Below are 57,671 nucleotides of genomic sequence, written 5' to 3' on the forward strand. Positions count from 1 at the left end.
AATCAATACTTGGTCCGCCTCTCTGATTTCTTTTCCGTTCACTCCTTCGATCAAGAGCTTTCTGTCAGAAAGAAAGGAAGCCTTTCCCTTCACAACCTGTATTTGATTTTTCTTCATTAAGTATTGAACACCTTGGACAAGCTGTCTGACAACCTGTTGTTTTCGGTTCTGCATTTTGCTCCAATCAACCGATATCGCACCTGCTGGAAGTTCGATTCCAAAGTGGTCGGCATCCTTGATTTTATCGAGAACGTTCGCGCTTTCTAACAATGACTTCGTCGGGATGCAGCCTTCATTCAGGCAGGTTCCCCCAAGCGGGCCTTTGTCAATCAGCAGCACGTTTCTGCCCTGCTGTGCCGCGGAGACTGCAGCCGCATAGCCTGCTGGTCCGCCGCCGATTATGGCTAGTGTCATGTCGTTTCACCTGCTTTTCCTATAAAATTAATGCTGCCGGCTCTTCCAAATATGTTTTAATCGCTTTTAGAAATGCAGCGGCAGGGGCGCCGTCACAGGCTCTGTGATCAAATGTCAGGCTGAGCGGAAGAATCGTGCTTCTGACTATTTCCTCTCCTTGATACACCGGCGTGTCATAGCTTGCCCCGATGCCGAGAATGCCTGTTTCCGGCGGATTTAATATCGGCGTAAAATGCTCCACTCCAAAAGCGCCAAGGTTTGTAATGGAGAAGGTTGAGCCTTGCAGTTCTTCGCTTTCAGCCCGTCCCTCGCGTGCTTTTTTTGCATGTTCTGAGATGGATTGAGCCAGTTCAATCAGCGATTTCTTTTCAGCATGGCGGATCACAGGCACAACTAATCCAATTTCCAAGGCCACAGCCATTCCGAGGTGCACATGAGGATGTGTGATGATGCGTTCATTTTGATAAAAGCTGTTCAGCGCAGGATGAGCTTGCAGAGCGAGAACGGCGGCTCTTGAGACCAAATGGGTCATCGTCAGCTTTGTGCCGTACCTCTCTTCGGCTGTTAGAGAAAGCTGTTTTTGAAGGGCTGCCAGCTTGGTGATATCAGCCTTCATCGTAATCGTCAGCTGCGCGCTGTTTGCCAGGCTTTCCTGCATTCGGGCCGCGATGACTTTTCTTATGCCTGTCACCGGGGTTTCCTGCGCCTTCTGCTCAGAAATCGTTTCAGCCTGATTTTTTTTCTGTTCAGCAAGCGCCTTTGTCACATCATCCTTCACGATTCTCCCGCCTGGCCCAGTGCCTTTCAGCTGTTTTAGGTCTAATCCCGCTTTTTCTGCTATTTTCCTGGCGACTGGAGTTATTTTGATTCGTTCTTTTTTAAAGGCTGCGGGTTTGTTTTCTTGTTTGACAGGCTGAACGGCTAGCGGCTCGCTCTCTTCTGCAGCCTGTTCATTCGCCTCTTCCTGCACTGATTCATTGGCGTCCCCGATGTAACAGATCGCTGTGCCGGGCGGGACCTCTTCCCCCTCTTTCACTTTGATATCGATCAGTGTTCCTTTTTCAGGCGCCTCGATGTCCATTTCAATTTTCTCCGATTGAATGCTGGCAATGCTTTCTCCCTTTTCAACCGGGTCGCCTACTTTTTTATTCCATATCGATACTTCCCCTTGTTTCATGGCCATTCCCAATTTTGGCATCACTACTTTTACCGCCATTTGTGTCCCCCCTTTAATTCATTGCCGGCTCGCCAAGCAATTCAAGCGTAACGCTGACAATTTGATCTGGTGTTGGCAAATATTGATCTTCAAGCACTGGTGAAAACGGCACTGGTGTATGCGGCGCTGTAATCCGTTTAATCGGCGCATCAAGCAAATCAAAGCCCTTGTCGGCGACAATCGCAGCAATATCCGTGGCAATGCTGCATCGCGGATTGGCTTCATCAATGATGATCAGCCGGTTTGTTTTTTCTAACGATGTGAAAATCGCTTCCTCATCCAGAGGAGACAGACTGCGGGGATCCAGCACCTCGGCTTCGATGCCTCTCTCTGAAAGCTTCGCCGCCGCTTCAAGCGCGGTATTCACCTGCTTGCCGACCGCAAACAGCGTGATATCATCGCCTTCGCGTTTGATGTCCGCCTTTCCAAGCGGGATTGTATAATAATCTTCCGGCACCTCGCCCTTCATGTTATAGGACGTTTTGTCTTCAAAAAAGAACACCGGATCATTGTCTTCGATTGCTGCAAGCAGCAGGCCTTTGGCATCATACGGATTAGAAGGAACAACCGTCTTCAGCCCCGGGATGCTGGTGAAAAGGCCGTACAGCGCCTGTGAGTGCTGGGCAGCGGCCCGGAATCCCGCTCCGTATGTGGTGCGAACGGTAATCGGCACTTGCGCTTTTCCGCCGAACATATAGCGGAATTTCGCCCCTTGGTTGATCACCTGGTCAAAGCACGTGCCGATAAAATCGTTAAACATCAGCTCGGCAATCGGTCTCAAACCGGTTGATGCCGCGGCCATAGCTGCACCCATATAGCCCGCCTCAGAAATCGGGGTGTCCAGTACTCGGCTGCGCCCGAATTCCTGTACGAGCCCTTTTGTAACCCCTAATACACCACCCCATGCTTCATCATCCTGCAAATGATCGATTGCCGCTCCCCCGGCGACATCCTCACCGATCAAAAGCACATTTTCGTCTCTTCTCATCGCAAGCTTCATTGCCTCATTGATCGCGTCTGACATGCTTATGACTCTCGCCATCTCACATTCCCCCTTTTTCATATGACACGTAGACGTCTGTCAGCAGGTCTGACTCTTTCGGATATGGGCTGTCTTCGCTGAACGAGACGGCTTTTTCAATCGATTTACTGACACGCTGTTCAATGTCTGACAGTCTATTGGCATCTGTTTCTTTTAAAAGATAGTTTTTAAAGCCTTGAATGGCATCCTTTTCTTCAAGGTGCTCAGCTCTTTCATCTTTCGTTTTATACGTTTGGGCATCCCCTTCGAAATGGCCGTAGTTTCTGTAGGTCATACATTCAATCAAAGATGGGCCTCCACCGTTTCTTGCTCTTTCTATCGCTTCCTCGGCTGCCTGGTAAACTGCTAAAATATCTTTTCCGTCCACCGTAACCCCAGGCATATTATAGGCAGCCGCCCGATCGGCGATTGAATCACAGGCCGACGCGTACTCAAATGGAGTGGCTTCACCGTAGCCGTTGTTTTCGGCTACAAATACCACAGGAAGGTTCCATACTGCCGCTAAGTTCAGTCCCTCATGGAAGGTGCCTTGGTTATTTGCTCCGTCTCCAAAAAAGCAAACGCTTACATTTTTAGTCTGTTTATATTTAGCGGTGAGCGCTGATCCGCATGCGAGCGTAAATCCGCCCCCCACAATTCCATTTGCCCCTAGCATGCCTTTATCGAGATCGGCAATGTGCATAGATCCGCCCTTGCCTTTGCACAAACCGGTCGCTTTCCCGAAAATTTCCGCCATCATGCCGTCCAGATCACAGCCTTTGGCGATACAATGGCCATGTCCCCTGTGCGTACTTGTAATGCTGTCGCCATCATGTAAATGAGCGCACACCCCTACAGCTACCGCTTCCTCACCGGCATATAAATGGACGAAGCCGGGAAGCACTCCCTGTGCGAACAGCTCATGCACTTTGTCTTCAAATCCCCTTATTTCCAGCATCTTTTGGTACATCCACAGCGCTTTCTCCTCAGTTAATGACAAGCCTTCTCGTTTTAACAATTCCATTTTGTGCGCCTCCTTCTATTTAGGGTTCACATTTATCAATGCAAGAAGTGTGCCAGTCTTTGGAGCCCGTAAAATCAGTCGTTTCATTTTCACACTGGAGACAGTTTGAGACAGGTGTCTCATTTTGTCTCGATCTGAACCATTTGTCTCGTTTTATGGCATGCAAAATAGACCGGGCATCACCCGGTCTTTGACAATGATCGACGTATTTATTTCCTTGGAAATCTTTTAACTGCCTAATTCCTCTGCATCGTTTGGCTGAATAGCTGTTTCCGGAAGAACACCAATTGAATATTTGACATATCCGATACCGCCGTCCCCGTCCTTCTGCATACAGTCTATCGTGCCGTTTGAGTATGTATATCCCTTTTCATTAAGCGTTTTTCTGACCGTTTCCGCCATCTTTGCGGCATCTGTTTTTGATAATCCGCTGGCGTCTAACTGAATCGTCATGCTCATAGGCGCTTTTTTAGCCAGCTGTTTGTTCCATTTTGTATCTAACGTGAACTGTCCGTTTTCGATACTGAAAGCAGCATCAGCTTTTATGACTCGCGGAACCGCTTTTTTCAGATCTGCTTCGATTTCCTTCGATGCTTCTTCATTTAAGTATTTTGCTACTGATTTGGTATACGCTTCTTCAATTCCATCGCACGTGACTTTCGGATGGAGAAAGCCCTTCGTACACATTGGATAACGATAAGATTGGGTGTTTGCTTGGAACACATATTCAGAGGTTTTAGCGTTATATACCCCATTCGTGATCTTGATTTCTTTTTTGGGATAGGTTTGTTTCACATAAGAGACTAACTTTTGCTGTGCGGCATTTTTCGTAAATGGATCACCGAACCATACATGATAGGTATATAAGCCGCATCCAAATACAGCAATGGCAAAGAAACCGAATACCATTCTTTTCATTTTCACACTCTTTTCCGGATATATACGTTTTACAGTTCTTGTTTTTCTTTAACAGCCCGATTCAGCGCTTGAAGCATGTAGCCAATGCCTTTGTACGGTGACAGCGGCCAGCTGATTCGTTGATGCTCGCCGGTGACGGTGTTTAGGACGCTTCGATATTTTTTTCCGCCAAGCATGACGAGCTCTTCGATATCAGAAAATCCCCTTTCGCAAAATTGGCGGCGCAGCTCCTCTGTTGTCATGATTTCCGGATGCCCGGTGCCAAACGTCACATCGTAATTTTCCGATACGATATCATCTGGGCGAAGGAATCCGTGCTTCGCCGACAAAATCACCCACTCGTCGAAAAATGTTTTCGCATATCGCTCGCACGCCTGATGAAACGGGCTGAGATAAGCGTCCTCTGCTCTTACCGGCCCGGTATCAGGCTGGACGTCCCAGATTTTTTTCTTGCCGCAGGGGATGATGCATAGTCTTTTCATTTTTCTCTCCCTATTTCTGTTTCATATAATAGCCAAAATAACAAGTGCCCTGTTTAATTTCTCCTTAGCACTTCGCAGGTCAAAAACCACTAAGAATGGAACCTGTTTTCCAGATCGCGGTTAGTTTCTCACAATAGAGAAATTAGTTAAAGTTCATATTTATCTTTTCACAAACCAGATGTAAAATCTTCTTTGATCATTGAATACATATATAAATCTTCAAATTTACCACAAGTAAATTCATAATGTCTCAGCAAGCCCTCTCTGTTAAAACCTTGTTTTTCTACTAGTTTTATCGATGGGATATTAGAAGGTTCTATAAGAGCTTCAATTCTTTCCAGCTGCAAGTGGTTGTATCCATATTTGACGACAGCCTCTAATGCTTCACTCACTATTCCTTTCCTCCAGTGATCCTTACTTAATTCATACCCAACTTCAGCTCGATAATGTTTTGCAAGTCTATTAAGAAACCCACAACTTCCTATTACTATGCCAGAATCTTTAAGTGTAATTCCCCATCTGATTCCTGTACCTTTTTCATATATGGATTTATACCACCTAATCTCTTTATAAACATCATTAGTCGTTTCAAAGGGTTCTAACCCCATAGGCTTAACAACATCTTGATCTGAAAGATATGTTAGCATATCTTTGGCATCTTCAAAGTCTACTTCTCTTAAACATAATCTTTTTGTTTCAATTATAGGAAATTCTTTCATCAAATTCCCCCTTCATTGTATCCGTACCATCTCCTATTATTACCATGTATTTTATCTTATCCTTTTAGATAAAAAAAGATAGCAAGGAAAATTGTCCCTGCTATCTTGATTCTTACTATTTATAATCCCTCTGCTTCAACAGCTTCTCGGCAGAATGTCTCTTTGACTATCGATATTTCTTGTGATGAAAATTTGCAGGAAGAATCCGGTTCAATACCGCCTTCACACCAGTTTAATGTTCCACTTCGCTTTTACCTTGAATTGTAACACTTCTACCGTGGCTCCACCCCATCAAGATACTTTCTCTCAAAGTCATCGAGCAATGCACGCACTTCATCTGTTGACTTTGTGTTCATGCATTGATTTCTTAATTCACTTGCCCCGCGGAATCTACGGAGATAAATCTTGAAAAAGCGAGGAAGGGGCTTGTACGGACGGGCTTCTAATTTTGAATATTTATCATGAAGATCCAGATGCAGCCTTAAGAGATCAAGCAATTCCTTACTGCTATGCTCTTTCGGCTCCTTTTCAAAGGCAAATGGATTTGTAAAAATGCCACGCCCAATCATAATCCCATCAACACCGTATTGTTCAGCAAGTTTCAAGCCAGTTTGACGGTCAGGGATATCTCCATTGATTGTCAACAGTGTATCTGGCGCCACCTCGTCACGAAGCTTCTTAATCTCCGGGATCAGTTCCCAATGCGCATCCACTTTACTCATTTCAGCCCTTGTACGCAGATGAATGGAAAGATTAGCAATGTCCTGTTTCAATACGTGTGTCAGCCAGTTGCGCCATTCGTCTACATCCGTGTAACCAAGCCTTGTCTTCACGCTTACAGGCAGTCCCCCTGCTTTTGCAGCTTGTATTAATTCTGCGGCAACTTCAGGACGACAAATAAGGCCGCTACCTTTCCCATTGCCCGCTACATTAGGCACAGGACAGCCCATATTAATATCTAGACCCTTAAACCCTAGTTCAGCCATACCAATACTCATTTGGCGGAAGTTTTCAGGCTTATCTCCCCATATATGTGCAACCATTGGCTGTTCATCCTCCGTGAAAGTCAAACGGCCGCGTACACTATCCTTTCCATCTGGATGACAGTAACTTTCTGAGTTTGTAAACTCCGTAAAGAACACATCAGGTCTTCCGGCTTCACTCACAACATGGCGAAACACAACATCCGTCACATCTTCCATTGGTGCCAGTACAAAAAATGGTCGTGGTAAATCACGCCAGAAATTATCTATCATAACAAATTCAAATCCTTTCATAATGGGATACGGCCAAACTTTTATCCCAACATTAAAAAGCTGATCATGCTTCTTTTACACTTATAGCATGCTTTAGCACTTCTTATCAAACTATAGTAAATTTTGAACATTTAAACCTTTATTCATAACATATAAAAAGCGACTAAAGCAATTTGAGCCATAGGGTTAGGTACATTATCCAGGTTTCTGCTTTATGTTCCTGAAAATTTTCTTACATAGCTAGGGAGCTCATCACATACTTGTTTCTGTGTCCCTACCTCAATAAATGGGCTGCACGTGAAAAGACCCAGAAATCGGAATTGTTTATCGTACCGAAATCCAGGTCTGATTAGGAATTGTTTATTTTAGTTAGACGGTTTCAATACAAGCTTCGCCACTGCTTCAACATGAGCCGTCTGCGGAAACATATCCACAGGCTGAATATAGTCCACGCGATAATCTTTCGACAGCGCCTGTAAATCCTTCGCAAGCGTGGATGGATTGCAGGAAACGTAGACAAAGCGTTTCGGTTTGACTTTTATGATCGTATCCAGAAACGTGCTGTCACAGCCGGTTCTTGGCGGATCAACGATGACGACGTCCGGGCGGAAGCCTTCTTTCGTCCATTTCGGGAGCCAGTGCTCGGCTGTTCCTGTCACGTACGTGGCGTTTGTCATGCCGTGTTTTTTGGCGTTTTTCTTGGCATCATCAATTGATTCCTTGATGACGTCCATGCCGCGGACTTCCTTCGCTCCGTCCGCTACCCACATGCCGATGGTGCCGACGCCGCAATACGCGTCAACGACTCTTTCTTTTCCGGTCAGCTGCGCCGCTTTTTTCACTTCGTCATACAGCTTGACGGTTTGCTCCGGATTGAGCTGGAAGAAAGCGCGGGCGCTTAATTCAAATGATACGTCGCCAAGCACCTCTTGGATCACTGTTTTTCCGGCGAGCGGTTTTGTTTTCTCACCGAAAATCACTGAGGTTTTCGCTCCGTTTACATTTTGGATAATGGATTTGACCTCTGGCAGGCGTTTTTGGATCGCTTTGACGATTTCTTCCTTGTGCGGAAGCGTTTCTTTTGCTGTCACAAGCACGACCTGCACCTCTCCTGTTTCAAAGCCGACTCGCGTCACAATGGTGCGAACGTCGCCTTTTCGCTTCCGTTCATTATAAACAGACACATTAAAATCCTCTAAAATGCGGCGGACGATTCCTGTTGTTTTATTTGTTGCCGGATGCTGGACGACGCAGTCTTTAATCGGCACAATATCATGAGAATCAAGGCCGTATAAGCCGGCGATGATGCTGCCGCTTTGCGAGCGCCCGATTTGGAATTGGCTTTTGTTGCGGTAATTCCACGGGTTGTCCATGCCGATCGTTTCTTTGATTTCCATGTTCTCTATTTTAAACTTCGTGTGGCGCTCAAGCGACTGAATGACGATGTCACGTTTTTCCCGAAGCTGCTGGCTGTATGCAAGGTGCTGAAGCTGACAGCCGCCGCACTGTTCGTATACAGGACAAGGCGGTGTCACGCGGTGCTCTGACGCCTTGCGGATCTTCTTAATGCGGCCCTCCGAAAACTTAGGCTGAACCTTTGTCGCCTGCACGACAACCTCTTCGCCGGGAAGCGCGCCGGGCACAAAGACGACTTTTTTCTTAAAATAGCCGACACCTTCTCCGTTAATGCCGAGACGCTTAATTGTCAGGGGAAAGGTTTGTCCGACTTTCAGTTCGACGGGCGCCTGTTTTTTTTGTTGGTTCACGTTGTTCTCTCCGTTTCTATATGAAGCTTTCTGCAGATGGCAGAAAGTGAAATGTTTTTTTCACATCTTTCTAGTATAACACGCTTGCCTAGATTCCTTCATATTTTTCAAAAACATTTCCATTTTTACTCAACCATTTACGCAAGACAGCCGATACAGTTTATGACTATTACATAAAAGAGGGATAAAATGAAGAAATTTCTAACCGCTGCCTGCGCATTAGGATTATTATTCAGTGCGGCAGGATGCGGAAACAGCAGCAGCGCGAGCTCTGCGAAAACAGAAAAAACAGCAGAAGACGAAAGCAAAAATTTGGATTTGCTAAAAAAAGACTTTAACAGTATCACCAAAGAAGACTGGAAAAAAATCCATATTTCGAAAAAGGATTTAAACGGCGCGTTTGAAAAAATGACAGAAGCCAATTCCGATGGAGAAAAAGTAATTAAAAATGTGGAAGTGAAAAACAATACGGTTGTTGTCACCTTTAACAACTCAGACGGAAAATCGATGGAAAACGGTCTCTTGTCAATTGTCTTCGATCAGTTTCTTCGCGCATTGTATAAGCATTCGTCATACTATGACGGCAGCGAACCGACCATTCGATTTGCCGATCTTGACAATCAGCTGATTCAGGAAAGCGATAAGCCGCTGGATACCGACAATGAAACAGATGATTCAAGCCAAGACAGCGGGAAAAAAATTCTCTCTAAGCCCGGTGAAACATCCACCGAGGACAATGGAGAAATTGTTACATTAGACAAAATCGCTGATGTCCAGAAACAGACAGCAATGAAGCCCTTAACGATTACTGTCGATCAAGTCAAATTGCTGTCGCGTACAAATATCAGCCCCCTCCAGCTGAAGCTCTTTAAAAAAATGACAGATCAAAAAGTGTCTGAACCTCTTCGTTACATTCAAATCACTTATAAAGCCGAGAATACAGGAGACACACAAGTTGATTGGCAGGGTATCGAATCTGTAGAAACAGATGACGGACAAAAGCTGACCGTTGCTGATAATAATATCCTTAAAGACAATGATCACGTTTTCGCGCCGCACACAGAAAACGAAGGTGTGATAGGAGCTGTATACATTGGAAAAGCGGAAGATCTTCACCAATTAAAAATCACGTTTTCACCTGTTAAAAGTGGCGCTTCAGGCCAAAGCATGACAGTGAAGATTGATTAATCTCAGCGGCTGCCGAAAAGGCAGCTGCTTTTTCATTCTATACTCCTCCACAAATACAAAGACGCATAGCTTAAATAAGGCTCCCACTCCTTGCTCATCGCCAGCATGACGTCCTTTGCAGGTTTATCGTCCAGCTGAAAATGGCGTTTAATTGCATTCTGGAGTCCGATATCTGCAAGCGGGAATAAATTAGGGCGTCCAAGTCCGAACATGAGGACGTTTTGTACGGTCCACGGGCCGATGCCTCTGATTTTGATTAGTTTCTTCATAATGTCTTCATCCGTCATATTCGGAAGCTCTGACAAATTGAGTGTGCCTTCTGCGATCATCCTTGACGTATCAATGGCGTATTCCGCTTTTCTCATGCTGAATTGCAGATCGCGCAGATCCTGATAATCGAGTTCCGCAATCGTTTCCGGCTTTGGATAGCACCACACGCCGTCCTTCTGTTCGCCAAACGCATGGACAAACCGTTCTGTTAGCGTGTAAGCGAAGGAAAGATTGAGCTGCTGGTGGATGATGCATTTCATGATGCAGTTGTACACGCTGTAATCCAGTACAAGCGGCGTGCCTGCATGCGTTTCAAAAATAGCGGACAGACTCGTTTTCGAAAAATGATCGAGAACGTGCTGCAGATCATTTTCCCATTGAAAAATCCGCTTGATTTCCTTCATCATCTCATCCTGATCCGTTTCTCCGCTGACGAGAAACTCAGGCTCATCCGCATGGCCTAACGCCTGTACCTTCACAATGCACACATCTCCCGCTTGGTTTCTGACCGGCACGCGGATTTCCCGCGCTTCTTTATCAGCTGCATTAAGAGGGTCTAAAGACAGTCTGTCCAGCACGCGGTCAAAATGGTACGGAGGCGTGACAAATACTTTTTCTTTCCACATGAAATCCACCCTATTTCCGTTTTTTGTCCAGTATAACACGCCGCTGAAAATAGGCAGAACACCGTATACTTTTCTCATAAAGACCGCATGATATAATGGCAGGTGGAGGGTTGTTTATGATCAACATTACGGCAATTACAACAGAGCATCAGCTGCTGAAAAATATACCGATCGAACGAGTGGAACAGCCTGATATTGCGTGGTACTGGGTTGATTTATACGGCCCGGAGGATACGGAAACGGCATTATTGAGAGATTTTTTTCATTTTCATCCGCTTGCCATTGAGGATTGCTTCCAGCATATGCAGCGGCCGAAGCTTGACCATTATGACGGTTATCGCTTTTACGTGATTCATGCGCTGAATAAGGAAACACTTGAGACGGAAGAAGTTGATATTTTTCAAGGCGAACGTTTTGTCGTCACCTTTCATTTACACGAAACACCCGGAATCGCCAAAGTCCGAGAGCGTTTGTATGCTTCACCGGACATATTAAAAAAAGGGCCTGGGCATATCTCTTACATGATCATGGATCAGCTTGTTGATGAATATTTTCCTCTCGTGTACAAAATTGAAGACCGGCTGAACGAAATTGAAGAAAGCCGGACCCACAAAACGTACGGAACACTGATGAACGAGGTGTTTGATCTCAGGACAGACCTTTTGCATCTAAGACGGACCATTATTCCGATGCGTGATTTACTCTATCGGATTTTAAGCCTTGACAATGTGAAAGAGCAGCGGGAAACGAAAGCCTACTTCAGCGACATATACGATCATTTGTTAAAATTGTCTGAGATTGTCGAATCCAATCGTGACATGACGTCCGACTTGCGCGACAGCTACGTGACATTGAATTCAAACCGGATGAACGCGATTATGATGACACTGACGATCGTATCGACCATTTTTATCCCGCTCACCTTTATTGCCGGCGTATACGGCATGAACTTCGACAACATGCCGGAGCTGCATTGGAAATACGGATATTTTGCTGTACTCGGCCTGATGGCCGCGCTTGTGATCGGGATGCTGATATGGTTTTTACATAAAGGATGGTTCAAAATTTTTAAATAAGGACAGCGTGAAGCTGTTCTTTTTTATATTGGGAAGCAGATTTCCATGCATATGATGTTCATTTTGTTTATAATGGAAAAAATGTCAGGGAGTGATCAGATTGAAAGTTGCTGTTATCGGACTCGGCAATATGGGACAGCCCATTGCCCGAAACGTGCTTCAGGCAGGCTATGAATTGACTGTTTATAATCGAACGAAACAAAAGACCGAAGCATTTGTAACAGAAGGCGCACAGGCAGCTGACACGCCGCGACAGGCGGGAGAGTCAGCTGATATTATCATAACGATGCTTTCAGATGACGATTCTGTCAGCGCCGTGACATTCGGAGAAGACGGGCTGATTGAAGGATTAGCCAAGAACGGCATTCACATTTCGATGAGTACAATCAGTGTTGAGTTCTCAGAAAAGCTCGCAGCGGCTCATGCGGAGAAAGAACAATCCTTCCTCGCCGCTCCTGTACTCGGAAGACCGGATGCCGCCGCCAAAGCCGCGCTCCGCATCATAACAGCCGGACCGGCGGAAGCGAAGCAAACCGCCAAGCCACTGCTCGACAGCCTAAGCCAGCAGGTATTTGACGTCGGCGAAGAAAGCAAGACGGCAAATGCGGCCAAAATCAGCATCAATTTCTTGCTCGTGTCCATGCTGGAAGCGTTATCTGAATCATTCTTAATGATGGAGAAGTATGGCTTAGAACAAAAACAATTTTTAGAAATCGCCAGCGCGCTCTTTGGCTCTCCTGTCTACCAAAATTACGGAACCATCATGGCCGAGCAGAAATTTGAGCCGGCCGGTTTCAAAATGTCTTTAGGGCTGAAGGATACCAATCTGGCACTCGCCGCCGCAGAACAGGCCTCTGCAAACCTACCTCTTGCCGAGCTGGCCAAGGGCCATTTTGAAAGCGGAATTGAAAAAGGCTTCGGAGACTTGGATTGGGCCGCACTTATAAAATGTATAAAATAATTAGAGAGCCTCTCCGTTTAAGGAGAGGCTCTTCTCGTTACAAAGACGGCAGCTTCATTTCTTTCTCAAACATTAAATCATCAAGGCTTTTAAATGTGTAGCCTTGTTTTTTCAGATCTGTGATTGCATCATCCAATGCTTCGGCATTGTCCCTTGATACGGTGTGAAGCAGGTAAATGGCTCCTGGATGCGCCTGTTTGATCATATGATCATAGGCATATTTCTTCCCTTTTTGGTTGTTGATTTTCCAATCAACAAAAGCGACCGACCAGAAAACGGTTTGATAGCCTAAGCGTTTCGTTTCTTTCAGCACGTATTCACTGAACACGCCGCGGGGCGGGCGCAAATACAGGTTGTCCTGCTTTCCTGTAATTTTATATACCTCTTCGTTGACTGAATCAAGTTCGTCCTGAATTTGATCAGCCGTTTTTGTGGTTAAGTCCGGATGGTGAAAGGAATGGTTGCCGATAATATGGCCTTCATCTGACATACGTTTAATCAGCTCGGGTTGATCCTTTACGAAATGCCCTGTGACAAAAAATGTTCCTGTTACGCGATGTTTTTTTAAGACATCAAGCACTTTTGGCGTATAGCCATTTTCATAACCGTTATCAAACGTCAAGTAAATCGTTTTTTCCTTTGTATTGCCTAAATAAAACGCGTCATATTTTTCAATTAAACTGTTCAGCTGCTTCCCGGCATCAGGCGGCTGATGGTTGACACTTCGTTTAAAGCCCCAATTGATCGGCTCATTCGGCACCGCTTCCGCCTGTGCTGCGCCCCCGGCAAGCAAGACGGCAGCACAGCATATTGAACACATCCATTTCATGGCCAGCGCTCCTTCTGCATTTTTTCTTATTTTACAGAAAGGCGCTTCGTTTTATACTGACGCTTTATGCCAAACAAAAAACCGCGGCGTGCGCGCGGTTTTTATTCCCAGTCTTTTTTAAAGCGTTCGTATTTGGCTTCCAGGTCATCAAGCATGCTGATGAGCCTGTCTATATCTTCAACGTCGGTTGCTTCAGGGTCTAATGAATCGATGACGTTCATAAACATGTCAAGTCTGTTCTTTAAATAATCAATCTGCTGATCCTTATTGTTTACGGCGTTCCCCATTCTGTTCCTCCATTCATTTTTTACTATGGTAGCTCATTTTTTGCCGTTTTTCAATCACTGCGCTACTTGCGATCTTGACAAATCAGGTCTAAAATTAACTGTTGGCAGCGTTAGTATGCCCCATTTATAAAGGAGTTAGATAGTCATGACACAAAACACGAAGCTGCGTCCGATTACACCTGAGTTTGATCCTTGGGAAGCCTATATGGATGTTGACCAGTATGGAGACATGCAGCTGACAAACGTTGAATTCACAACGACGACACTGTGCAATATGAGATGCGAGCATTGTGCTGTAGGCTATACATTACAGCCTAAAGACCCCAATGCTCTGCCAATAGATCTTCTGTTAAAACGGTTGGAGGAAATCCCGCGCCTGAGATCCATCAGTATTACAGGCGGAGAGCCGATGCTTTCGTTAAAATCAGTAAAAGAATATGTTGTTCCGTTATTGAAATACGCCCACGAACGGGGTGTGCGGACGCAGATCAATTCCAACCTGACCCTTGATATTGATCGATACGAATGGATTATTCCGTATCTTGATGTGCTGCATATTTCTCATAACTGGGGTACAGTTGAGGATTTTGCTGAGATCGGTTTTGCCATGATGGACAGAAAACCGACCTTCGAACAGCGCGCGCGCTATTTTGAAAAAATGATCGAAAACAGCCGCACGTTAGTCGATGCCGGGGTGATGGTATCTGCGGAAACGATGCTAAATAAACGCACACTTCCGCATATCGAGCATATTCACCGCCAAATCACAGAAGATATGAAATGTCAGCGTCATGAAGTCCATCCGATGTATCCGAGCGATTTCGCAAGCGCTCTTGAATCTCTCAGCCTGAAAGAAATGAGACAGGCCATTCACCGCTTGCTGGATATTCGTGATGAAAATACGTGGATGCTGTTCGGGACACTGCCGTTTTATGCCTGCAGTCAGGACGAAGACGATCAAAAGCTGCTTCGCCGGCTTCACGGAGCGAAAAACGTCACGGTGAGAAATGATCCTGACGGCCGTTCCCGCCTGAATGTGAACATTTTTGACGGAAACATTATCGTGACCGATTTTGGCGATACACCGCCGCTAGGCAATATTCAGACGGACAGCCTCCCTTCCGCTTATGAAAAATGGAGAAAGACCAAGCTTGCGAAAGAACTGAATTGCCACTGTCCGAATGTCCGATGCCTCGGACCGAATGTTCTCGTCAAAAACAGTTATTATCAAGATACAGATTTCTCAAAACGTCAAGCCAGGAGTTAGATGCGGATGAAAGAAACACTCACGGAGATTTTTCATAATAAAATTGTCGATATTCTCCTCGTTGCTGTTATCCTTTGGATCGGCGTCTTTATCATCAACCGGCTGGTCCAGCTATTCTTTAAACGGACGGATTTTATTGAAGAAAGAAAAGAAAAAACAATTGAAAGCCTTATCCGTTCTGTCACCCAGTACACAGCGACGATTGGTTTTATCTTTTACGTTATATCTTTATTTGTGCATGATTTTGGCAAAATATTAGCCGGGGCTGGCGTAGCCGGTATCGTCATCGGTTTTGGCGCCCAATCGCTGATCAAGGACGTGCTGGCGGGTGTGTTCTTAATTTATGAACGACAGCTGCACAAAGGCGATTATGTCACCGTCAACAATTTGTTTAACGGGACTGTGGAGGAAATCGGCCTTCGCTCGCTGCAAATCCGGGAATGGAGCGGGAAGCTGCTCACCATCAGCAACGGCGAGGTCAGACAGATAGAGAACTATAATATCGATTTTATGAGGATTACCGAATCCTTTCTCATCAGCTTTAAAGAAGATCCGGACCGCGTGTACAACGTATTGGAAGAAGCATGTGACATGCTGAATGAAGAGCTTCAGGATTCATTGAAGCGGGATGAATTCGGCAATCCAACAGAACCGTTTCAAATCCACGGGATCACCGCTTTGAATAAAATCAATCGCGGCGTCGAATTTACGGTAAAAGGCATGGTAAAAGATGATGATTATTTCAGCGCCAGCCTTGCAGTAAGACGGGTTCTCGTTCGCCAGCTGTACCAAAACAATGTGCAAATGCTTGAGGAAGCGGTCAGAATTGAGAGAACGCAATAAATAAAAAAACTGATTCCAAGTTGGAATCAGTTTTTTGTTTATCTTGGCTGCGAGGAAAGCTGAAAGCTAAACGTGACGTGGTCTTGAACCGGAATCCAAGCGCCGATTCCCTGTGAGGTGACATTTTTCACGACAAGTTTTCGTTTATTCCCTTTCAACACTAAGTACACTTCTCCGTAAGTCACTTTTCCTTTTTCATTCACAGCCGGTGCATATGCATTTAGATAACCGAGTTTTTTAGGAGCAACTTTATAAATTTGATCCCGCTTTGTACCTGCTCCGACAACCGTATCAAATGCAAGCGGAAGGTTCGTTTTCTTCATCGCTTTCAGCATCATCATGCTTTTGACATCTTCAGCATTTGGAACCTTAGCTGTCAGGCCGCCTTTCACTTGGTATTGCTGTTCCTGGGCATAATGCATTTCAGCCGTTTCTTTTCCGCCGCGGTTATCTGCACGGTTTGTGTTGATTTTTTTATATTCCCAGTTCGCAACTGTTTCATTTGATTCATAGCCGAGCGCCCATTTCCCTAGAAATATTGTCGCCCGGTAGCCGACAGCAAGCGGTGTACCGGATATGTTGGACTCATTGAGCATTTTGATAAGGTGCGGGTTTTCAATCTTCACATCAGAATGATCGAGCAATTCCTTTGCCAGCTTGCTCGGCTGAAGCATCGGCTGATCCTGTGAAGCATTCGGATATGTGTTTTCCTTTGAAATGCTTGCGACAGAATTAGGAACCTTAAACTGCTTTTTCGCGTGGATGGGCTGACCGCCGAAAAAACTAAAGAATAACAACACAATAAGTGTGGAATGAAATAGCTTTTTCATCATATCACTCTTTCTATGGCATTTTCCCTTAGTCTTTTCATCCCGGTTTGTTGTTATCCATCATTTTTTTAGATTATAGAAGGAAAAAGCCGATCGCCATAATGACATATGCGGCAAGCAGTGTCGCCCCTTCAAACCAGTTGGAATCCCCGTCATTCGAAATGGCGATCATCAAGAGAACCGAGGATACCATCGCAACGAGCTCCGGCAGTGTAAAGACTAGCGGCATGCTTACCGGGAAAAAGATAGAACAGATCACAAGAACGGGTGCGACAAACATAGCAATCTGCAGCGTCGAGCCGACTGCGATTTCAACTGCAATATCCATTTTATTTTTATAGGCCATAATGATGGCTGACGCGTGCTCCGCGGCATTACCGACAATCGCAACGATGATAACCCCGATAAACAGCTCGCTCCAGCCGAACTGTTCAGCCACCGAATGGAATGTGTGCACCAGGTTTTCGGATATGTATGCCACGGCAATCGTTGCCGCAAACAGGACAATCGTAGCAACCTTGCCTGACCATTCCGGCTCCTCTTCTTCCACATGCTGGGTGGCATTGTTCGGCTGATAAACACCGCGGTGTGTGACGAGTTTAAAGTACAGAGCAGCCACATACAACAGAATCAAAATAATGCTGATGCCGATGCTTAAATTAAGCTTGCTCACGTCACCCATACCAACGGAGAATACCTCCGGAATCACGAAAGCGACAATGATGGCAAAAATCAAAAGCCCGGAATTATGGCGCGCATCATGGATATTAAACTCCTGCCGTTTATATTTTAAACCGCCGACAAAAAACGATAAGCCCGCCACCAGCAGCAGATTCCCCAGCACTGAACCGGTTAAAGAAGCAAGCACGATTCCGGTTAATCCTTCCTTTAATGCAAAGATAGAAATGATCAGCTCAACCGCATTCCCGAAGGTGGCATTCAACAAACCGCCGATCCGTGGTCCTGCAATAATGGACAGCGATTCTGTCGCCCTTCCCATATAGCTTGCTAGTGCGATAATCGTTACACAATATACTGCAAAGAGAATGGCAGAAGGCCAATGCATGAAACTGCCGATCACAGAAAGCGGAATTCCCGCCGCTACTAAAATAAAAAAGATACGATTCATGGTGAAATGGCTCCTTTTATATGACTTGTTTTATTTTTATTCTTCACAAAAATCATCATGATTACACGAGTTCAATGTTTACTTGTGATATAGGCTTTTTTCATGTTGCCTGCTTTTGGAAATCATTGTACGATCAACATAGATTCTACATAAGGAGAAAAACACGATGTCACGATTTCATTTCTTTATCCTTGTTTTGCTCGTTTCCATTTCTGGGTTTTCACAAGGCATGCTGCTGCCTGTCATCTCGATTATTTTTGAAACAAATGGGGAATCGGCCGCCATCAATGGCCTGCACGCGACCGGATTGTATATCGGCGTGCTTTTGGCTTCGCCGTTTATGGAAGCGCCGCTCAGAAAGCTCGGGTTCAAGCCGCTGATCGTCATTGGCGGAAGCATTGTCATTTTAAGCTTGTTTGGATTTATTTGGCTTCATTCGGTTTGGATCTGGTTCCTGCTTCGCTTGTTTATCGGAATCGGCGACCACATGCTTCACTTTTCTACACAAACGTGGGTGACTTCCATGTCATCGAAACAAAATCGCGGAAGAAACCTGTCTATTTACGGGCTTTCCTTCGGCCTTGGCTTTGCCGCGGGCCCGTTCATGGTTCCGCTTGTCAAGCTGAGCCCGGCGCTGCCTTTTATCGTGTCCGGCTGCTTCAGTCTGTTTGCGTGGCTTTTTGTTTTCTTTCTACAAAATGCATACCCGGAAACCAGTCCTCACGAAACCAAATCAGACAATAGTTTCAGGCGGTTTTATCAAGCCATGCTATTTGGATGGGTTGCCTTTATGCCTACATTTGGCTACGGCTTTCTGGAGACGGCGCTGAACGGAAGCTTTCCGGTGTATGCGCTCCGTTTAGGGATATCTGTAGACGCAGTGGCACTGATCCTTCCCGCATTTGCGATTGGAAGCATAATCTTTCAGTTTCCGCTCGGCATCCTCAGCGATAAATACGGGCGGCGGAATGTGCTGCTTGTGATTTTGCTGACAGGGGCGCTCTGCTTTCTCATCGCCGGCGTGTTCCCGTTGCCTTACGTAATCGGCTGCTGTTTTTTTATTGCGGGAATGGCAGTCGGATCCACCTTTACCCTTGGCATCAGCTATATGACAGATCTGCTTCCGCCCCACCTGCTGCCTGCGGGTAACCTGCTTTGCGGCATTACATTCAGTCTCGGCAGTATCCTCGGTCCGATTGCCGGCGGCTGGTATATGCAGACATTTGAAAGCGCAAACTTGTTTTATTTCATTACCCTCACGCTAAGTGGTGTGTGGCTGGCACTTATGCTGGGCAAACCGAAAAGCTGGTCACCAGCCGAAACCTATTCTTCATCTACTTAATCAAAAAGCCTCCTGACATAACGTCAGGAGGCTTTTGTGCTAATGATAGCCGTTTTGTCCGTTGGCGCTTCCGCTTGTTTTATGGCTCGATTTGCTTTTTGAATTTTGTTTGTTATGGCTTCCGCCTTTTTTTGTATGCTTGGTCATCACGATAGCCCCCCGACTTCTTTTTGAACCGAAGTTCCTTTATAGGGTGCGCTAATGATAGGGATTTTCATCAGGAAGCTTTTTACGTTTATGTAAAAGAGCGTTGATTTCTCCACCTAGGATAATTAAAATGCCGCTCAAGTAAAACCAAATCATCAGGACGATGATTCCCCCTATGCTTCCATATGTGGCGCTATAGTTGGCAAACGTGCTGACGTAAAACGAAAACAGAGTGCTGACAACGATCCAGCCGATGGTCGCAAACACCGCACCCGGCATGACAAACCGAAGGGACAGTTTTTTGTTCGGCGCAATCACATACAGTGCGGAAAAAACGATCAGCAGCACAAGCGGGCTGACCCCCCAGCGAATTGCGGCCCATATAGATAAAAACAGATCCGATGCGCCGACAAAATCTGAAGCGAGCCTTCCAATCTCCCGGCCGAATACCGGCAGTAGCAAGGCCACTAAAATCGTAAATACCATGGCGATCGTCAGAAAAATTGAGGTTAGACGAACAATGATAAAAGAGCGGTTTTCCTCCACTTCATACGCGTGGTTTAATGATCGGACGATAGCGTTCATTCCATTAGACGCAGACCATAAAGCCGCGATAATCCCGAATGACAGCAAACCGCCATTTCGATTATTTAAGGTTTGCTGTGTAATGGATTCAACGAGGGACATCGCACTGGCGGGAGCATATTGTTTTACAACTCCCAGAACATCATTAGTAGAAATAGGCAGATACGCGGTGAGGGTCAGCATAAAAATCAAAAACGGAAACAACGACAATAGAAAAAAATACGCCAGCTCCGCTGATTTGCTTTGCCCTTCATGAAGGGTGTATCTGCTGAAAAGCTCTTTCAAAAAATTCATGTCGTCTCACCTCGCATGTTTGATCATTTTTTTGAAAAATGCTCTTTCGTTTCTTGTACAAGCTCCATCACTTGCGGAGTTGTTTTCTTCAGCTCTTTCACCTGCTGATTCACAAAACCGACTTCATCTGACAGCGTTTGGGCCAGCTTCTTGGCCTCATCCACTTTTGTGATGACGGTGTTTTTCAACAGCTCCGGATTGCTTTTGTACAGTGAAAGTTTATGCTTGCATGTCAGCCATCTCATGCCGCATGCCTGTCTTGTCGGCTTATGGAGCAGTGATAACGCCGCGCCTGCCGCAGCTCCGAGAAATATCCCTTTCAACATCAAACGTTCGTTGTTCATGCAAATTCTCCTTTCACTCACAATTGTTTTTCTTTTTGAATGGATGCAAGCAGATGCTCACAGCCCGATTTGATTAATTGGCAGACCTCTTCAAAATTCCCTGTGTAGTAAGGATCGGGAACGTCAGCCAAATCTGAATCTTCAACATAGTCCAACAGCCTTTTGATATGCGACGTGTTCTTAAAGCCCGCCATGCTTCTGAGGCTCCCGATATTTTCTGCATCCATCGCAATGATGTAATCAAAATCGGCCAGATCCTGTTCGCTGACTTGACGGGCCAGCATGCCCTCAAAGCTGATGCCTTCTCTGCGCAATATCTCCTGTGTTCCTTCATGCGGCGGATTGCCGATATGCCAGCCGCCGATACCGGCTGAGTCCGTCTTGATTTTCCCCTCTAATCCTTTTTTGGCTGCCAAGTCCCGAAAAATCGCTTCCGCCATCGGAGACCGGCAAATGTTTCCTAAACAAACAAATAACACGCTTATCATATTGTGTAACCTCCCTATTCTTTGCCCATATTTCTCTAAAAAGAAACCTTCATGAATATCTTAGTAGGATGTTCATTTCCTTTTCAACTGATGTCTCCACTTTTTTAAAATCAACAGCGAGCTCTTAGAATAGGGTTTTTTTCTGATCGAATTCTGTTAGAATAAAACATACCGAATATCGTGCAAAGAAAGGATGGAACCATTTGTCCAGCCCAAATACAGAAACGTTAACTCAAATGATTGAAGAGATTTCCCAAAAACTGAACATGCTGAATGTCGGCGTGATTAAGGCGGAGGATTTCAGTGATGAAAAGATCGAAGACCTCACATACCTTCACAGCATGGTGATGAAAAAACAATCATTCAGCCCAAGTGAAATGCAGGCGATTGCTCAAGAACTAGCCTCACTTCGTAAATAAATGAGACTGGCCGGAAACTCGGCGAGTCTTTTTTATCATTGCCCCAAAACCAGTTTTCCTTAAAACAGGCGTCATGAACCTTTATTTTTTGCAACCGGAAGAAACAGGCTGCCAAACATGATACTGTGGCAGGATGCCCTTGCTTTCCGCTATTTGACCGGTAAAGAAATGCCTGTTGATGACAATGTTTGAATAAGATTTGAAGGAGTACTAGCATGAAAACGACACCTATCAAAACAGCATCCGGAATGTATATCAACTACTTCTTTCTGGGGATGGTCAACATCATTCTGGCATCCAATATGTCCTCTTTAACGAAACAGTGGAATACCGATCCAACCGGCATCAGTTATGTCATTGCCGCTATCGGCTTCGGCAAGCTGCTGACATACGGAATTTCCGGTGTTTTATCAGATAAAATTGGCAGAAAACCGCTTGTTGTCGCTTCTGCGGGAATTATGGCCGTCTTCTTAGTCGGTATTCCTTTGTCACCGAGCTATGAACTGGCGTTTGTGTTCGCCTTATTAGCCGGAGTCGCAAATTCAGCGATGGACGCTGGAACATATCCGGCCCTAACCGAGCTCTTTCCGGCTGCTTCCGGATCGGCGAATGTCCTGGTCAAAGCCTTTATGTCTGTTGGGGCCGCTCTATTGCCGCTTTTGATCACATTTTTGTCAGACCACAGCCTGTTTTACGGATTTGCTTTTTATCTTCCCGCAGCAGTCTATGCGCTGAATATCGTTTATCTATCAACGCTTTCGTTTCCTAAGAAACAGAAACCAACTAACAGCGGCCGACAGGAATCTCCCGCTTTCTTGTCCGAGCCCGTTTTTCAGAAAGAAGGCACCGCACTGATCATTATCGGTTTTACATCCACGGCTTTATTTACGGTTTCTCAAATCTGGCTTCCGAGCTATGCGCAAAAGGCTGCCGGTTTAGCTGAATCAGCATCCGTGCAATTGCTGAGTTATTACAGCATAGGATCTCTGACATCTGTATTATTATTAGCCGTTTTGCTGAACAGATGGGTAAAGCCCGTCATGATTACGCTCTTATATCCTGTTATTACTTTATGTACGCTCGCAGTCATGCTGACGGTTCATGTCCCGGTTGTGCTGGACATCACCGCCTTTTTCTTAGGCTTTTCTACCGCGGGTGTATTTCAAATTACCATTACATTAATGACAGAGCTTTTCTGGAAGCGAAAAGGAACCGTTACCGGAATTGTAGCAACTGCTTCAAGCATCGCGTCGATTGTGCTGCCGATCGCCACCGGGCTTATCGCAAAAGCGGGAGGCATCGCCCATATCTTTATGTTCGACTTTTGCATTGCGGTTATCGGAACAGCTGCAGCCGCCTTCTTGTATTACAGGTACAAGAAACTGACGGGTGCTCCGGCAGATGCCAAGCTGTAATCAACAAAAAACGGACGCTCCTGGGCGTCCGTTTTTCTTATTTCTCAAGCAATGCCAACGATTCACGATTAAACGCCGGAATATCATCCGGTGTGCGGCTTGTGACCAATTGATCTTGGCAAACAACCACTTCCTTGTCCACAACGTCGGCACCCGCGTTTTCCATGTCAACACGAATAGACGTATAGCCTGTCGCTTTTCGGCCGTCGAGCGCTTTCGCATTGATTAAAAGCTGCGGGCCGTGGCAAATGGCGAATACCGGTTTTTTGTCAGTCATAAACGCTTTTGTAAATTGGACGAAACGGTCGTCAGCGCGAAGCTGGTCTGGTGAAAATCCTCCGGGAATCAAAAGCGCATCAAAGTCTGAAGGGTTTACGTCGTCAATGGACGCGTCAACCGTCACTTCCGCGTTCCCCTGCTTGCCTTTTACTGTTTTTCCTTTTTCATTTTCGATAACAGTCAGTTCATGTCCCGCTTCTTTAAAGGCTTTCGCAGGTTCAGTGTACTCGCTGTCCTCAAAATAATCTGTCAATACAACTGCAATTTTTTTCCCCATGATTCATTACCTCCCGCTTTAATATGTCTACATAAAACAATCTACCCCAGCCACACTAAAATAAACATTCCGCGAATCTGACAAACGATAAGCACAAATACCCAGCATTTGTCGTTTGATGCTGCTACATAATACTCATTTTTCTCCCTTTTACAATAATCATAAAGAAACACCTACAAATAGTTACAAAATATTCTTACAATAGGAGCTGTAACACAAATTTCGTTGAAAGGTGGAGAACTGGTGAGAATACAGAAAAGACGAACACGCGTCGGTAACATTCTCCGTATTCTTTTGCCCCCAATTATGATACTTAGCCTAATCCTCCCAACACCACCCATTCATGCAGAAGAAAGCGCGGCACCTCGGGTACAACTGAGTATTTTGGCCACGACTGATATTCATGCCAACATGATGGATTACGATTACTACAGCGATAAAGAAACGACGGATTTCGGGCTGGCAAGAACGGCACAGCTGATCAAAAAACACCGCGAGCAAAACCCAAATACCCTGCTCGTCGATAACGGCGACTTGATTCAAGGGAATCCGCTGGGCGAATACGCGGTGAAATATGAAAAAGACGACATTATCTCCGGCGTGAAAACCCACCCGATCATCAGTGTCATGAATGCGCTGAAATACGATGCCGGCACATTGGGGAATCATGAATTCAATTACGGGCTCGACTTTCTCGACGGCACGATCAAAGGAGCCGATTTCCCGATTGTAAATGCCAACGTCAAAACAACAAGCGGCGACAACCGTTATACGCCGTATGTCATTAAAGAAAAAACCGTCACTGACGAAAACGGCAATGAGCAGAAAGTGAAGGTTGGCTACATAGGCTTTGTCCCGCCGCAAATCATGACGTGGGACAAAAAGAATCTTGAGGGTCAGGTGCAGGTGCAGGATATCGTAGAATCCGCCAATGAAACGATCCCGAAAATGAAGGCGGAAGGCGCAGATATCATAATTGCCCTTGCCCACACCGGTATTGAAAAGCAAGCGCAATCGTCAGGCGCAGAAAACGTCGTGTTTGATCTTGCCACCAAAACGAAAGGCATTGACGCGATTATCTCGGGCCATCAGCACGGACTCTTCCCTTCCGCCGAGTATGCGGGTGTTTCTCAATTCGATGTTGGAAAAGGAACGATTAACGGCATTCCTGTCGTCATGCCAAGCAGCTGGGGCAAATACTTAGGCGTGATTGACCTCAAACTCGAAAAGACGGACGGCTTATGGAAGGTGGCAGATTCCAAAAGCAGTATTGAATCCATTGCCGGCAGTGTCACATCCAGAAATGAAACCGTCACAAACACCATTCAGCAAACACACCAAAATACTTTGGAATATGTCCGAAAACCGGTCGGCAAAACAGAAGCAGATATTAACAGCTTCTTTGCTCAGGTCAAAGATGACCCTTCCATTCAGATCGTGACTGACGCACAAAAATGGTACGCCGAAAAGGAAATGAAGGATACCGAGTACAAGGACCTCCCCATTTTATCCGCTGGAGCGCCGTTTAAAGCAGGCGGCAGAAATGGAGCCAATTACTATACGAACATTCCGGCCGGAGATCTTGCCATTAAAAACGTCGGTGACTTATATCTTTACGATAATACTGTTCAGATCGTCAAGCTGACAGGCAGTGAGGTCAAGGACTGGCTGGACATGTCAGCAGGCCAATTCAATCAAATTGACCCGTCAAAAGGCGGCGATCAAGCCTTGCTGAATGAGAATTTCCGCTCCTATAATTTTGACGTGATTGACGGTGTCACATATCAGGTCGATGTCACAAAACCGGCGAAGTACGATGAGAACGGAAAAGTGATCAACGCGGACTCATCCCGGATCATCAACCTTTCCTATGAAGGCAAGCCAATCAGCCTGAACCAGGAATTTCTCGTCGTCACCAATAATTATCGTGCATCCGGAGGCGGCGGTTTCCCTCACCTGACGAGCGATAAGATTGTCCACGGCTCCGCGGTTGAAAACAGACAGGTGCTGATGGATTACATTATTGAACAAAAAACAGTTAATCCAAAAGCGGACAACAACTGGTCAATCGCGCCTGTTTCCGGTACGAATTTGACGTTTGAATCCTCGCTTTTGGCCAAGCCCTTTGCCGATAAAGCAGACGATGTCGCTTTTGTAGGCGAGTCTACGAATGAAGGCTATGGATTGTACAAGCTGCAATTCGACGATGATTCAAATCCTGAGCCTCCTAAAGACGGACTGTGGGATCTGACTGTCATGCATACCAATGATACGCATGCTCACCTCGATGACGCAGCGAGACGAATGACGAAAATCAACGAAGTACGAAGCGAAACAGACCACAACATTCTCCTAGATGCGGGAGATGTGTTTTCCGGTGACCTGTATTTCACAAAATGGAACGGTTTAGCTGATTTGAAATTGATGAACATGATGGGCTATGACGCCATGACCTTCGGAAACCATGAATTTGATAAAGGCCCGACAGTACTTTCTGATTTTCTTAGCGGAAACAGCACAACTGTTGATCCGGCGAACCACTATCACTTTGAAGCACCTGAATTTCCGATCGTCAGCGCAAACGTAGATGTGTCAAATGAGCCTAAGCTGACATCATTTGTCAAAAAGCCGCAAACCTTTACTGCGGGAGAAAAGAAAGAGCCAGGCATCCACCCTTACATTCTGTTAGATGTTGACGGTGAGAAAGTCGCCGTATTCGGGCTGACAACGGAAGATACAGCGACCACATCAAGCCCGGGCAAAAGCATCGTATTTCATGACGCGTTTGAAACAGCGCAAAACACTGTCAAAACGATTCAGGAAGAAGAAAAAGTAAACAAAATTATCGCTTTAACCCATCTCGGGCATAACCGTGATCTTGAGCTGGCGAAAAAAGTAAAAGGCATTGACTTGATCATCGGCGGACACACCCACACCCTCGTTGACAAAATGGAGGTTGTGAACAACGAAGAGCCGACGATCGTGGCGCAGGCAAAAGAATACGGCCAATTCTTAGGGCGTGTCGATGTCGTGTTTGATGAAAACGGCGTTGTACAAACAGACAAATCAAATTTGAATGTGCTGCCAATTGATGAACATACAGAAGAAAACGCAGAAGCCAAAAAAGAGCTTGATCAGTTCAAAAATGAATTAGAGGACGTGAAAAATGAAAAAGTCGGCTACACGGATGTGGCGCTTGACGGCCAGCGTGAGCATGTGCGAACGAAGGAAACGAACCTCGGAAACTTCATCGCGGACGGCATGCTTGCAAAAGCGAAAGAAGCTGCTGGCGCCAGAATAGCGATAACAAATGGCGGCGGTATCAGAGCCGGCATAGACAAAGGCGATATCACACTCGGCGAAGTGCTGAATGTGATGCCGTTCGGCAACACGCTTTACGTGGCCGATTTGACCGGAAAACAAATCAAAGAAGCCCTTGAACAAGGCTTAAGCAATGTGGAAAACGGAGGCGGCGCCTTCCCTCAGGTGGCTGGAATCGAATATACCTTTACATTAAACAACGAACCTGGACACCGTGTTTTAGACGTGAAATTCGAATCGCCTAACGGAGACAAAGTTGATCTGAATACAGATGATACCTACCGCGTCGCAACAAATAATTTTGTCGGTGCCGGAGGAGACGGATACTCTGTCTTTACGGAGGCATCCCATGGTGAAGACCTTGGTTACGTAGATTATGAGATTTTCACTGAACAGCTGAAAAAACTAGGAAACAAGGTCTCTCCTAAAATCGAAGGACGTATTAAAGAAGTATTCTTGCCGACAAAGCAGAAGGACGGCAGCTGGACACTCGACGAAGACAAATTTGCGATTTATGCTAAAAATGCCAACACGCCGTATGTCTATTATGAAACAACTGAAGGATCTCAAGAGAAGCCTATCAATCTTAAAGTACAAGAAGATCAGGTCAAACTGTTAAAAGATAGAAAGTCAGATCCTTCATTGACGGTATTCAACTACTGGTACAGCATAAACCTGCCAATGGCGAACTTCAAAACCGCAGACACTGTCATTGGAATCAAATCTACCGGTGAATTGGACGTGTCTATCGGAGATGTATATGATTTTACAGTGAAGCAAAAAGGAAAAGAAGTGAAATCATTCAAGGAGCCCGTTCAGCTTTCGCTTCGCATGTTTGATATTGAAGAAGCTCATAACCCTGCCATTTACCACGTCGATCGGAAAAAGAAAGCTTTCACAAAGACAGAAAACGGATCAGTTGACGATGATATCGTGACAGGATATACAAACCACTTCAGCGAGTACACGATCTTAAATTCCGGTGAGAACAACAAACCGCCGGCATTCCCGTCCGATCAGCCGACCGGCGGTGATGACGGCAGCAATGGCGGAGGCTCCGATAAACCAGGCGGAAAACAGCCGACTGACGGGAACGGAGGAAATGATACACCTCCCGGCACTGAACCGACAAACGGCTCCGGAGGAAACGGATCAGGAACGGACAGTCCCGCTGGCGGCCTGCTTCCGGACACAGCCACGTCCATGTATTCGATCCTCTTGGCCGGATTTCTGATCAGCGCTCTCGGAACGGCATTGTACTTGCATCAGAGAAGAAAACAGAATAAAGCGAATCAGGCATAAAAAAAGAGCTGCTCGATAATCGAGCAGCTTTCTTACTTTAGACCCACTTCACAACATCTTCAACAGCAGATCTTGTTTTCGGACGAGGATCTCGTACACGGTAGCCGAATGCCACCATCACAGAAATGTCGAAGCTTCCGTTTTCCAGAAGGCCTTCTTCTTCAAGAATGCGGTGAATGTGATCATACTGGAAGCCTTCCACAGGGCAGGAATCAACGCCGATTTGCGCAGCGGCAGTCATCATATTGCCAAGCGCAATATACGTTTGTTTTGATGCCCAGTCAAACAATGTTCTGTCACTTTCAAGCAAATGCAAATCGTTTTTCTGGAACTCTTCCGTTTTGCTGAGATAGCCTTCGTACACGTCCTGCGGCATTTGTTTTACTTCTTTTAAATGACGTTTGATGTAGTCCGCATCGTATTTAATATCCTTTGCTGTACGTGCAAGAATCAGCACGAAGTGGCTTGCTGTTGGAAGCTGCTTTTGCGCGCCCCATGTGTATTCGCGAAGTTTCTCGCGGAATTCCGGATTTTGGACGACGACAAATTTCCAAGGCTCAAGGCCGAGGGAGCTCGGAGACAGTCTTCCTGTCTCTAAAATAAATTCAAAATCGCTGTCTGATACTTTTTTATTCGGGTCAAATTCCTTTGTCGCATGTCTGAAATTGTATGCATCGAGAATTTGTTTCTTTACATCTGCCATGTTAAACACCTCTCCTTATGGTACTCTCATCTCTATTGTAGCCATTATCATAAAAAGTAAAAGTACGCACATTTTTGTTGGATAGTATCAATTTTGATACCAATAAAAAAAGCGCACTGCCGCAGGCAGGCGCCTTTCTCATTTTCCCCGCCGCGCAAAATCAACAAACCGAAATTTGTCAAGACGGTGTCTGCTTTCCGTATATTGAAACAGACTCGTATCCTCCAAAAAGACGTAGTTTCTCACCACAACCATATGGTCATAGCCGTGTAAATCGAGCAACTCCCTGTCCCCATCCGTACATGGCTCGGCAACAATTTCTTTTTGGGCATAACTGATCGAAAGACCCAACTCTCCTTCAATATATTCATATATGGAGTTTTCACAAATTTCTTTTGTCAGGTGAGGCACATGCTTTCTGAAAAAGTAATCCTTGTCCAAAATCACATGCTCCCCGTCAATCTTTCTAGACCTGATGACTTCCCAAATGTCGTCATCCGGATTGGCCCGGAGCTGTTTTTGGATCAGCTCTGACGGAGGCCCCAGCCCAAATTTGTGTACAGTTGTTTTCGTTTTTTTGCCAATTGTTTGCGCGAGCTCCTTGAAGCTGACAAGACCTGAGACGGGAAACTGCATTTTTTCACGGTTGAGAACGACGGAGCCCTTCCCTCTGATTTTCTGAATATAGCCGTTTTGCGCAAGCATGTGAAGCGCCTTTCGGACCGTTTCTCTTGATGTATCATACTGTGCGGTCAGCTCATGTTCAGATGGAAGAATCTCTTCCGCTTTCCATCGGCCGCCTTCAATTTGCTGTGCGATGTCTTTATAGATTGTGATGAATTTATTCACCTTCATTATGGACCACCCAGCTTAGTTTAACACGGTTTCGTTAAACGATAAACAATGGACTCATACGGACGGAGCGTCATGTTCTGCAGCCCTTTCCTCACATCATCGTTCGTCAACAGCACCTCTGCCTTCCACTCGTCAGGCGCTAAAGAATCCGGCAGTGTAAAGGCTGCCTCTGTCCCATAAAAATTATTGATCACGAGCAGCTTTTCATTGCTGCCGTGTCTGAGATACGCAAAAACGTTCGGATCATCCTTTGCGATTAACTCATATGTCCCCTCTGTCACAATGTCATACGTTTTTCGAATCTGAACCAGTTTTTGATAATGATAAAACACCGAGTTCTGATCCTTCAACGCCGCTTCAGCATTGATTTCCCGATAGTTGCCGGCGACCGGTATCCATGGCGTGCCCGTTGTAAAACCGCCATTCTCCGTATCATCCCACTGGACAGGCGTTCTGGAGTTGTCGCGGGATTTCGCCTGTAAAATTGCTGTGATCTCTTGGTCGGGCATTCCTTTTTCCTTAAAAGCGTGATACATGTTCAATGATTCGACATCCCGATAGGAGCTGATGTCCGCAAACTTCGGATTCGTCATTCCCAGCTCCTCGCCCTGATAAATATAAGGCGTCCCCTGCATCATATGAATGGCGGTAGCGAGCATTTTCGCCGATTTCACCCTGTACGCGCCGTCATCTCCATATCTAGATACAATGCGCGGCTGGTCATGATTGCACCAGAACAGAGCGTTCCAACCCCCTCCAGCGTGCATCCCCGTCTGCCACTCGGATAAGATCTCCTTCAGCTTCAAAAAGTCAAAAGGCGCCAAAGCCCATTTTTCACCGTTTGGATAGTCAACCTTGAGATGATGGAAGCTGAACGTCATATCAAGTTCTTTATTTTTGGGATTTGTATATCGAATGCAATGATCTACAGTTGTTGAAGACATCTCACCGACCGTCATACTGTTATAATGTGAAAACACCTTTTCGTTCATTTCATGCAGAAATTCATGCACCCGCGGCCCGTCAGTGTAAAAGCTACGGCCATCATCGCCGTCTTCCACATTCGGAAAGCGCTGATCTTTAGAAATCAGGTTAATGACATCAAGCCTGAAGCCGTCTATTCCCTTTTCAAACCAAAAATGCATCATATCATAGACATGCTTTCTGACCTCTTCATTTTCCCAATTCAAATCAGCCTGCGTCACATCAAACAGATGCAAATAGTATTGGCCCGATGCTTCGTCAAACTCCCATGCCGAGCCGCCGAATTTCGATTCCCAGTTTGTCGGAACAGAGCCGTTTTCCTGCGGGTTTTTCCATATATAAAAATCACGGTATGGGCTGTCTTTAGACGAAATCGCCTCTTGAAACCATTTGTGCTCTGTTGATGTATGATTGACGACAAGATCCATGACGACTTTCAGGCCTCTTTTATGAGCTTCGGACAGTAACCGCTCAAAATCCTCCATCGTCCCGTATTCAGGATAAATCGAGTAATAATCACGAATGTCATACCCATTATCATGCTGCGGAGAATCATAAATCGGTGTCAGCCAAAGCACATCTACCTGAAGTGTTTTTAAGTAATCAAGCTTTTCAATAATGCCGTTCAGATCGCCGACACCGTTTCCCGTCGTATCGTTAAAGCTTTTCGGGTAAATTTGATAGACCACAGCTTTTTTCCACCATGGCGTTTGTTCTGTTTTCATCTGTCTCCACCACCGTTTTTTAGAATAAAACAGGAAAAGGGAACGTTAAAACACGTCCCGCTCTCCATTGGTTATTTATGTTTGAATCTTGCATACGCGTATGTTCCGGCAAACGGCATGATCAATACAATAGCCATCCCGATTGCAAACGCCCCCCAGTACTGGCTCATAATTGAGAAAATCCCCGGCACGCCGCCGACACCGACGGAGCTTGCCAGCACACCTTGAGAAGAAATATACATTCCGGCCAGCCCGGAGCTGACCATCGCAATGATAAACGGGAATCTGTATCGCAGATTCACTCCGAAGATGGCAGGTTCTGTAATGCCGAGATAAGCAGAAATCCCTGATGTGAGGGAAAGGCCTTTTTGTTTCTCATCTTTCACGATAAACATCATGGCCAGCGCAGCCGAACCTTGTGCGATATTAGAAAGCGCCAGCATCGGCCATAAAAATGTGCCGCCAAGCTTCGAGCCGATGAGCTGCAGGTCGACTGCAAGAAACGTGTGATGCATGCCGGTAATGACGAGCGCTGAGTAGAAACCGCCATATAACAAACCGCCCAGTGCGGCAAAAGAGCCGAACACTGAGATAAGGCCTGAAGTCAGCACGTTTCCGATCGCAAATGTAACCGGGCCGATAATGATAAAAGAGGCAAAGCCTGTTACGAGAAGCGTTATCGGTGCGACGACGAGCAGCTGTATGCCTTCAGGTGTACGCTTTGTTAAAAACAACTCAATCTTCGCCAGCACATAGGATGCCAGCAAAATCGGGAGTACCTGTCCCTGATAGCCGACTTTCTGCACCTCAAGGCCGAACAAATTCCATACCGGGATCTTTCCACTTTGTTCCGCTGCGCCATATCCCCACGCATTCAGCAAATCAGGATGCACGAGCATAACGCCGAGCACAATACCGAGCAGCGGATTGCCGCCGAACCGTTTGACCGCAGACCAGCCGATTAACGCAGGCAAAAACGTAAAGGCCGTGCCTGCAATCAGGTTAATCATATTAGCGAGATCCGCCCACTGCGGATAGACCTCCACAATCGACTTTGTACTGAAGAAAATGCCTTGCTCCGTTAAAATGTTATTGATCCCCATCAAGAGACCCGCCGTGACAATCGCAGGCAATATCGGAATAAAAATGTCTGCAAGCGTTTTCACAGCACGCTGCAAAGGATTCATATTTTTTTCTGAAGCCTTCTTCACTTCATCCTTTGATGACTCGCCAATCCCCGTTTCCTTGACCAGTTCAGCGTACACCTTGTTGACCGTTCCCTGGCCGATCACGACCTGAAACTGCCCGTTTGTCGAAAACGACCCCTTTACAACGTCAATTTGATCAAGCACCTCTTGGTCAACCTTGCTTTCATCTATTAATGCAAAACGCAAACGTGTAACACAATGAGTTGCCGCTGCAATATTTTCAGCACCGCCGACTGCTTCGACAATCTGCCGTGCCGATTTGTTCAGTTCCCCCATGCCAACCCCTCCGTATCCGTTTTTATAACTTGTATATACAACTTATGATTATATTGTATTCCTGTATATACATGTAGTCAACATTTTTTTATAGCGCTTTCATCCTAGATCAAGAATATCTAAAACAGACAAGGTTACCCTAAAAGTCACAAGCACTTATTGAATAAGACATAAAAAAAAGCAGGGTGAGCCTCTATGAACAAACGCGATGAAGCGCTTCAGCTCATCAAAGAGCTTGAAGACAATCAGGACAGACCGATCTCTCCCGATTTAAAGGAAAACCTCGATACTCTGACCTTATTAACAGAAGGCTGCTCAGACATCGTATTTAGACATTTTGACTTTGGAAACGGGCTGTGCGGATTTATTGTTTATATCGAAGGAATTGTAAAATCTGAACATATTCAGGATCACGCCCTCCTTCCTTTCTTGAGGCATCTGACGGATCAGATAGAGGAATATGAAGAGGCGCTGCAAAACACATTATCGATTTCAAGCGTTGCGTCAGAAACAAGTGTAAGCAAAGTGGCTGCATCCATCATTGAAGGGAACGCAGTTTTATTTGCCGACAGGCATTCAAAATGCCTGATCTTAAAAATAAAAGGCGGTCAAAGAAGAAGCATTGAAGAACCGATAACAGAATCGACCATCAGAGGATCGAGAGAGGGCTTCACTGAAAGCCTCAGGGTCAATACCGCTCTTGTGCGCTTTCGCATCAAAACGCTACAACTTAAAATGATCTCTTTTAAAATCGGCACGAAAACAAAAACAGACATAGTCTTGGCCTATATTGACGGGATTGCCGATCCAAAGGTTATTGACAAAGTGAAAAAAAGAATCAAAAAGATCAAGATTGATGCCGTCTTAGAAAGCGGGTATATTGAAGAGTTTATCGAAGATGACACGTACTCGCCCTTCCCCCAGCTGCAATACACAGAAAGGCCCGATACCGTCGCCGCCCAACTTCTCGAAGGCCGATTTGCCATTTTCACAGATAATACGCCTTTTGTCTTAACAGGCCCGATTACGTTTTGGCAGCTGATGCAGGCAAGTGAAGATTACTATGAGCGCTATTTGATGTCTAACTTAATCCGCTGGCTGCGCTATATGTTTTTATTCTTTGCTCTTTATTTGCCGGCAATATATGTTGCTGTTATTACATACCATCAGGATTTAATGCCGACAAACTTAATGTTCAGCGTGGCATCTGCCCGTGAACCGATTCCTTTCCCAGCCATCGTGGAAGCATTAATTATGGAAATTTCCTTTGAGGCCCTTCGTGAAGCAGGCGTTCGGCTGCCTAAAACGATCGGCCAGACCGTCAGTATTCTCGGCGCCCTTGTCATCGGGACGGCCGCCGTTGAAGCGGGAATTGTGTCAGCCCCCATGGTGATCATCGTATCGTTAACAGGGATCGCGTCATTTACAATTCCGCGGTTTAATTTAGCCATTTCCATCAGGATGCTTCGTTTCCCGCTTATGATTTTGGCAAGCATTTTCGGGATATTCGGTATTATGCTCGGGACGATTATCTTAGTGCTTCATTTGTGCAAGCTGCAATCTTTCGGCGTTCCTTATTTATCAGGGATTTCTCCGTTTAAACGTGATGAAGTAAAAGACATTTTTGTCAGAGCGCCTTGGTGGACGATGACCAGAAGGCCGGGCACGTATTCACGTAGCAACGGACAGAAGGGCGCGAAAAGAGAGGACCCTCAAGATGAAGAAAACAATATATAAATGTGCTGCGCCGCTTCTCGTTTGTATACTTCTAGCGGGATGCTGGGACCGGACAGAAATCAATGACATCGCATTTGTCGTCAGCTCTGCAATTGATAAGAAAAAAGATCAGTATCGAGTGGCCATGCAGATTCCCTTGGTTGGCCAATTAGGCGGACAAACAGGAGGAGGTGGCGGAACTGCCAGTTCAAAAACATGGTATGTCGATTCAGCTTCCGGCACTACGATAAAAGAAGCGAACAACAAACTGCAAACCTCCTTATCCCGGACGATCAATACATCCCACAGGCGTACGGTCGTGATTGGAGAGGATATGGCGAGAGACGGCGTCGCCCCAGTCTTTGATATTTTAACCCGAAATCCGCAGAACAGATTAACGGCGCTCATTTTAATCAGCCGGGGAGAAGCGCGGGACATTTTAAACACCGACGTTCAGCTTGAACAGTTTCCTGCGGAAATGATTCGGGAGCTGGCTATTTTGGCGACGAACCGCCCCGTTTTTTTAAGCAGGTTCATGTCAGACCTATTAGAAAAAGGCAGCGATGCGTATGCGCCAGTCATCACCGCATCTAAAACAAAGCCCGGCGGGAAAGGGAAAGCAAATTTAAAAATTGACGGGCTGGCGATCTTTAAAAAGGACAGATTGGTGGATATTTTAAAAAAGGAACACATGACAGCTGCCCTGATTTTATTGAATCAAGCCCGTCAGCCAGAATTCATATTAGACCTGCCGAATCAAATGGGGAAAGCGACCATTCAGCTTCAAAAGTCCAATGCATCCTTCCATGCGGCTGAAAAAAACGGAAAGCTGTCGATGACAATCGAGATCAGAGCCAAAGGAATTATAATGGAGAATCAATCCACTTATGAAACGAGAGAAAATGACCAATTTTACATCATACAAAAAGCATTAAACAGGGCTGTAAGGGAAGAAGTAATCAGCACCGTTCATCGCCTTCAAAAGCGAAAGGCGGACCCGGCAGGTTTCCAAAACCGAACGATCAGAAGCATGGACATCACAAACAATCTGCTTAGAAAGGATTGGGATGAGGTCTACAAGGACATGGAGATTCACGTCAACCCAATTGTGACGATTGAGCAAGGCGGAGTCTTGTATAAAACGATCAGCCATTAATGGAGGTGCACCGGCATGATCAGCTATATTGTACAGGCATTGATTGTGTGCATTGCCATTTACGCATATGAATGGAAGAATTTTCGTTCCGCTAACACCGCAACAAAATGGGCTTTCAGCCTGCTGATTGCAGGAAGTATTTTTCTGTGGATTTATATGAGAGTGAATCCCCTGCTTCCGCGGCTGGGACACCTATTTAAATATATTCCGTTTTGAACATGACAGAAAGGATGTGCTTTATGGATAAGACTTCTGCATATCAAGGATTATTTTTCGGAGCGCTGTATACGTTAGCGGTCGGACTGAAGCATGCCCCGATCCTCATGATCGAATCGGCAAAACAAAACGCCTGGCACAGCTACATCCTCGGCGTTATCCTCGTGATTCCAGCACTCTGGCTGATGCACAGGCTGATGAAAAAGCATCAGGATCAAAATATCTATGAGCTGCTGAGCGATTCCTCTCCAATCGCCGGCAGGTTTATTATTTTGCTGTTCACTTTATATTTCCTATTAATTAACGCTCATGACATACGTTTCTTTATCAATTTAATTAACATTTTATTTCTCCCGAGAACACCGATGGCCGTTCTTGGCGGCGTTATTATCTTTGTAGCGATCTGTATTGCCAGAGAGGGCAAAGAAACGTTGACCAGAATGGCGCAAATTTTTTTATTTCCATTCGGCACCCTGGTCTTGTTCCTTCCATTTACGCTGGCCACACAAATTGAGCTGCAAAATATAACACCGGTCTTTGAAGGGCCGATCCAATACCTTCAATCAGGCTTTTATGCGTTCGGAACAATGGGGGAATTGATCATCTTGCCGCTTCTCTTCTCAAGCCGGAGCGTTCCGCTGAAACATACCATTATCGCGATCCTGCTGGGAGCTTTATTGCTAGCCGTGATGTTATTTTCTTCAATTTCTGTCTTTGGTCCTAACCTGACATCTACTTTCTTTGATCCGGCCTATATGGTGATCAGACAGATCCGCATTACGGATTTCCTGGATCGTTCAGACCTGATCATCGCGGCCTTATGGATTCCGGTCATTATGGTGAAGATAGCCGGTTCGCTTTATATTGTGGTATACGGGCTTTCCTTTTTACACTCAAAAATCGATCTGAAAGCCATGTATACACCAACCGGCATGTTTTCGCTTGTATGCAGCTTTTGGTTCTTCCTAAATACAAATCAGCTGATCGACTTTAACAGAATTAAGCCGGTCATTAATGTGGTGATTTCTCTTTTACTGCCTTTATTCATCTATTTGATCATCAAAAGCAAAGCGATGTTTGGCGCTAAAACAAAACACTAAGAATTTTTGGCTTCTTTTGTCTGGTAAACAGGGTTCTGTTTCGTTTTCCCTCTATCTTTCAGGTAATACTGTTCAGATGTAAAAAATTCGGTATATAGCGCTTTTACCTTTCTGCTCAATAACAGCAGCGCAATTACATTCGGGACAACAATAAAAACTAATGCTAAGTCCAATATGCCCCAGATGGCTTTTGCTCCGCCTGCGGCACCTATGATAATAGCCGCTAAATAAACGAACTTGATCACATGTCCTGCCAGCCGCCCGAACAGAAATTCAGCTTGCTTTACGCCGTAAAAAATGACAACCATGATGGTCGATACAACAAAGAAAACGAGAGAAACCGAGACGAAATACCCTCCGCCAGAACCAAAATAGTGCTGAAATGCAGCAGTCGTCAGTGCGGCCGGATCATTTGATGCATTCTTTCCTGTCCAGACACCGGATGAAAGGACGATAAAAGCGGTGGTGGTGCAGATGATCAAAGTGTCAATGACAATGCCGATCACAGACCAGAATCCTTGCCTTACAGGGTGATCCGTTTTTGCCGCCGCATGTGCAATCGGGGCGGTTCCCATTCCGGCTTCATTAGAATACAGCCCGCGGGCAAATCCCCAGCGAACGGTTTCAGCCAGGGCAGCGCCAGCGAATCCTCCAACAGCTGAAGAAGAGGTAAACGCATTCGAAAAGATAAGAGAGAAAAACGCCGGCACTGATGAAAGGTTCATCAGAACAATGAGGAGACCGGCTCCCACGTATGCCCCTGCCATAAGAGGCACGACAAACTCTGTTACTTTTCCAATCCGCTTTACCCCTCCTATTACCACTAACCCGATCAAAAACGCAATGCCGATTCCCGCGTATATTTTATTGAAGGAAAACGTTTCGGCAAGAGAGACTGAAACCGAATTCCCCTGAACCATAATGCTCGGTATCAGCTCCACGATCAGTGCAACAGAGAAAAATACGCCGAGCCATTTCATGCGCAGCCCTTTTGTTATGTAATACATCGGTCCCCCAACAAATTCCCCCTGCTCATTTTTTTCTCTGTAATGAACAGCAAGCACACTTTCAGAAAACTTAATCGCCATGGCAAATAAGGCAATAAGCCACATCCAAAAAACCGCTCCGGGTCCGCCAAACATAATAGCGGCAGGCACCCCGACAATGTTCGCGGCACCGATTGTTGAGCTGAGCGCTGACGTCAATGCCTGAAGCGGAGTGACTGTGCCCTCTCCCTTCGGCTTTTTTCCTACACTGCCGATCGTCTGTTTCAAAATGTATAAAGGATAGCGAAATTGAAAACATTTCAGCAAAATGGTGAAGTACAATCCCGTCCCCGTCAGCAAGATGATTAGCGGCGGACCCCACAGCCAGTCAGAAATACGCTCTATCCATTCCAATAGTTGTTCCATCCCATCACCCTTTTTTCGTTTATGAGTCATTTCCCCACAGACGGTTAAACATAAACCTTTTAGACAGAGACCACTGGAACATAAAGAGGATGGCTTCTATCAATCGCCATCCTTCAGACAAGGCAAATCAGCTGGAAGAAGGTCTGTTTCGTCCAAGCCGGTCATATACTTTATTCTTATAAAAGGCGGACGCTGGCTTTGAAAACATGCCTTTTTTGTCGACAAGCTTATCAAGCAGCACCTGCTTTTCGGTTTTTTTTCTGATTAATAGCTCACGTTCTTTTTCGTCATAGCATTTTGCGATTAAATGGTCGATGGTCATGAGCTCTTTTTTGAGCGCGCCCTCGTCCTCTGCCATTCCCGCATTTTTTAACATACGGTAGCTCATGCGGAGCGATTCCGGCAAATGTGCCGCGTCATCCTTTGGCAGCGGTTTTCCCATTCCCGGAAGGTTTTCAAATTCTCCGTCTTTGATGGCACGCTTAATTTTATCTTCAGACACAATATGGGAAAAATCCATCATTCCACCTCTTTTCATTTATACCTATATTTTATCATACATCTCCCATAGTACCATTTTATTCCTTTATTTCTAGAAAGAAACCTTATTTTACATTTGGCAATATGTCAAGCGAAACGTTGATTCGACGGCGTTTTTCGCCACTTTCTCCACCCGACGATTTTCACTTTTCTAATCTGCTGATTCGTGTTATATTGGATACGTTCGTTTTTTCTATCGTTTCGCTCGAACTGTGATCGGAAAAAAGGAGTGTAACAATGAAAACATTTATAAAAGAAAGAGGACTGGCCTTCTTCTTAATTGCGGTCGTCCTGTTATGGATCAAAACGTATGTCGGTTATGTCCTGAATTTCAACTTAGGAATAGACAACACGATACAAAAAATATTGCTTTTTGTGAATCCTTTAAGCTCAAGCTTGTTCTTTCTTGGCTTTGGACTCTTGTTCAAGAAAAAATTACAGCAGACAGCCATTATAGTGATTCATTTTTTAATGTCTTTTTTACTGTACGCAAACATTGTGTACTACAGATTTTTCAATGATTTTATTACAATTCCGGTCATTATGCAGGCTAAAACAAACGGCGGCCAACTCGGTGACAGCGCATTTTCGCTGATGAGACCGACTGACGCCTTTTACTTTATCGACACGATCATTCTGATCATCTTGGCGATCAAAGTGAACAAGCCCGCCGAAACGTCCAGCAAAAAATCGTTCCGAATCGTTCTTGCGTCTTCGATTCTTGTGTTCTTAATCAACTTGGCAGTTGCGGAATCAGACCGACCTGAATTGCTGACAAGATCATTCGACCGAAACTATCTTGTGAAATACTTGGGAACGTACAATTTTACGATTTATGACGCGGTGCAGAATATCAAATCCAACAGCCAGCGTGCGCTTGCCGATTCCAGCGACGTGACGGAAGTGGAAAACTACATGAAAGCCAACTACGACGTGCCGAATAACGTGTATTTCGGCAAAGCGGAAGGCAAAAACGTCATTTACGTTTCACTTGAATCTCTGCAGACCTTTGCCATCGACTATAAAATTGACGGCAAAGAAGTCACACCGTTCTTAAATAAACTGGCACACGATAACGAAACGTTCTACTTTGATAACTTTTTCCACCAAACGGGACAAGGTAAAACATCTGATGCGGAATTTATGATGGAAAACTCTCTGTACCCGCTGGCTCAAGGTTCAGTTTTCGTAAACAAAGCACAAAACACGCTTCAATCCGTTCCGGCGATTTTGAAGTCTAAGGATTACACATCTGCTGCGTTCCACGGAAACACGCAGACGTTCTGGAACCGTAACGAAATGTACAAAGCAGAAGGCATCGATAAGTTCTTTGATTCTGCCTACTATGACATGAACGAAGAAAACACGAAAAACTACGGCATGAAGGATAAACCGTTCTTCAAAGAATCAATGCCGCTGTTAGAAAGCCTGCCGCAGCCGTTCTATACGAAGTTCATTACCTTATCTAACCACTTCCCATTCGGAATGGATGAGGGGGATACAGACTTCCCGGCTGGAGACTTTGGTGACTCTGTCGTCAACAACTACTTCCAGTCAGCCCATTACCTTGATCAGTCCATTGAACAATTCTTCAATGACCTGAAAAAAGACGGGTTATATGATAAATCGGTTATCGTGATGTACGGAGACCACTACGGCATCTCTGAAAACCACAATAAAGCGATGGCCAAAGTTCTTGGCAAAGATGAAATCACTGATTATGACAACGCCCAGCTTCAACGGGTGCCGCTCTTTATCCACGCTGCCGGCGTGAAGGGCGAGAAAGTTCATAAATATGCCGGTGACGTCGATGTGGCTCCTACCATTCTGCATTTGCTCGGAGTGGATACGAAAGACTATCTGATGTCCGGTTCTGATATTTTATCTAAAGAACACCGTGAAGTGATTCCGTTCCGTAATGGAGACTTTATTTCACCGAAGTACACGAAAGTATCCGGCAAGTATTACGATACGAAAACCGGAAAAGAGCTTGATGAATCCGAAATCGACAAGTCAGAAGACTCACTCGTCAAGAAGGAACTTGAAATGTCCGATAAAATCATAAACGGAGACCTGTTGCGTTTCTATGAGCCGAAAGGTTTTACGAAGGTGAACCCTTCCGATTATGATTACACAAAACACGACGAAGATTCTTCCGAAACGTCAACGGATGATGAAGATAAATAAGAAAAAGCAGAGAGGCTAGCCTCTCTGCTTTTTTTATTTCACCGCAGCTCTCAATTCCTCCGCAGCAAATTCGACATTCGGGCCAATGATCACTTGAACCGATTGCCCGCCTGATTTGACGACCCCTTTTGCGCCTGCTTTCTTTAGCAGCGTTTCATCCACTAAAGCGGTATCCTTCACAGTCAGCCGCAGTCTTGTGGCGCAATGATCAATGGTTTGAAGGTTTTCTTTTCCGCCGAGCCCTTTCAGCATAAGGTTTTCATTGACATCCTGAACAGTATTTTCATCCAGCACTTCATCCACATCATCATCTTCGCGTCCCGGCGTTTTTAAATTCAATGCCTTAATCAGTACATAAAACACAATAAAATAGACTGCCGCATAGCATATACCTACCAGAAGCAACAGCAGCGGTTTTTCTGCAATTCCGTAGCTCAGCACATAATCAATGGCTCCGGCAGAAAAAGAGAAGCCTGAGCGGATGCCGAGCCAGTTGACGATAAATAAAGACAGCCCGGTTAAAACCGCGTGAACAGCGTATAATAGCGGAGATAAAAACATAAATGCAAACTCAATCGGCTCCGTAATCCCTGTGATAAACGCAGTCAAGGCAAACCCAATCATCATTCCCGCCGTTGCTTTCCGTTTTGACGGCTTTGCAGTCACAACCATAGCCAGACACGCCGCCGGAAGACCAAACATCATGATTGGGAAGAAGCCGGTCATATATGTCCCTGCTGTCGGATCTTTCGCGAAAAAGCGAGCCAGATCTCCGGTCACTCCGTTATATTCTCCGAATTGGAACCAGAAAATATTATTCAGCACGTGGTGAAGGCCAAGCGGAATTAACAGCCTGTTGAACAGGCCGAATATGCCAGCCCCGATGCCGCCGAGCCCAAGCATCCATTCTCCAAACTCGTTAATGCCCGATTGAATCGGCGGCCAGACAACTCCGAATATGCCTGCTAAAATGATCGTAATAATGGCTGTTACAATCGGCACAAGCCGTCTGCCGCTGAAGAATCCAAGATATTCAGGCAGCTTTGTATCCTTAAAGCGATTATAGGTGTAGCCGGCAATTAAACCGGCAATGATTCCCCCAAACACCGCCATGTTGTTTGTTTTATCAATTGTCTTTGTCGCCGCGTCAAGCATCAGATATGATATTGCTCCTGACAGCCCCGCGGCCCCATTGCTGTCCTTTGAAATGCCAATGGCAATTCCGATCGCGAAAATAAGCGGCAGATGATCAAAAACCGCCGTCCCCGCTTGATAGACAAACGGGATATTAAATAAATCCTCTCTGCCAAGCGCAAGGATAATCCCGACTGCAGGCAGAACCGCAATCGGGAGCATAAATGACTTCCCGAGTTTTTGTAAAAATGAAAGCATACCCATCCCCCTCTTACCCTTTTTTTTCAAATATACCATATAGGATATCTAGTGATCTATACCAATTTTCCCGGGATATTTCTTTTTTCCCAGGTCCGTGTGTTTCCTATTTTTAAGACAGATGTGGTAAGCTTAAACTAGATTATTTAAAAAGAAAGCGGGAATGACAGATGATTGTAACAAACGATCAAGAATTAGAAGGCCTGAAAAAAATCGGAAGAATCGTTGCGCTGGCGCGTGAAGAAATGAAACGGAAAGCAGAGCCCGGCATGAGCACAAAAGACCTTGACCTTATCGGAAAAGCAGTGCTTGATGAGCATGGCGCCGTTTCAGCTCCTGAGAAAGAATACGACTTTCCGGGTGTGACATGCATCAGCGTAAATGATGAAGTGGCCCACGGCATACCAAGCACTTCCAAAATTTTAAAAGCGGGAGATCTTGTGAACATTGACATCTCAGCTGAATTTGGTGGCTTCTATTCCGACACAGGCATCTCATTTGTGCTCGGTGAAGGAGAAGAACGCCTTCATAAGCTTTGCCAATGCGCGGAAGACGCTTTTCAAAAAGGGCTGCAGCAGGCAAAAGCAGGCAAGCGCCAAAACCAAATCGGAAGAGCCGTTTATCATGAAGCACGATCTCAAGGATTTACCGTCATCAAAACCCTGACCGGCCATGGAATTGGCAGAAGCCTTCATGAAGCGCCGAACCACATCATGAACTATTATGATCCGTTTGATAACGCGCTTTTCAAAAACGGCACAGTCATCGCGCTTGAACCGTTTATTTCAACGAAAGCGGAAACGATTGTTGAAGCTGGAGACGGCTGGACGTTCAAGACACCGGATAAAAGCATGGTTGCCCAAGTTGAACACACCATCGTCATCACAAAAGATGAACCGATTATCCTGACAAAACTGTAAAACACATTCCGGGCTGCCGGATGGTTTAACCTCCTCCAATTGCAGGTAAAACATCACTATTCGCAGGAGGAGGTATTGCAATGAACAGAGATCAAGAAAAAATCCAAATTGAAAACGAAATGAATGCAATGCATGGCACAACAAAAGAAGAAATTTTAAAAGACTTTGAGGAATTTAAAGACTATCTGAGTAAACAAGTGAACCGAGGCAAAAAGCTGGGATTGGATGACGGCAAGCTTGTGAAAAGCGCCGCGATCCTGGGAGACTACCTCGCGAAGCATGAAGAGCCGCACAACAGTGAAGAAATGCTGCTGCAAGAACTTTGGAGCGTTGCGGACGAAGATGAGAAAAAACATTTGGCACAGCTGCTGGTCAAATTGGTTGATAAGCAATAAAAACACGAGCCGGGCGCATATGCTGCCCGGCTTTCTTGATATTGTCACAGCCCGGCTCTTCCAGATATGCTACACTACTATTATGTCTGTGAAAGGAGCCTTTATCTGCATGTGGTTTATTATTTTCGGCATCATTTTTTTCATTGAAGGCATCATTATGACCGTTTACGGCGTGAAGAAAAAAAACGGGATGCTCACATATATCGGCATTGTTTTCAGCATTATGACATTCGGCGTTGTCATGATCAAACTAACCGGCCATTAATTCATATTCAGCTTTTACTCGGCATATACATACAGAAGGACATTCGCACAACTAGTGCGAAAGGCTCAGTTTTTCCCGCATCTCTTTTCAGCATCATTCCATGGATGTTACAATGCCAATCGTTTGGTAAAATCCTCTCCATTGGGAGAGATAGGGAAAGGAGTTTTCTGACATGCATTACGGCAGTAAAGGCTGGTATGTGGCAGAATTAAAAAAGCAGGGGATCACGCACCATGAAGGAAGAAAGCTTCAAAGCTATAAAACCTATTTTCTTGCCAACCTGCTTGAAACAAAGAAAAAATAATTATAAGAATGGTAAAGCCGCGCATGTTGATATGCGCGGCTTTTTTTCTACTCAACCGGCAGCAGCCTGTCCCTTTTTTTCATAAAGGACGCTCTCCAGCTTTCCGATAGTGCGTCTTCACTTAAAATCCGTTCAATGGCGGCGAGATTTTTTGCATCATGGTAGTTGATACGGTTGGCAAATTGGACTGATATGGCTTTCTCGCCTCTGGACAGCAATTCCAGTTTGGCGCCGGGAGACACCCTGCCCTCTTCCAGCACACGAAAATAAAAGCCGGTATAGCCGGTTTTCTGAACCTTCAGCACCATTTCCTTAACGCCAAACTTTTTCGCAAGCTTTACACACGGCTGGCGCGGCTGGCTGACCTGAACAACAGCTTCATCAAGCTTGAACACATCCCCGATGCAAACGTTCTCCTCGGTCAGACCCGCGACCGTCAGATTTTCACCAAATGCGGCGCTAGGCAGCGTTCTTGAGAGAAACTCTTCCCAAAACGGATAATGCTCGGCCGGGTAGACACAGACAGCCTTATCAGGTCCGCCGTGATTGACGAGATCCGCCTGTCCGTCACCTTCAAAATTCTCCCGATGCAGCATAACAGCGGAATCAGCGGGCTGCTTCATAATGCCGGTTTTAATTTTTTTGCCGTCATACTCAAGCGTCTGTGGCTTTCCGAGATTAAGAGAAAGAACTGGATAGTGCAGTGACTTCATAAACACATCCCCTTTACAGGTTGTAAAATGATTGATTATCATAAAAAGAAAAGGTGGTTTTTACATGCTTCAATACCGAATCGTTGCAGGCGGCCGGGTTCAAGGTGTGGGCTTTCGCTATTTTGTTCAAATGGAAGCCGATAAGCGAAAACTGGCCGGCTGGGTCAAAAACCGTGATGACGGCCGTGTCGAGATTTTGGCAGAAGGCCCGGAAAACGCCTTACAATCATTTCTTGAGGCTGTAAAGAAAGGCAGCCCTTTCTCTAAGGTTACCGACGTCTCTGTCACAGAATCCCGCAGCCTTGAAGGCCATCACCGATTTTCCGTTGTTTACTCGTAAGGCTTATCCTGATAAAAGTAATTCGGCTTAACGATTGAGTTGTCATAGGAACGGTGGAAGATATGAGTGGCAGCGGGTGAAATCGGCGGAATCAGCCACGTCCAGTCCCCCGTCAGCTTTCTGCCCGCTTCTTCCTCCTGTTCTTCAAACCGTTTAAACTGGCTTGCGGCCGTATGATGGTCCACGATGCTGACACCTTGCTTTTTATACGAATACAGCACAGCTTTATTCAATTCAACAAGCGCTTGATCCTTCCATAAATCTGTATTGTAATTAGTAGAAATGCCGATAACGGACGCCACTTTTTTGAGCTTGTCGTACCGCTTTTCATCTGCCAGATTTCTCGCTCCGATCTCCGTGCCCATATACCAGCCGTTAAATGGCGCGGCATTATAATGGATACCCCCGACCTCAAGCTTCATATCAGAAATAATTGGCACGCCGTACCATTTCAGCTCCAGATCTGAAAACGCTTCGATTTCAGGATGTGTAATTGGAACCTCGATCACAAGTGAACGCGGCAGCTCATACCAGACCGGCTGTTCGTCACCTCTCATGCGAAAAATGAGCGGCAGCAGATCAAAATCCGTTCGCTCTCCACGCCAGCCAAGCTGCTCGCAGGCTGCCGTCAGGGAACGGGAAGCCGGGTCACCGATTCTTTCCCCGTCTGATTCATATCCAGCGTATCGGATCAGCTGATGATTCCAGATTTCGACTTGCTTTTCACCCTTCTCTTCCGGAGGGAAAATCGTAATGCTCGGCCTGATTTTCCCGTTATTGGTGGCGGTTTCAATGTGATGAAAGAGGGCATCCCGCACATCCTCCTTCGTCCGGACGTCACGTCTGTCGATGACATTCAGCGAATTCCAAAACAATCTGCCGATGCAGCGGTTGCTGTTTCTCCAAGCCATTTTCGCCCCGTGCTCGATTTCTTCCTTCGTATGTACATAGCTTCCGGTCCGGTCAATTTCACTTTTAATGCTATCGAGACGGTCTTTCACCTCCTCCTCCTTTCCCAATTCCTGATAGCATTCGGCAATAAACGCTTTCGCTTCGTTCCAGAGTATTTCTTTTTCTTCCAACAAACTCTCCCCTTCAAATCGCATTCATGCTTTTCATTGTAACGTTTTTAAGCCGGAAGACAAATGATTTTTCTGTATCTTCTTGGAAAACGATAAAAAAACACCCGCGTTTCCGGGTGTCAAAGAGACGATAAACGATTTGACAATTCAATTAAGTCACTGCGAAAGTTTTTGCCGGTCATCGGTATGCCATGTCCCGTCAGCAGTGCTTCCGGTTCAAGGCCGGCAAGCTTCTGTATGGATTCGGCTGCAGCCCCTGTGTCAGGCGTGAAATAAGCCGGCGGCCCATGAAGCTCCTGTTTTTGAATCAAGACGTCTGCCATTTTCTCCTGTTCTACTGTAATGACAGCATCACCTGCCACAAGCACGCGCCCGTCCTCGCGGAATAACGAAATATGGCCAGGGGTGTGTCCGGGAGTCGCAATCCACATCCACTCGTCAAGAAACGGTACAGAGCCATCTTCCGGCAGTGCCTGTACATGTGAGGAAATATCGATGGAGTGCCGCGGAAACAGCGGCGACAGTTTGGCGACCAGCCCGCTATTACTGTCAGGACGAGCCGGAGGATAATCCTCTTTACCTGTTACATAAGGCATTTCCCGAGAATGGACATAAACAGGGACATCCCAATGTTCAAGGATCTCTTCTATCGCACCGATATGATCAAAGTGCCCGTGTGTGAGGATAATCGCCTTCAGCTGAAAATCATCGCCGAATCTTTGTTTGGCTTCATTTACAATCATGCCGGCTGATTGAGGCATGCCGGCATCAATTAAAACAAATGAGCGAGGTTCAGAAGGCAGCTGAATAAAATAGACATTCGCAATTTGCACGGTCAGGCCGTGCACCCCTTTTGCCGCTTCGAACCCCGTTCCGCTTCTGACTGAAGTCATCGGCATATAAGGATCACTCATGATGACACCTCCGGTATGTTGTATGCCGTTAGTGTGTGTCATTACGCCTGAATTATCATACGGAAATAGAGATCGAACCGATCAATAGAGCGATAGCCGTCATGACGATCACTGCGAGAACCGCCCATTTCAAGGCGAATTTTTGATGGTCGTCAATAGAAACTCCGACAAGTCCGACAAGCAAATGAGTGGATGGCACAAGCGGACTCAGCATATGAATCGGCTGGCCGATAATAGAGGCTCTGGCAATTTCCACTTTATCGACACCGTATGCGACAGCCGTTTCTGATAAAATCGGCAGCACCCCGTAGAAATACGCGTCATTCGGCATCAGGAATGTGAAAATGCCGCTTGTTAAGGCCACTATCGCCGGGATCAACCCGCCCATTTGTTCAGGAATCATAGACACAAGCGAAATCGCCATTTCATCAACCATTTTGGTGCCTGTCAAAATCCCCGTAAAAACCCCCGCAGCAAAAATCATGGAGCCGATAGCCAGCACGTTGCTGGAGTGCGCTGCGATGCGCTGTCTCTGATGCTCAAGGTTTGGATAATTCACAATCAGCGCAATACAGAACGCAATGACGAACAGTACGGTTAAACTGACTTTACCCGATACTAAACATCCTATTAAAGAAAGCGTTAACAATAAATTGAACCACCAAAGCTTCGGCCGCTTCCATTCATCTTCAACCGCAGCCGCCGGTTCATTGGCATTTACCGGCTGTTTCAGTTCAATCACGCCTAGGCGCTTTCGTTCCGCTTTTCCAAGCACATACGCAACAGCCACCATACAAAGCATTCCGCTTGCGATGACAGGAATCATCGGCCCTGTAAGCTCAGCCGGATCAACCCCCAGCGCGCTCGCCGCCCGCGGTGTTGCGCCACCCCATGGAATCGTGTTCATGATCCCCATGCCGACTCCCGCGATTCCCGCCAAAATAATTGGCCGGATGCCAAGCAGCAAATAGAGCGGAAGCATTGCGCTTGTCGTAATCATATAAGTAGTCGAGCCATCTCCGTCCAAGGCGACGAGCATCGTAAGAACCGCTGTCCCGACAACAATTTTTAACGGGTCGCCTTTGACCATGCTTAAAATTTTGCCAACCATCGGATCAAACAGCCCTGTATCAATCATAATTCCAAAATATAAGATCGCGAACATAATCATGACCGCAGTCGGCGCGACTTGCTGAATCCCCGAAATCATCATGTCCCCAACTTCAGTAAATCCAAATCCGGCGATAAGTGCAAACACAATCGGCGTCAAAACTAAAGCTGTCAAAACAGAAAGCCGTTTTGTCATGATCAATGCCATAAACACGAGCATCATGAGAAAGCCTAAAATTGCTAACACGTCCATTCCCCCTCAAATGAATCCGCTTACATTTTTTCTCCCTTACTCCCCTTCTTGCCTTTTTGCCATCGTATGGGAAAACCAATCGCAAGTAAATAATTTGGTTTTTTTGTATTTTTAATTTTTTAAAACCGTTTTGTTCTTTTTGATCATTTCCGGGCGCATCAAAAAGATCCCAGAATCCCGGGATCTTAATTCCCTGTCATAATGCTTTGATAAAAAGCGGATTGTTGGTCAAGAAACCGTTTCGTTTCCCTGCTGTTCAAATAAAAGCTTTCCCAGTCCTGTTCATTTATTTTCCGCTTCCACTCTCGCGAGGATGTGACCTTCTTTAGCGCTTGATCCCAGAAAGAAATCTCTTCCTCCGACATGTTTTTCGGACCCAAAACCCCTCTCCAATGTGAAAAAACAAACGGGATCCCCTGCTCCTTCCACGTTGGTACATCAGGAAAACCGGGAAGTCTTTTATCAGACGTTACAGCAGCTAACGTGATATCGCCGTGCCGCTCATATGGTTTCGCTTCAGAAAGTGTCATGGAAGCCGCTTCTATCTCATGTCTGATCAGCGCCTGAATAAGCTGTTCACTGCTGTCATACTGCAAAAATTGAATGTCAAAAGAGTCAATGCCGTACATATCTGCTGCTCTGACGAACGAGAGCTGATCATCATTGCCAAGGCCCGGGGCAAAGCCGATTTTCACCTTGCCGGGATGCATCTTAATCTCATTCAGCAAATCCTTGCCGTTTGTTAACGCCGATCCTTTTGGCAATGCAACCGTCTGCCATTCCTTGGAGAGAATGGCGAGCGGAGTAAAATCGCCAATTTTTAATTTGCTTTGCCCAAGAAGATCATTGCTCAGTATTAAACTGGACGTCATGCTGATGGTCTGTTTGCTGCTTTCGTTGACATATTTCCAGCCTTTATCTCCCCCGCCGCCGGGTTTATAGACGATATGAACCTCATCCTTCACGACCTGCTTCTGTCTCAAAACGGCTTGGATCGCCTGCGCCGTGACGTCCCATCCGCCAGAAGGTTCAGCGGGGACGACAATTTCAATCGGCCCGTCAGGCAGGCGCGGCGCAGCCGCCTGCCTGATGTCCCCCTGCATAAAGATCAATAAAGCAATCAATAGAATCATACATTTTTTCATATTTATTCCGCCGCCAAATAATATTTTCTCTCCGGCCTGCCGATAATCCCGTATTCAAGCTCAGCTCTTGCTTCATCTTTTGCTACAAGGTACTCGGCATAGCGGCGGGCAGTCGTTCGTGACGCCCCCATTTTTTCTCCAAGCTCTTCCGCTGTCAATCCTTCTGACGCAGTTCGAAGCGCTTCCTTAATTTTTCGCAGTGTAATCGAATTAATGCCTGTCGGCAAATCCTCCGCCGGCAAAGATGTCTTCACACTGTTCCCGAAAATATGATCAATCATGGATTGGCTGACCTCTGCCTGAGATAAAAGCAACTTTCTTTTTTCTTTATACTGAAGCAGCACCTGTCTGAACTTGTCAGCCGTTACGGGTTTGATCAAATAGTGGGCAATCCCTGCCCTCAGCGCTTCCTGCAAATGACGGGTTTCTGTTGCCGCTGTGATGATCATAATATCCACTTCAGGAAATCGGTTTCGTATCTCCGGAATCAACGTGGTCCCAAGTTCGTCCGGCATATAAATATCCAGCAAAAGCAAATCAGCCTTTTGTTTCTCCAAAAGCGCCATTGTTTCTTTGGCATTGGCCGCCTTGCCGATAATCTTGAATCCATCAAGCTGTTCAATCAATCTCTCATGGATTTGCGCAACCCGAAAATCATCCTCCGCAATCGCGATGTGAATCAAATGGATTCCCCCTTTATTTCTTCTTCGGTATAAACACAGTGAATACCGCACCGCCAGTTTTTGGATTCGCCAGTTCGATCCAGCCACCCAGTTCACGCACTGAGTCTTTCACATTGGCCAGACCGTAGCCTCTCTTCCTCCCCTTTGAAGAATAGCCTCTTTCAAACACAGCTTCCGTCTTATCGGGCGGCACACCGGGCCCTGTGTCTGATACTTCGATGACAATGTCACGGCCCATATCCGTGATAAAAAACAATACCTCCCTCACGCTTTGATCCGCTACAGCTTCGAAAGCGTTATCAATTAAGTTGCCGATAATCGTAATGAGGTGAGATAAGCCAATATGTGCAGGAAGAGGCGCGAGCGAGCTGTTCTCATCAATAACCAGCTTGACCTTCTTTTCCGATGCTTTGCTTATTTTTCCTAACAAAATCGCCTGCACCTGCTGCGAATGGATGTTATGGAATAAAATATCATGCTGTTCATTTTGTATCGCGTATTCCTCTTTAATCAGATCAATGGCTTCATCATACTCACCAAGCTCAAGCAGCCCTAAGATCGCGTAAAGCTTATTTGAAAATTCATGGGTCTGCGCCCTGAGATCCTCTGAATATTTGCGAACCTCTGTCAGTTTATCGATCAGATTTTTTAGCTCTGTTTTCTCCCGGAAGCTCACGACAATCCCATACGCCTGACCGCCTTGAGTCATCATTTTCGTATTGATAATAAAAACTTGATCGTTCACGTTTACCTCTTGGTTTGGCAGCATTTCTCCTTGATCAAGCACACTCTTCAGGCCGGCTCCCGGCATAACGTCATCAATAGGGAGATTGATCACAGGCTCGGGAAGCTTTAGCATCTCGGCCGCCGATACATTCATCATGGTGACGACGCCTTCACGATTGGTGGCAATGATTCCTTCTCGAATCGCGAAAAGCATTGCATTCCTTTCCCGATAAAGAGACGCGATCTCATGCGGCTCAAGGCCAAGCGTATCCTTCCTGATACTTTTCGCCAGTGCGGCGGCACCGGCAAATCCGAGCAGCAGCACAAGCACAGCGATCACACTCAAGTTTCTCAGATGCTTTTTGATGCTTTGCTCTGTCTCGGTTTTCAGAAAATCAACAGACACGCTGCCGATTACTTGGCTGTATCCCTTCTGCTCTTTAATAATCGGCGCACTCCCCCTGATGACTCTTTGTCCATCCGCTTTTGTTTCAGAAACATGCGAGCCTCCAAACAAAATTTCTCTGCTGCGCTCCAGTTTCTTTTGGCCGCTTTTGATCGAGGCGCTCCGAATGTCTCCTTTTTCATCCAACACATAAATGGCATACGCGCCAGTCTGTTCTTTCATTTGTTCAATGACCTCTTGCGTCTCATCCGCATGTCCGCCTTTTCTCTCAATGAGCTCTTTAGCCGGCGGCATGTAGGATATGGTTCTCGCCGTCTGAACCGCCAGCTGTTCAGCCTGTCTTCGTTCTTCGTGTGTATGCTGAACGGCTAACGTAATGGTCAGCAGACCAATGACAAAAACCAGCAGAGCCGCAATCAGTCCCATTATTTTTGTTTGCAGGGAAAAATGGAACCGCTTTTTCACCACAGCACCAGCCGTCCTTTCTACCTAGATCATACCATTTTTCACAGGGAATTTTCTCATTTTTCAAAATCCATTTCTTTTGAAGGGTAAACAATAGGAGGAAATATGTTTTGCAGATTAGTTGAATGAAGATAAAGGAATTGCTTTAAAATAAAAAAAGGCAGACCGCGTCTGCCTTTTTCTCTCTACCATATCCCCAGTACTTTCCACCATAATCCGCCGATCACAAGCCATACGACAATATGAACGATCGACAGGATAAATCCGATAGACCACCATTTACCTTGTGAAATGTAGCCTGCTCCGAAGAAGACTGGAGCCGCTCCAGAACCGTAGTGAGTCGTTGACCCGAACAGGTTGCTGAAGAATGCGAGGCTCAGCGCTGCTAAAAGCGGCGGTGCACCCGCAGCCACGACCACAGCCAAAAATGCAGAATACATCGCACTGATGTGGGCTGTCGCACTTGCAAAGAAGTAGTGAGAATAGAAATACACAACAATTAAAATTAAGAATGCAATAATCCATGAGAATCCTGATACGGAAGATTTCATAGCATTACTGAACCAAGACACCATGCCTAACTCATTCAGGAAGTTGGCCAGCATGACAAGCGCCGCAAACCAAGTGAGCGTATCCCAAGCGCCCTGTTCTTTCTTGATATCATCCCAAGTCAGAACCTGTGATAATAAAAGAACCGACAATCCGATCAGTGCGGTTGTGGTTGCGTCGATGTTAAAGCTGCCGCCAAAAATCCACAGTACAAGCACCAAAAGAAACACGATAACCATGGAAAGCTCTGACTTTTTGAACGGTCCCATTTCTTTCAGTTTTTCTGTTGCGATTTTCGCCGCATCCGGTGTTTCTTTGATTTCCGGCGGATACAGCTTGTAAATCACAAGCGGTGTGATGATTAAGCTTACAAGTCCCGGTACAATCGCGGCAATTGCCCAGCTTGTCCATGTTAAGTCCACCCCTGCGACATCATGGGCCAGCTTGGCAATCAGCGGGTTCGCCGCCATCGCCGTTAAGAACATAGCAGATGTAATCAGATTCCCCTGAAAACCGGTTTTTAATAAGAATGCGCCGATTTTTCTCTCTGTTCCATTTGCCGGGCTTGATCCGAATGTTTCGGATAATGATCTGATGATAGGAAATATAATGCCTCCTGCACGCGCCGTATTACTTGGAATGGCAGGTGATAATATTAAGTCACTGAACAGCAGTGAATAAGAAAGTCCAAGGGTTTTTTTCCCGAATTTCTGAACGAATACATACGAAATTCTCGCACCTAGCCCGGTTTTGATAAATCCCCGGGAAATAAAGAATGCGATGACGATAAGCCAGATGGTCTTATTCCCGAATCCGCTTAATGTATCCTCAATTGATAGTGTTCCAGTTAGTGCAGTAACCGCCAATGCAAAAATTGCAATTGCACCCATTGGCAAGGGCTTGGAGATAAAGCCGATAATTGTCGCGACAAAAATCGCAAACAAATGCCAAGCTTTAGGTTCAAGTCCGGACGGAGCGGGAATAAACCAAATGATTAGTCCCACAGCGACAGTAAGCAATGGAACAAGCTTTACTGCTGACTGTTTTCCTGCGTCTTTTTCTGAAGCCATAAATAGGTCTCCTCCTATATACTTGTTTTCCGATCCCCTTTCCCATTCTACTCCTTAACTAAGTTAATAAACATTTTAATTAATTAAAAAACACAAAGGTGAGCAGCCCTTTGTGTTTTTTCATTTCTTAATTTAGTTTACCCGCACCCGCTTGAGATATAACATTCGATTTTACATGCGCGGAAGCATCGATTGTGCCGTGCAGAGACGGTGTCCAGCCGACAGAAGAACTCAGCCCGTTTGCAGCCGATGCGTTGATCTGCGTGCCATTCAGCAATGTGCCTGAGTCATATAAAGCCGTTCCCCCGCTGAATACGCTGATCGTTTTAGCGGCTGACAGTCCAGGCACGTCAATGACATTGTTTTGAGCGTAGATTTTAGATGATTTTCCGATTCCCCACGCATAGCTGAAGGCATAATCCGAGGAGCTTGTGCTGCCTTCATAATAGTTGTTGTAAACGTGCACCTGCCCGAAGCGGACTCTCGGTGCGCGCTGGACGATATTTTTATAGCGGTTATGATGGAGCGTGATTTTTAATTTGCCGTCATCAGATGTTTTGCTGTCGCTTGATCCGAAAATGGAGCTTTTATCATGATCGTGATAATAGTTGTAAGACATCGTGATATAGTTAGCGCCGTTAGAAGCATCGGTTTGGCCGTCATGGTGCTGATATTTTCTGCCGAAATACTTTGGCGATGTGCTGTCCGGACGGGAACCGTCATTAAATGTACAATGATCAATCCATATATGCGTGCCGCCGTTTATTGTGATGTTGTCGTATTGTGAGTTCCAGTTTCCTGAGCTGCCGTCAGTCGGATCCCATTGCGGAAAATAATCATAAGCATCCTGGAATTCGATGTTGCGGATGATGACATTATCACTCTTGATCTGGAAATTTCCGCCCACGATTTTGGCATTTGTCCCTGAACCGACGATCGTCGTGTTTGCCGGAATATCCACCATGACTCGTGCTTTTTGATTTTTCTGAGATCGTGCTCTCGCCTCTTCTAGTGTCCCCGACGGCTCCTTTTTGCCCCATGTGCTAGGGTCATAGGCTTTCAAATATTTGTCCAAATCGTACTCTGGATCTTTATAATCATTTAGACCAAGCGGCTTCAGATTGTCATCGACGTTCATGTCAATCGTTCCCTTAATATAAATGATTTTTGGCGTTGTGTTGGTGTCCTTGCCTAATGCCGAGACAAGCTGGTTTCTGTTGCTGACGGTATACACGTGGGATGACGAAGCTTTTGATCCGCCTGTTGTGCCGGTCGAGTACGCGCCCCAGCCATCATTTGATCCTAATGTTTGATGGCCTAAATCCGCCGCGTTCGCGCCAGCTGGAGTCAACCCTAAAAGCAGAGCCGTGGCTAACATCACTTTTTTCATTCACTATGAACCCCCATTTTCTATTTTGTGAGATTATATTCCAATTTCTCACAAAGATATGATAGCAAATTGAGGGACATCCAGAACCGAAAATGTTCCGCTATCTTATTGCGGCATTCTGCAACACATACACCGCAAAGACCGCAAAAAAAACCCAAAAAGCCGAAGTTGGCCTTTTGGGTTATATCCCTGCATTATGCCCAGGATTTCACTTTTTCATTATCGGTCACAAAGAGAAGCACTTTCCCTTCATCTAAACGTTTTTCGAATTGAGCGGCTTCATCCTCAGAAAAACCGATTTCATGAATTTTATTGCGGAGCTCGTCTCCTTTTTTATTAAACACGTTTCCTACCGCATGCTTGATACCCGTTTCTTTGGCTCCGATCGTGTTGGCGTTCGTGTTGTCTGCCAGCCGTTCCGTTCTGTCATCGTCGTGAGCTAAGACGTATACATCTTCTTTCGCAACACCCATTTGCTGTAATTCTTCTACATCCTTCATGAGCTGTTCGTCGTTTGTATACTCTTTTACAACTGGTTTCATTTCGACATTCCTCCTTCATGATTACTATATTTCTTTCATACCCGGTCACATATGGATGAAACAGATTCCAGAACATTGAAAAGAAAAACAGGAAGAATGGTAGTAGCCATTTATTTTCGGCCCATGGTAAAGTGGTAGGAACGGAAACTATTTTCAGAAAAGTCAAAATCAAAGAGAAACCGCTGCGCGGAGCAAACGATCATGAATTGCAGCCTTTATCCGTACAAGCAGGAGGTATGTCTAATGCAATACTTTTCACCAGAACAGCAATATAATGCGTGGGTTGTGAGTGATTTAGTCAAACAGATTTTTCATCAGCGATCCGGCTGTTCACCAGGAATTCACGAGCTTGCGGTCTTTGCTGAGGAACATTTTCATATCGATATCGACTTTGTTTTCTCGATTATTATGAATATCGGTGACATTGAATTCGCACTCGCAGAAGAAATAGAAAAGAAATTGTCTGGCTATCTCGGGACTCTCCTTCCATATGTTAACGCTGAAATGCTCGAAACCTCTAAAGCCAATGCCAATGCGTTTTTATCCCGCAGACACGGCAATGCTGTATATCATTTATTTGTGTCTGATGATGCTTTCATGAGAAAGCAGTAAATCCGCAGCTTTCTTTACTAAAAAAATATTGACATGATGAGTCATGCTATTATAGTGTTTACATGTGATAATGATTCTCATTACTAAATCTGAAAAAAGGAAGAATGACATGCGCACCTATTCTAACAAGTTGATTGCTATCATGAGTGTTTTATTAATCGCCTGTTTCATTGTATCCGGCTGTTCATCCAGCCAGAATAACAGCGGAAGCAGCGAAAGCAAGTCTAAGGATTCTAGAGTGATCCAGCACGAAGAAGGAAAAACGACAGTAAGCGGCACACCTAAACGAGTGGTTGTCCTTGAGCTTTCATTCTTGGATGCTGTATACAATCTCGGCATTACGCCGGTGGGAATCGCCGATGACAACAAAAAAGATATGATTAAAAAGCTTGTCGGCAGCTCAATTGATTATACATCTGTAGGCACACGAAGCGAACCAAATCTTGAGGTCATCAGTTCCTTGAAGCCTGATTTAATTATCGCTGACGCTGAGCGCCATAAAAACATTTATAAACAGCTGAAACAAATCGCCCCGACGATAGAATTAAAGAGCCGGGAAGCGACATATGACGAAACGATCGACAGCTTTACAACCATTGCTAAAGCATTAAATAAAGAAGATGAAGGAAAAGAAAAGCTTGCCGAGCACAAAAAAGTCATCAACGATCTAAAAGCGGAGCTTCCAAAAGATGAAAACCGCAACATTGTTCTCGGGGTTGCAAGAGCAGATTCCTTCCAGCTTCATACGTCATCATCTTATGACGGAGAAATCTTTAAAATGCTCGGCTTTACACACGCTGTGCAGTCAAATGAAGCCTATCAAGAGGTCAGCCTCGAGCAATTGAGCAAAATCGATCCGGATATTTTATTCATCTCAGCCAACGAAGGCAAGACAATTGTAGACGAGTGGAAAACGAACCCGCTCTGGAAAAATCTCAAAGCGGTGAAAAACGGACAAGTCTATGATGCGGACCGTGACACT

General features: G+C 45.6%; 56 protein-coding genes and 1 pseudogene (2 of these 57 running past the window's edge). 21 read left to right on the forward strand and 36 right to left on the reverse strand.

Going from position 1 to position 57,671, the window contains the following annotated elements:
- The 9 genes from acoL to rlmD all read right to left on the reverse strand — a co-directional run.
- Positions 1-414: the 5' portion of an acetoin dehydrogenase complex dihydrolipoyl dehydrogenase gene (acoL, locus tag Q5C82_RS16110; protein ID WP_003223163.1), read on the reverse strand. Its footprint begins 963 nt before the window's first position; only the first 414 of its 1,377 coding nucleotides appear in the window; it begins with the start codon at positions 412-414; its stop codon lies off the left edge, out of view.
- Positions 415-433: 19 nt separating this feature from the next.
- A complete protein-coding gene (locus Q5C82_RS16115) occupies positions 434-1,630 on the reverse strand; it encodes a dihydrolipoamide acetyltransferase family protein (protein ID WP_003223160.1) in 1,197 nt (398 codons plus the stop codon).
- A 13-nt stretch (positions 1,631-1,643) separates the two neighbouring features.
- Positions 1,644-2,672, reverse strand: a complete 1,029-nt coding sequence (acoB, locus tag Q5C82_RS16120) for an acetoin:2,6-dichlorophenolindophenol oxidoreductase subunit beta (RefSeq protein ID WP_003223157.1) — start codon at positions 2,670-2,672, stop codon at positions 1,644-1,646.
- Position 2,673: 1 nt separating this feature from the next.
- Positions 2,674-3,675: an acetoin:2,6-dichlorophenolindophenol oxidoreductase subunit alpha gene (acoA, locus tag Q5C82_RS16125; RefSeq protein ID WP_003223155.1), complete on the reverse strand. Its 1,002-nt coding sequence runs from the start codon at positions 3,673-3,675 to the stop codon at positions 2,674-2,676.
- 228 nt (positions 3,676-3,903) lie between these two features.
- Positions 3,904-4,593: a hypothetical protein gene (locus Q5C82_RS16130; RefSeq protein WP_003223153.1), complete on the reverse strand. Its 690-nt coding sequence runs from the start codon at positions 4,591-4,593 to the stop codon at positions 3,904-3,906.
- A 29-nt stretch (positions 4,594-4,622) separates the two neighbouring features.
- Positions 4,623-5,075: a DUF6884 domain-containing protein gene (locus tag Q5C82_RS16135; RefSeq protein ID WP_003223151.1), complete on the reverse strand. Its 453-nt coding sequence runs from the start codon at positions 5,073-5,075 to the stop codon at positions 4,623-4,625.
- 167 nt (positions 5,076-5,242) lie between these two features.
- Entirely contained in the window at positions 5,243-5,794 is a 552-nt protein-coding gene (locus Q5C82_RS16140; protein WP_003223149.1) for a GNAT family N-acetyltransferase, read from the reverse strand.
- Between the two features lie 272 nt (positions 5,795-6,066).
- Positions 6,067-7,050, reverse strand: a complete 984-nt coding sequence (locus Q5C82_RS16145; protein WP_003223147.1) for a tRNA-dihydrouridine synthase — start codon at positions 7,048-7,050, stop codon at positions 6,067-6,069.
- A 365-nt stretch (positions 7,051-7,415) separates the two neighbouring features.
- Positions 7,416-8,816 (reverse strand): 23S rRNA (uracil(1939)-C(5))-methyltransferase RlmD, encoded by a 1,401-nt coding sequence (rlmD, locus tag Q5C82_RS16150; protein ID WP_003223145.1) that lies wholly within the window; start codon positions 8,814-8,816, stop codon positions 7,416-7,418.
- A gap of 189 nt (positions 8,817-9,005) precedes the next feature.
- Here rlmD and Q5C82_RS16155 point away from each other — a divergent pair, with 189 nt between their 5' ends.
- Positions 9,006-10,004, forward strand: coding sequence for a hypothetical protein (locus Q5C82_RS16155; protein WP_003223141.1), 999 nt, complete (start codon positions 9,006-9,008; stop codon positions 10,002-10,004).
- A gap of 32 nt (positions 10,005-10,036) precedes the next feature.
- On the opposite strand, the gene Q5C82_RS16160 is transcribed toward Q5C82_RS16155, so the two are convergent.
- Positions 10,037-10,900 (reverse strand): DNA-3-methyladenine glycosylase, encoded by an 864-nt coding sequence (locus Q5C82_RS16160; protein ID WP_032727355.1) that lies wholly within the window; start codon positions 10,898-10,900, stop codon positions 10,037-10,039.
- A 116-nt stretch (positions 10,901-11,016) separates the two neighbouring features.
- On the opposite strand from Q5C82_RS16160, the gene corA reads away from it, so the two are divergent.
- Both corA and Q5C82_RS16170 read left to right on the forward strand, forming a co-directional pair.
- The gene (gene corA / locus Q5C82_RS16165) at positions 11,017-11,976 is read left to right on the forward strand and encodes a magnesium/cobalt transporter CorA (protein ID WP_003223137.1); all 960 of its coding nucleotides are present in this window, start codon (positions 11,017-11,019) and stop codon (positions 11,974-11,976) included.
- A gap of 100 nt (positions 11,977-12,076) precedes the next feature.
- Positions 12,077-12,937 carry an NAD(P)-dependent oxidoreductase gene (locus Q5C82_RS16170; RefSeq protein WP_003223135.1) on the forward strand — a complete coding sequence of 287 codons (861 nt, stop codon included), beginning with the start codon at positions 12,077-12,079 and terminating at the stop codon, positions 12,935-12,937.
- A gap of 37 nt (positions 12,938-12,974) precedes the next feature.
- Here the strand turns inward: Q5C82_RS16170 and pdaA are convergent, their stop codons facing one another.
- Entirely contained in the window at positions 12,975-13,766 is a 792-nt protein-coding gene (gene pdaA / locus Q5C82_RS16175; RefSeq protein WP_003223134.1) for a delta-lactam-biosynthetic de-N-acetylase, read from the reverse strand.
- 101 nt (positions 13,767-13,867) lie between these two features.
- Complete coding sequence (locus Q5C82_RS16180; RefSeq protein WP_003223132.1) at positions 13,868-14,053, reverse strand: SE1561 family protein; 186 nt, start codon at positions 14,051-14,053, stop codon at positions 13,868-13,870.
- A gap of 145 nt (positions 14,054-14,198) precedes the next feature.
- Between Q5C82_RS16180 and yfkAB the strand changes: the two genes are divergently transcribed.
- Positions 14,199-15,320 carry a radical SAM/CxCxxxxC motif protein YfkAB gene (yfkAB, locus tag Q5C82_RS16185; protein ID WP_003223122.1) on the forward strand — a complete coding sequence of 374 codons (1,122 nt, stop codon included), beginning with the start codon at positions 14,199-14,201 and terminating at the stop codon, positions 15,318-15,320.
- Positions 15,321-16,163 (forward strand): mechanosensitive ion channel protein MscC, encoded by an 843-nt coding sequence (mscC, locus tag Q5C82_RS16190; protein ID WP_079996305.1) that lies wholly within the window; start codon positions 15,321-15,323, stop codon positions 16,161-16,163. It abuts the gene before it with no gap.
- A gap of 38 nt (positions 16,164-16,201) precedes the next feature.
- Here mscC and Q5C82_RS16195 read toward each other — a convergent pair whose 3' ends face one another.
- Positions 16,202-16,996: a YfkD famly protein gene (locus tag Q5C82_RS16195; protein ID WP_079996304.1), complete on the reverse strand. Its 795-nt coding sequence runs from the start codon at positions 16,994-16,996 to the stop codon at positions 16,202-16,204.
- A gap of 70 nt (positions 16,997-17,066) precedes the next feature.
- Entirely contained in the window at positions 17,067-18,122 is a 1,056-nt protein-coding gene (cax, locus tag Q5C82_RS16200) for a calcium/proton exchanger (RefSeq protein ID WP_003223116.1), read from the reverse strand.
- A 166-nt stretch (positions 18,123-18,288) separates the two neighbouring features.
- Here cax and Q5C82_RS16205 point away from each other — a divergent pair, with 166 nt between their 5' ends.
- Positions 18,289-19,464, forward strand: a complete 1,176-nt coding sequence (locus tag Q5C82_RS16205; protein WP_003223114.1) for an MFS transporter — start codon at positions 18,289-18,291, stop codon at positions 19,462-19,464.
- A 198-nt stretch (positions 19,465-19,662) separates the two neighbouring features.
- On the opposite strand, the gene Q5C82_RS16210 is transcribed toward Q5C82_RS16205, so the two are convergent.
- The 3 genes from Q5C82_RS16210 to yfkJ are packed head-to-tail and all read right to left on the reverse strand — an operon-like array spanning position 19,663 to position 21,322.
- Entirely contained in the window at positions 19,663-20,490 is an 828-nt protein-coding gene (locus Q5C82_RS16210; RefSeq protein ID WP_003223110.1) for a YihY family inner membrane protein, read from the reverse strand.
- A gap of 23 nt (positions 20,491-20,513) precedes the next feature.
- Positions 20,514-20,834, reverse strand: a complete 321-nt coding sequence (locus Q5C82_RS16215; protein WP_003223108.1) for a hypothetical protein — start codon at positions 20,832-20,834, stop codon at positions 20,514-20,516.
- A gap of 17 nt (positions 20,835-20,851) precedes the next feature.
- Positions 20,852-21,322: a protein-tyrosine-phosphatase gene (gene yfkJ / locus Q5C82_RS16220; protein ID WP_003223106.1), complete on the reverse strand. Its 471-nt coding sequence runs from the start codon at positions 21,320-21,322 to the stop codon at positions 20,852-20,854.
- 203 nt (positions 21,323-21,525) lie between these two features.
- Here yfkJ and Q5C82_RS16225 point away from each other — a divergent pair, with 203 nt between their 5' ends.
- Positions 21,526-21,741, forward strand: coding sequence for a DUF1128 domain-containing protein (locus tag Q5C82_RS16225; protein ID WP_003223104.1), 216 nt, complete (start codon positions 21,526-21,528; stop codon positions 21,739-21,741).
- Positions 21,742-21,956: 215 nt separating this feature from the next.
- Positions 21,957-23,156, forward strand: coding sequence for an MFS transporter (locus Q5C82_RS16230; RefSeq protein ID WP_003223102.1), 1,200 nt, complete (start codon positions 21,957-21,959; stop codon positions 23,154-23,156).
- A 37-nt stretch (positions 23,157-23,193) separates the two neighbouring features.
- On the opposite strand, the gene yfkM is transcribed toward Q5C82_RS16230, so the two are convergent.
- Positions 23,194-23,712: a general stress protein 18 gene (gene yfkM / locus Q5C82_RS16235; RefSeq protein ID WP_003223100.1), complete on the reverse strand. Its 519-nt coding sequence runs from the start codon at positions 23,710-23,712 to the stop codon at positions 23,194-23,196.
- Between the two features lie 243 nt (positions 23,713-23,955).
- On the opposite strand from yfkM, the gene Q5C82_RS16240 reads away from it, so the two are divergent.
- Positions 23,956-28,335, forward strand: a complete 4,380-nt coding sequence (locus Q5C82_RS16240; RefSeq protein ID WP_079996303.1) for a multifunctional 2',3'-cyclic-nucleotide 2'-phosphodiesterase/3'-nucleotidase/5'-nucleotidase — start codon at positions 23,956-23,958, stop codon at positions 28,333-28,335.
- Between the two features lie 37 nt (positions 28,336-28,372).
- Here the strand turns inward: Q5C82_RS16240 and Q5C82_RS16245 are convergent, their stop codons facing one another.
- From Q5C82_RS16245 to treP, 4 genes are all read right to left on the reverse strand, one after another.
- Positions 28,373-29,038, reverse strand: coding sequence for an NAD(P)H-dependent oxidoreductase (locus tag Q5C82_RS16245; RefSeq protein ID WP_003223097.1), 666 nt, complete (start codon positions 29,036-29,038; stop codon positions 28,373-28,375).
- 138 nt (positions 29,039-29,176) lie between these two features.
- Positions 29,177-29,893 (reverse strand): trehalose operon repressor, encoded by a 717-nt coding sequence (gene treR, locus Q5C82_RS16250; protein ID WP_003223094.1) that lies wholly within the window; start codon positions 29,891-29,893, stop codon positions 29,177-29,179.
- Positions 29,894-29,913: 20 nt separating this feature from the next.
- On the reverse strand, positions 29,914-31,602 hold the full coding sequence (gene treC, locus Q5C82_RS16255; RefSeq protein ID WP_003223091.1) for an alpha,alpha-phosphotrehalase: 1,689 nt from the start codon (positions 31,600-31,602) through the stop codon (positions 29,914-29,916).
- Positions 31,603-31,673: 71 nt separating this feature from the next.
- Positions 31,674-33,086 carry a PTS system trehalose-specific EIIBC component gene (gene treP / locus Q5C82_RS16260; protein WP_003223088.1) on the reverse strand — a complete coding sequence of 471 codons (1,413 nt, stop codon included), beginning with the start codon at positions 33,084-33,086 and terminating at the stop codon, positions 31,674-31,676.
- Between the two features lie 195 nt (positions 33,087-33,281).
- Between treP and Q5C82_RS16265 the strand changes: the two genes are divergently transcribed.
- From Q5C82_RS16265 to Q5C82_RS16280, 4 genes are read left to right on the forward strand one after another with little or no spacing between them, the layout of a single operon-like run.
- Complete coding sequence (locus tag Q5C82_RS16265; protein ID WP_003223086.1) at positions 33,282-34,823, forward strand: spore germination protein; 1,542 nt, start codon at positions 33,282-33,284, stop codon at positions 34,821-34,823.
- On the forward strand, positions 34,804-35,958 hold the full coding sequence (locus tag Q5C82_RS16270) for a Ger(x)C family spore germination protein (RefSeq protein WP_003223084.1): 1,155 nt from the start codon (positions 34,804-34,806) through the stop codon (positions 35,956-35,958). Before Q5C82_RS16265 ends, Q5C82_RS16270 begins: the two co-directional genes overlap by 20 nt.
- Positions 35,959-35,973: 15 nt before the next feature.
- Entirely contained in the window at positions 35,974-36,174 is a 201-nt protein-coding gene (locus tag Q5C82_RS16275; protein WP_003223081.1) for a hypothetical protein, read from the forward strand.
- 23 nt (positions 36,175-36,197) lie between these two features.
- Positions 36,198-37,274, forward strand: coding sequence for an endospore germination permease (locus Q5C82_RS16280; RefSeq protein ID WP_003223078.1), 1,077 nt, complete (start codon positions 36,198-36,200; stop codon positions 37,272-37,274).
- Here Q5C82_RS16280 and Q5C82_RS16285 read toward each other — a convergent pair.
- The 3 genes and pseudogenes from Q5C82_RS16285 to Q5C82_RS16295 form a co-directional block, all read right to left on the reverse strand.
- Positions 37,271-38,686, reverse strand: coding sequence for a sodium:alanine symporter family protein (locus tag Q5C82_RS16285; protein WP_032727231.1), 1,416 nt, complete (start codon positions 38,684-38,686; stop codon positions 37,271-37,273). The two genes, Q5C82_RS16280 and Q5C82_RS16285, sit on opposite strands and share 4 nt — an antisense overlap.
- A gap of 127 nt (positions 38,687-38,813) precedes the next feature.
- Positions 38,814-39,206 (reverse strand): DUF1992 domain-containing protein, encoded by a 393-nt coding sequence (locus Q5C82_RS16290; RefSeq protein WP_003223073.1) that lies wholly within the window; start codon positions 39,204-39,206, stop codon positions 38,814-38,816.
- Positions 39,207-39,220: 14 nt separating this feature from the next.
- A pseudogene (locus Q5C82_RS16295) lies at positions 39,221-39,359 on the reverse strand (hypothetical protein).
- A 104-nt stretch (positions 39,360-39,463) separates the two neighbouring features.
- Between Q5C82_RS16295 and ltaS the strand changes: the two are divergent.
- Positions 39,464-41,413 (forward strand): lipoteichoic acid synthase, encoded by a 1,950-nt coding sequence (ltaS, locus tag Q5C82_RS16300; protein WP_003223071.1) that lies wholly within the window; start codon positions 39,464-39,466, stop codon positions 41,411-41,413.
- Positions 41,414-41,446: 33 nt separating this feature from the next.
- On the opposite strand, the gene nagE is transcribed toward ltaS, so the two are convergent.
- Positions 41,447-42,805, reverse strand: a complete 1,359-nt coding sequence (gene nagE, locus Q5C82_RS16305; RefSeq protein WP_003223069.1) for an N-acetylglucosamine-specific PTS transporter subunit IIBC — start codon at positions 42,803-42,805, stop codon at positions 41,447-41,449.
- A 170-nt stretch (positions 42,806-42,975) separates the two neighbouring features.
- Between nagE and map the strand changes: the two genes are divergently transcribed.
- The 4 genes from map to Q5C82_RS16325 all read left to right on the forward strand — a co-directional run bounded on the left by map (position 42,976) and on the right by Q5C82_RS16325 (position 44,689).
- Entirely contained in the window at positions 42,976-43,725 is a 750-nt protein-coding gene (gene map, locus Q5C82_RS16310) for a type I methionyl aminopeptidase (RefSeq protein WP_003223067.1), read from the forward strand.
- 80 nt (positions 43,726-43,805) lie between these two features.
- Positions 43,806-44,120 (forward strand): DUF3243 domain-containing protein, encoded by a 315-nt coding sequence (locus tag Q5C82_RS16315; protein WP_003223064.1) that lies wholly within the window; start codon positions 43,806-43,808, stop codon positions 44,118-44,120.
- Between the two features lie 109 nt (positions 44,121-44,229).
- Positions 44,230-44,385: a hypothetical protein gene (locus tag Q5C82_RS16320; protein ID WP_013307941.1), complete on the forward strand. Its 156-nt coding sequence runs from the start codon at positions 44,230-44,232 to the stop codon at positions 44,383-44,385.
- A gap of 172 nt (positions 44,386-44,557) precedes the next feature.
- The gene (locus Q5C82_RS16325; protein ID WP_003223059.1) at positions 44,558-44,689 is read left to right on the forward strand and encodes a YflJ family protein; all 132 of its coding nucleotides are present in this window, start codon (positions 44,558-44,560) and stop codon (positions 44,687-44,689) included.
- Between the two features lie 47 nt (positions 44,690-44,736).
- On the opposite strand, the gene Q5C82_RS16330 is transcribed toward Q5C82_RS16325, so the two are convergent.
- The gene (locus Q5C82_RS16330; RefSeq protein WP_003223057.1) at positions 44,737-45,402 is read right to left on the reverse strand and encodes an MOSC domain-containing protein; all 666 of its coding nucleotides are present in this window, start codon (positions 45,400-45,402) and stop codon (positions 44,737-44,739) included.
- A 64-nt stretch (positions 45,403-45,466) separates the two neighbouring features.
- On the opposite strand from Q5C82_RS16330, the gene Q5C82_RS16335 reads away from it, so the two are divergent.
- Positions 45,467-45,742 (forward strand): acylphosphatase, encoded by a 276-nt coding sequence (locus tag Q5C82_RS16335; RefSeq protein WP_013307940.1) that lies wholly within the window; start codon positions 45,467-45,469, stop codon positions 45,740-45,742.
- On the opposite strand, the gene nosA is transcribed toward Q5C82_RS16335, so the two are convergent.
- From nosA to Q5C82_RS16380, 9 genes are all read right to left on the reverse strand, one after another.
- The gene (nosA, locus tag Q5C82_RS16340; protein ID WP_003223052.1) at positions 45,733-46,824 is read right to left on the reverse strand and encodes a nitric oxide synthase; all 1,092 of its coding nucleotides are present in this window, start codon (positions 46,822-46,824) and stop codon (positions 45,733-45,735) included. The genes Q5C82_RS16335 and nosA overlap by 10 nt on opposite strands.
- Positions 46,825-46,943: 119 nt before the next feature.
- Complete coding sequence (locus Q5C82_RS16345; RefSeq protein WP_003223050.1) at positions 46,944-47,738, reverse strand: MBL fold metallo-hydrolase; 795 nt, start codon at positions 47,736-47,738, stop codon at positions 46,944-46,946.
- A gap of 55 nt (positions 47,739-47,793) precedes the next feature.
- Complete coding sequence (gene citM / locus Q5C82_RS16350) at positions 47,794-49,095, reverse strand: citrate transporter CitM (protein ID WP_003223049.1); 1,302 nt, start codon at positions 49,093-49,095, stop codon at positions 47,794-47,796.
- Between the two features lie 191 nt (positions 49,096-49,286).
- Positions 49,287-50,246, reverse strand: coding sequence for a tripartite tricarboxylate transporter substrate binding protein (locus Q5C82_RS16355; protein WP_003223047.1), 960 nt, complete (start codon positions 50,244-50,246; stop codon positions 49,287-49,289).
- Between the two features lie 2 nt (positions 50,247-50,248).
- A complete protein-coding gene (locus tag Q5C82_RS16360) occupies positions 50,249-50,929 on the reverse strand; it encodes a response regulator (RefSeq protein WP_003223045.1) in 681 nt (226 codons plus the stop codon).
- A gap of 13 nt (positions 50,930-50,942) precedes the next feature.
- On the reverse strand, positions 50,943-52,529 hold the full coding sequence (locus Q5C82_RS16365; protein WP_003223032.1) for a sensor histidine kinase: 1,587 nt from the start codon (positions 52,527-52,529) through the stop codon (positions 50,943-50,945).
- 182 nt (positions 52,530-52,711) lie between these two features.
- Positions 52,712-54,145: an anion permease gene (locus Q5C82_RS16370; RefSeq protein ID WP_003223030.1), complete on the reverse strand. Its 1,434-nt coding sequence runs from the start codon at positions 54,143-54,145 to the stop codon at positions 52,712-52,714.
- Between the two features lie 127 nt (positions 54,146-54,272).
- Entirely contained in the window at positions 54,273-55,535 is a 1,263-nt protein-coding gene (locus tag Q5C82_RS16375; RefSeq protein WP_003223028.1) for a pectate lyase, read from the reverse strand.
- A 194-nt stretch (positions 55,536-55,729) separates the two neighbouring features.
- Positions 55,730-56,077, reverse strand: coding sequence for a general stress protein (locus Q5C82_RS16380; protein ID WP_003223026.1), 348 nt, complete (start codon positions 56,075-56,077; stop codon positions 55,730-55,732).
- A 243-nt stretch (positions 56,078-56,320) separates the two neighbouring features.
- Between Q5C82_RS16380 and Q5C82_RS16385 the strand changes: the two genes are divergently transcribed.
- Positions 56,321-56,689, forward strand: a complete 369-nt coding sequence (locus tag Q5C82_RS16385; RefSeq protein WP_003223021.1) for a YfmB family protein — start codon at positions 56,321-56,323, stop codon at positions 56,687-56,689.
- A gap of 109 nt (positions 56,690-56,798) precedes the next feature.
- Positions 56,799-57,671: the 5' portion of a Fe(3+)-citrate ABC transporter substrate-binding protein YfmC gene (gene yfmC, locus Q5C82_RS16390; RefSeq protein WP_003223018.1), read on the forward strand. 75 nt of this gene lie beyond the right edge of the window; 873 of the gene's 948 nt are visible here — the first part of the coding sequence; its start codon is at positions 56,799-56,801; its stop codon lies beyond the right edge, outside the window.

It is taken from the genome of uncultured Bacillus sp. (assembly GCF_958411575.1).
Taxonomy (GTDB): domain Bacteria; phylum Bacillota; class Bacilli; order Bacillales; family Bacillaceae; genus Bacillus; species Bacillus spizizenii.

Coding starts and splice junctions, on each gene's coding strand:
- treC (WP_003223091.1), bottom strand. CDS start 31,602: ATGAAAACAGAACAAACGCCATGGTGGAAAAAAGCTGTGGTCTATCAA.
- acoA (WP_003223155.1), bottom strand. CDS start 3,675: ATGGAATTGTTAAAACGAGAAGGCTTGTCATTAACTGAGGAGAAAGCG.
- treR (WP_003223094.1), bottom strand. CDS start 29,893: ATGAAGGTGAATAAATTCATCACAATCTATAAAGACATCGCACAGCAA.
- acoB (WP_003223157.1), bottom strand. CDS start 2,672: ATGGCGAGAGTCATAAGCATGTCAGACGCGATCAATGAGGCAATGAAG.
- Q5C82_RS16160 (WP_032727355.1), bottom strand. CDS start 10,900: ATGTGGAAAGAAAAAGTATTTGTCACGCCTCCGTACCATTTTGACCGC.
- Q5C82_RS16130 (WP_003223153.1), bottom strand. CDS start 4,593: ATGAAAAGAATGGTATTCGGTTTCTTTGCCATTGCTGTATTTGGATGC.
- Q5C82_RS16245 (WP_003223097.1), bottom strand. CDS start 29,038: ATGGCAGATGTAAAGAAACAAATTCTCGATGCATACAATTTCAGACAT.
- Q5C82_RS16345 (WP_003223050.1), bottom strand. CDS start 47,738: ATGAGTGATCCTTATATGCCGATGACTTCAGTCAGAAGCGGAACGGGG.
- map (WP_003223067.1), top strand. CDS start 42,976: ATGATTGTAACAAACGATCAAGAATTAGAAGGCCTGAAAAAAATCGGA.
- Q5C82_RS16270 (WP_003223084.1), top strand. CDS start 34,804: ATGAAGAAAACAATATATAAATGTGCTGCGCCGCTTCTCGTTTGTATA.
- Q5C82_RS16195 (WP_079996304.1), bottom strand. CDS start 16,996: ATGATGAAAAAGCTATTTCATTCCACACTTATTGTGTTGTTATTCTTT.
- Q5C82_RS16285 (WP_032727231.1), bottom strand. CDS start 38,686: ATGGAACAACTATTGGAATGGATAGAGCGTATTTCTGACTGGCTGTGG.
- Q5C82_RS16380 (WP_003223026.1), bottom strand. CDS start 56,077: ATGAAACCAGTTGTAAAAGAGTATACAAACGACGAACAGCTCATGAAG.
- Q5C82_RS16210 (WP_003223110.1), bottom strand. CDS start 20,490: ATGAATTTTTTGAAAGAGCTTTTCAGCAGATACACCCTTCATGAAGGG.
- Q5C82_RS16135 (WP_003223151.1), bottom strand. CDS start 5,075: ATGAAAAGACTATGCATCATCCCCTGCGGCAAGAAAAAAATCTGGGAC.
- Q5C82_RS16370 (WP_003223030.1), bottom strand. CDS start 54,145: ATGGCTTCAGAAAAAGACGCAGGAAAACAGTCAGCAGTAAAGCTTGTT.
- ltaS (WP_003223071.1), top strand. CDS start 39,464: ATGAAAACATTTATAAAAGAAAGAGGACTGGCCTTCTTCTTAATTGCG.
- Q5C82_RS16230 (WP_003223102.1), top strand. CDS start 21,957: ATGAAAACGACACCTATCAAAACAGCATCCGGAATGTATATCAACTAC.
- Q5C82_RS16215 (WP_003223108.1), bottom strand. CDS start 20,834: ATGAACAACGAACGTTTGATGTTGAAAGGGATATTTCTCGGAGCTGCG.
- Q5C82_RS16280 (WP_003223078.1), top strand. CDS start 36,198: ATGGATAAGACTTCTGCATATCAAGGATTATTTTTCGGAGCGCTGTAT.
- cax (WP_003223116.1), bottom strand. CDS start 18,122: ATGAATCGTATCTTTTTTATTTTAGTAGCGGCGGGAATTCCGCTTTCT.
- nagE (WP_003223069.1), bottom strand. CDS start 42,805: ATGCTTTCATTTTTACAAAAACTCGGGAAGTCATTTATGCTCCCGATT.
- Q5C82_RS16145 (WP_003223147.1), bottom strand. CDS start 7,050: ATGATAGATAATTTCTGGCGTGATTTACCACGACCATTTTTTGTACTG.
- Q5C82_RS16290 (WP_003223073.1), bottom strand. CDS start 39,206: ATGGATTTTTCCCATATTGTGTCTGAAGATAAAATTAAGCGTGCCATC.
- Q5C82_RS16315 (WP_003223064.1), top strand. CDS start 43,806: ATGAACAGAGATCAAGAAAAAATCCAAATTGAAAACGAAATGAATGCA.
- Q5C82_RS16330 (WP_003223057.1), bottom strand. CDS start 45,402: ATGAAGTCACTGCACTATCCAGTTCTTTCTCTTAATCTCGGAAAGCCA.
- yfkAB (WP_003223122.1), top strand. CDS start 14,199: ATGACACAAAACACGAAGCTGCGTCCGATTACACCTGAGTTTGATCCT.
- corA (WP_003223137.1), top strand. CDS start 11,017: ATGATCAACATTACGGCAATTACAACAGAGCATCAGCTGCTGAAAAAT.
- Q5C82_RS16205 (WP_003223114.1), top strand. CDS start 18,289: ATGTCACGATTTCATTTCTTTATCCTTGTTTTGCTCGTTTCCATTTCT.
- pdaA (WP_003223134.1), bottom strand. CDS start 13,766: ATGAAATGGATGTGTTCAATATGCTGTGCTGCCGTCTTGCTTGCCGGG.
- Q5C82_RS16140 (WP_003223149.1), bottom strand. CDS start 5,794: ATGAAAGAATTTCCTATAATTGAAACAAAAAGATTATGTTTAAGAGAA.
- treP (WP_003223088.1), bottom strand. CDS start 33,086: ATGGGGGAACTGAACAAATCGGCACGGCAGATTGTCGAAGCAGTCGGC.
- Q5C82_RS16320 (WP_013307941.1), top strand. CDS start 44,230: ATGTGGTTTATTATTTTCGGCATCATTTTTTTCATTGAAGGCATCATT.
- Q5C82_RS16155 (WP_003223141.1), top strand. CDS start 9,006: ATGAAGAAATTTCTAACCGCTGCCTGCGCATTAGGATTATTATTCAGT.
- Q5C82_RS16335 (WP_013307940.1), top strand. CDS start 45,467: ATGCTTCAATACCGAATCGTTGCAGGCGGCCGGGTTCAAGGTGTGGGC.
- Q5C82_RS16375 (WP_003223028.1), bottom strand. CDS start 55,535: ATGAAAAAAGTGATGTTAGCCACGGCTCTGCTTTTAGGGTTGACTCCA.
- Q5C82_RS16265 (WP_003223086.1), top strand. CDS start 33,282: ATGAACAAACGCGATGAAGCGCTTCAGCTCATCAAAGAGCTTGAAGAC.
- Q5C82_RS16180 (WP_003223132.1), bottom strand. CDS start 14,053: ATGGGGAACGCCGTAAACAATAAGGATCAGCAGATTGATTATTTAAAG.
- yfkM (WP_003223100.1), bottom strand. CDS start 23,712: ATGGGGAAAAAAATTGCAGTTGTATTGACAGATTATTTTGAGGACAGC.
- Q5C82_RS16275 (WP_003223081.1), top strand. CDS start 35,974: ATGATCAGCTATATTGTACAGGCATTGATTGTGTGCATTGCCATTTAC.
- Q5C82_RS16115 (WP_003223160.1), bottom strand. CDS start 1,630: ATGGCGGTAAAAGTAGTGATGCCAAAATTGGGAATGGCCATGAAACAA.
- Q5C82_RS16385 (WP_003223021.1), top strand. CDS start 56,321: ATGCAATACTTTTCACCAGAACAGCAATATAATGCGTGGGTTGTGAGT.
- yfkJ (WP_003223106.1), bottom strand. CDS start 21,322: ATGATAAGCGTGTTATTTGTTTGTTTAGGAAACATTTGCCGGTCTCCG.
- mscC (WP_079996305.1), top strand. CDS start 15,321: ATGCGGATGAAAGAAACACTCACGGAGATTTTTCATAATAAAATTGTC.
- Q5C82_RS16355 (WP_003223047.1), bottom strand. CDS start 50,246: ATGAAAAAATGTATGATTCTATTGATTGCTTTATTGATCTTTATGCAG.
- Q5C82_RS16325 (WP_003223059.1), top strand. CDS start 44,558: ATGCATTACGGCAGTAAAGGCTGGTATGTGGCAGAATTAAAAAAGCAG.